The 57,671-nt window shown below is 50.2% G+C and carries 53 protein-coding genes, 1 tRNA gene and 1 pseudogene (1 of these 55 running past the window's edge); 49 read left to right on the top strand and 6 right to left on the bottom strand.

The genetic code is table 11. The annotated features are described in order from the left end of the window. Positions 1-213, top strand: partial view of a LacI family DNA-binding transcriptional regulator gene (locus LKD71_RS07325; protein ID WP_178045083.1) — the final stretch only. The gene continues 807 nt to the left of window position 1, outside the view; only the last 213 of its 1,020 coding nucleotides appear in the window; its start codon lies off the left edge, out of view; its stop codon occupies positions 211-213. A gap of 36 nt (positions 214-249) precedes the next feature. Next, positions 250-741, top strand: a complete 492-nt coding sequence (locus LKD71_RS07320; protein ID WP_178045082.1) for a dihydrofolate reductase — start codon at positions 250-252, stop codon at positions 739-741. 57 nt (positions 742-798) lie between these two features. On the opposite strand, the pseudogene LKD71_RS07315 reads toward LKD71_RS07320, so the two are convergent. From LKD71_RS07315 to LKD71_RS07305, 3 genes and pseudogenes are all read right to left on the bottom strand, one after another. After that, positions 799-1,827: pseudogene (locus tag LKD71_RS07315) on the bottom strand (branched-chain amino acid aminotransferase); the annotation flags it as partial. A gap of 218 nt (positions 1,828-2,045) precedes the next feature. Continuing rightward, positions 2,046-3,410 carry an ATP-binding protein gene (locus tag LKD71_RS07310; protein ID WP_227614923.1) on the bottom strand — a complete coding sequence of 455 codons (1,365 nt, stop codon included), beginning with the start codon at positions 3,408-3,410 and terminating at the stop codon, positions 2,046-2,048. Beyond that, entirely contained in the window at positions 3,407-4,144 is a 738-nt protein-coding gene (locus LKD71_RS07305; protein ID WP_227614922.1) for a LytR/AlgR family response regulator transcription factor, read from the bottom strand. The genes LKD71_RS07310 and LKD71_RS07305 overlap by 4 nt, the downstream gene beginning before the upstream one ends. A gap of 172 nt (positions 4,145-4,316) precedes the next feature. Between LKD71_RS07305 and LKD71_RS07300 the strand changes: the two genes are divergently transcribed. The 37 genes from LKD71_RS07300 (at position 4,317) to glgA (ending at position 44,338) form a co-directional block, all read left to right on the top strand. Further along, a complete protein-coding gene (locus LKD71_RS07300) occupies positions 4,317-5,054 on the top strand; it encodes a hypothetical protein (protein ID WP_227614921.1) in 738 nt (245 codons plus the stop codon). 267 nt (positions 5,055-5,321) lie between these two features. Further along, positions 5,322-6,383 (top strand): flavodoxin-dependent (E)-4-hydroxy-3-methylbut-2-enyl-diphosphate synthase, encoded by a 1,062-nt coding sequence (gene ispG, locus LKD71_RS07295; RefSeq protein ID WP_227614920.1) that lies wholly within the window; start codon positions 5,322-5,324, stop codon positions 6,381-6,383. Positions 6,384-6,391: 8 nt separating this feature from the next. Beyond that, complete coding sequence (locus LKD71_RS07290) at positions 6,392-10,951, top strand: PolC-type DNA polymerase III (RefSeq protein ID WP_227614919.1); 4,560 nt, start codon at positions 6,392-6,394, stop codon at positions 10,949-10,951. 13 nt (positions 10,952-10,964) lie between these two features. Next, a complete protein-coding gene (locus tag LKD71_RS07285; protein ID WP_227614918.1) occupies positions 10,965-12,182 on the top strand; it encodes an aminotransferase class I/II-fold pyridoxal phosphate-dependent enzyme in 1,218 nt (405 codons plus the stop codon). 24 nt (positions 12,183-12,206) lie between these two features. Next, positions 12,207-12,704 (top strand): YqeG family HAD IIIA-type phosphatase, encoded by a 498-nt coding sequence (locus tag LKD71_RS07280; protein ID WP_178044998.1) that lies wholly within the window; start codon positions 12,207-12,209, stop codon positions 12,702-12,704. 173 nt (positions 12,705-12,877) lie between these two features. Then, on the top strand, positions 12,878-13,435 hold the full coding sequence (gene efp / locus LKD71_RS07275; RefSeq protein WP_178044999.1) for an elongation factor P: 558 nt from the start codon (positions 12,878-12,880) through the stop codon (positions 13,433-13,435). Between the two features lie 248 nt (positions 13,436-13,683). Then, the gene (locus tag LKD71_RS07270; protein ID WP_178045000.1) at positions 13,684-14,457 is read left to right on the top strand and encodes a hypothetical protein; all 774 of its coding nucleotides are present in this window, start codon (positions 13,684-13,686) and stop codon (positions 14,455-14,457) included. 298 nt (positions 14,458-14,755) lie between these two features. Next, positions 14,756-15,640 carry a DUF5688 family protein gene (locus tag LKD71_RS07265; protein ID WP_178045001.1) on the top strand — a complete coding sequence of 295 codons (885 nt, stop codon included), beginning with the start codon at positions 14,756-14,758 and terminating at the stop codon, positions 15,638-15,640. 165 nt (positions 15,641-15,805) lie between these two features. After that, a tRNA-Arg gene (locus tag LKD71_RS07260) sits at positions 15,806-15,878 on the top strand. Between the two features lie 164 nt (positions 15,879-16,042). Continuing rightward, positions 16,043-17,002 (top strand): SH3 domain-containing protein, encoded by a 960-nt coding sequence (locus LKD71_RS18320; RefSeq protein WP_227614917.1) that lies wholly within the window; start codon positions 16,043-16,045, stop codon positions 17,000-17,002. A 63-nt stretch (positions 17,003-17,065) separates the two neighbouring features. Then, on the top strand, positions 17,066-17,890 hold the full coding sequence (locus tag LKD71_RS07250; protein ID WP_227614916.1) for a pseudouridine synthase: 825 nt from the start codon (positions 17,066-17,068) through the stop codon (positions 17,888-17,890). After that, a complete protein-coding gene (ligA, locus tag LKD71_RS07245) occupies positions 17,866-19,839 on the top strand; it encodes an NAD-dependent DNA ligase LigA (protein WP_227614915.1) in 1,974 nt (657 codons plus the stop codon). The genes LKD71_RS07250 and ligA overlap by 25 nt, the downstream gene beginning before the upstream one ends. Beyond that, complete coding sequence (gene cls, locus LKD71_RS07240) at positions 19,826-21,466, top strand: cardiolipin synthase (protein WP_178045005.1); 1,641 nt, start codon at positions 19,826-19,828, stop codon at positions 21,464-21,466. The genes ligA and cls overlap by 14 nt, the downstream gene beginning before the upstream one ends. A gap of 154 nt (positions 21,467-21,620) precedes the next feature. Beyond that, complete coding sequence (gene metA, locus LKD71_RS07235) at positions 21,621-22,553, top strand: homoserine O-acetyltransferase MetA (protein ID WP_178045006.1); 933 nt, start codon at positions 21,621-21,623, stop codon at positions 22,551-22,553. Between the two features lie 132 nt (positions 22,554-22,685). After that, entirely contained in the window at positions 22,686-23,624 is a 939-nt protein-coding gene (gene arcC, locus LKD71_RS07230) for a carbamate kinase (protein ID WP_227614914.1), read from the top strand. A 1,093-nt stretch (positions 23,625-24,717) separates the two neighbouring features. After that, positions 24,718-25,659: a stage III sporulation protein AA gene (gene spoIIIAA / locus LKD71_RS07225; protein ID WP_227614913.1), complete on the top strand. Its 942-nt coding sequence runs from the start codon at positions 24,718-24,720 to the stop codon at positions 25,657-25,659. Next, positions 25,653-26,168 (top strand): stage III sporulation protein AB, encoded by a 516-nt coding sequence (locus tag LKD71_RS07220; protein ID WP_227614912.1) that lies wholly within the window; start codon positions 25,653-25,655, stop codon positions 26,166-26,168. Before spoIIIAA ends, LKD71_RS07220 begins: the two co-directional genes overlap by 7 nt. 13 nt (positions 26,169-26,181) lie before the next feature. Beyond that, entirely contained in the window at positions 26,182-26,376 is a 195-nt protein-coding gene (gene spoIIIAC / locus LKD71_RS07215; RefSeq protein ID WP_178046770.1) for a stage III sporulation protein AC, read from the top strand. A gap of 12 nt (positions 26,377-26,388) precedes the next feature. Next, on the top strand, positions 26,389-26,769 hold the full coding sequence (locus tag LKD71_RS07210) for a SpoIIIAC/SpoIIIAD family protein (protein WP_178046771.1): 381 nt from the start codon (positions 26,389-26,391) through the stop codon (positions 26,767-26,769). Between the two features lie 9 nt (positions 26,770-26,778). Beyond that, positions 26,779-27,921, top strand: coding sequence for a stage III sporulation protein AE (locus LKD71_RS07205; protein WP_227614911.1), 1,143 nt, complete (start codon positions 26,779-26,781; stop codon positions 27,919-27,921). Positions 27,922-27,933: 12 nt separating this feature from the next. Beyond that, positions 27,934-28,437: a stage III sporulation protein AF gene (locus LKD71_RS07200; protein WP_178046773.1), complete on the top strand. Its 504-nt coding sequence runs from the start codon at positions 27,934-27,936 to the stop codon at positions 28,435-28,437. A 2-nt stretch (positions 28,438-28,439) separates the two neighbouring features. Then, on the top strand, positions 28,440-28,967 hold the full coding sequence (locus LKD71_RS07195; RefSeq protein WP_227614910.1) for a stage III sporulation protein AG: 528 nt from the start codon (positions 28,440-28,442) through the stop codon (positions 28,965-28,967). A 13-nt stretch (positions 28,968-28,980) separates the two neighbouring features. Next, a complete protein-coding gene (locus LKD71_RS07190) occupies positions 28,981-29,649 on the top strand; it encodes a SpoIIIAH-like family protein (RefSeq protein WP_178046774.1) in 669 nt (222 codons plus the stop codon). 128 nt (positions 29,650-29,777) lie between these two features. Then, a complete protein-coding gene (locus LKD71_RS07185) occupies positions 29,778-31,367 on the top strand; it encodes a peptide chain release factor 3 (RefSeq protein ID WP_227614909.1) in 1,590 nt (529 codons plus the stop codon). A 94-nt stretch (positions 31,368-31,461) separates the two neighbouring features. After that, on the top strand, positions 31,462-31,845 hold the full coding sequence (locus LKD71_RS07180) for an Asp23/Gls24 family envelope stress response protein (protein WP_227614908.1): 384 nt from the start codon (positions 31,462-31,464) through the stop codon (positions 31,843-31,845). An 89-nt stretch (positions 31,846-31,934) separates the two neighbouring features. Then, on the top strand, positions 31,935-32,342 hold the full coding sequence (gene nusB, locus LKD71_RS07175; protein ID WP_178044946.1) for a transcription antitermination factor NusB: 408 nt from the start codon (positions 31,935-31,937) through the stop codon (positions 32,340-32,342). Positions 32,343-32,395: 53 nt separating this feature from the next. Beyond that, positions 32,396-33,541: an exodeoxyribonuclease VII large subunit gene (gene xseA / locus LKD71_RS07170; protein ID WP_408610984.1), complete on the top strand. Its 1,146-nt coding sequence runs from the start codon at positions 32,396-32,398 to the stop codon at positions 33,539-33,541. A gap of 11 nt (positions 33,542-33,552) precedes the next feature. Continuing rightward, complete coding sequence (gene xseB / locus LKD71_RS07165) at positions 33,553-33,765, top strand: exodeoxyribonuclease VII small subunit (protein WP_178044948.1); 213 nt, start codon at positions 33,553-33,555, stop codon at positions 33,763-33,765. Then, the gene (locus tag LKD71_RS07160; protein WP_178044949.1) at positions 33,755-34,642 is read left to right on the top strand and encodes a polyprenyl synthetase family protein; all 888 of its coding nucleotides are present in this window, start codon (positions 33,755-33,757) and stop codon (positions 34,640-34,642) included. Before xseB ends, LKD71_RS07160 begins: the two co-directional genes overlap by 11 nt. 30 nt (positions 34,643-34,672) lie before the next feature. Further along, positions 34,673-36,550, top strand: a complete 1,878-nt coding sequence (dxs, locus tag LKD71_RS07155) for a 1-deoxy-D-xylulose-5-phosphate synthase (RefSeq protein ID WP_227614906.1) — start codon at positions 34,673-34,675, stop codon at positions 36,548-36,550. 21 nt (positions 36,551-36,571) lie between these two features. Next, positions 36,572-37,381: a TlyA family RNA methyltransferase gene (locus tag LKD71_RS07150; protein ID WP_227614905.1), complete on the top strand. Its 810-nt coding sequence runs from the start codon at positions 36,572-36,574 to the stop codon at positions 37,379-37,381. 5 nt (positions 37,382-37,386) lie between these two features. After that, on the top strand, positions 37,387-38,247 hold the full coding sequence (locus LKD71_RS07145) for an NAD(+)/NADH kinase (protein WP_227614904.1): 861 nt from the start codon (positions 37,387-37,389) through the stop codon (positions 38,245-38,247). A 13-nt stretch (positions 38,248-38,260) separates the two neighbouring features. Further along, positions 38,261-38,722 carry an arginine repressor gene (gene argR / locus LKD71_RS07140; RefSeq protein ID WP_227614903.1) on the top strand — a complete coding sequence of 154 codons (462 nt, stop codon included), beginning with the start codon at positions 38,261-38,263 and terminating at the stop codon, positions 38,720-38,722. Between the two features lie 2 nt (positions 38,723-38,724). After that, positions 38,725-40,401: a DNA repair protein RecN gene (gene recN, locus LKD71_RS07135; protein WP_227614902.1), complete on the top strand. Its 1,677-nt coding sequence runs from the start codon at positions 38,725-38,727 to the stop codon at positions 40,399-40,401. Between the two features lie 87 nt (positions 40,402-40,488). Continuing rightward, complete coding sequence (spoIVB, locus tag LKD71_RS07130) at positions 40,489-41,706, top strand: SpoIVB peptidase (protein WP_227614901.1); 1,218 nt, start codon at positions 40,489-40,491, stop codon at positions 41,704-41,706. A 307-nt stretch (positions 41,707-42,013) separates the two neighbouring features. Further along, complete coding sequence (gene spo0A / locus LKD71_RS07125; protein ID WP_178046814.1) at positions 42,014-42,814, top strand: sporulation transcription factor Spo0A; 801 nt, start codon at positions 42,014-42,016, stop codon at positions 42,812-42,814. A 75-nt stretch (positions 42,815-42,889) separates the two neighbouring features. Then, a complete protein-coding gene (glgA, locus tag LKD71_RS07120; protein ID WP_227614900.1) occupies positions 42,890-44,338 on the top strand; it encodes a glycogen synthase GlgA in 1,449 nt (482 codons plus the stop codon). Between the two features lie 61 nt (positions 44,339-44,399). Here the strand turns inward: glgA and LKD71_RS07115 are convergent, their stop codons facing one another. Further along, positions 44,400-45,119 carry an N-acetylmuramoyl-L-alanine amidase family protein gene (locus LKD71_RS07115; protein WP_227614899.1) on the bottom strand — a complete coding sequence of 240 codons (720 nt, stop codon included), beginning with the start codon at positions 45,117-45,119 and terminating at the stop codon, positions 44,400-44,402. 190 nt (positions 45,120-45,309) lie between these two features. Beyond that, positions 45,310-46,845, bottom strand: a complete 1,536-nt coding sequence (locus tag LKD71_RS07110) for a polysaccharide biosynthesis protein (protein WP_227614898.1) — start codon at positions 46,843-46,845, stop codon at positions 45,310-45,312. 131 nt (positions 46,846-46,976) lie between these two features. Here LKD71_RS07110 and LKD71_RS07105 point away from each other — a divergent pair, with 131 nt between their 5' ends. From LKD71_RS07105 to nifU, 3 genes are read left to right on the top strand one after another with little or no spacing between them, the layout of a single operon-like run. Next, complete coding sequence (locus LKD71_RS07105; protein ID WP_227614897.1) at positions 46,977-47,459, top strand: RrF2 family transcriptional regulator; 483 nt, start codon at positions 46,977-46,979, stop codon at positions 47,457-47,459. Next, positions 47,456-48,637 (top strand): cysteine desulfurase NifS, encoded by a 1,182-nt coding sequence (gene nifS / locus LKD71_RS07100; RefSeq protein WP_178045410.1) that lies wholly within the window; start codon positions 47,456-47,458, stop codon positions 48,635-48,637. The genes LKD71_RS07105 and nifS overlap by 4 nt, the downstream gene beginning before the upstream one ends. A gap of 26 nt (positions 48,638-48,663) precedes the next feature. Next, positions 48,664-49,107: a Fe-S cluster assembly scaffold protein NifU gene (gene nifU / locus LKD71_RS07095; protein WP_178045411.1), complete on the top strand. Its 444-nt coding sequence runs from the start codon at positions 48,664-48,666 to the stop codon at positions 49,105-49,107. A gap of 43 nt (positions 49,108-49,150) precedes the next feature. Here the strand turns inward: nifU and LKD71_RS07090 are convergent, their stop codons facing one another. Beyond that, positions 49,151-49,960: a histidinol-phosphatase HisJ family protein gene (locus LKD71_RS07090; RefSeq protein WP_227614896.1), complete on the bottom strand. Its 810-nt coding sequence runs from the start codon at positions 49,958-49,960 to the stop codon at positions 49,151-49,153. On the opposite strand from LKD71_RS07090, the gene LKD71_RS18130 reads away from it, so the two are divergent. The 7 genes from LKD71_RS18130 to LKD71_RS07060 all read left to right on the top strand — a co-directional run bounded on the left by LKD71_RS18130 (position 49,943) and on the right by LKD71_RS07060 (position 57,470). Next, a complete protein-coding gene (locus tag LKD71_RS18130) occupies positions 49,943-50,077 on the top strand; it encodes a hypothetical protein (RefSeq protein WP_255632954.1) in 135 nt (44 codons plus the stop codon). The two genes, LKD71_RS07090 and LKD71_RS18130, sit on opposite strands and share 18 nt — an antisense overlap. 107 nt (positions 50,078-50,184) lie before the next feature. Next, on the top strand, positions 50,185-51,204 hold the full coding sequence (gene gap / locus LKD71_RS07085) for a type I glyceraldehyde-3-phosphate dehydrogenase (RefSeq protein WP_178044942.1): 1,020 nt from the start codon (positions 50,185-50,187) through the stop codon (positions 51,202-51,204). 107 nt (positions 51,205-51,311) lie between these two features. Then, a complete protein-coding gene (locus LKD71_RS07080) occupies positions 51,312-52,508 on the top strand; it encodes a phosphoglycerate kinase (RefSeq protein WP_178044943.1) in 1,197 nt (398 codons plus the stop codon). 70 nt (positions 52,509-52,578) lie between these two features. Beyond that, complete coding sequence (gene tpiA, locus LKD71_RS07075; protein WP_227614895.1) at positions 52,579-53,328, top strand: triose-phosphate isomerase; 750 nt, start codon at positions 52,579-52,581, stop codon at positions 53,326-53,328. Positions 53,329-53,463: 135 nt separating this feature from the next. Then, positions 53,464-54,885, top strand: a complete 1,422-nt coding sequence (locus LKD71_RS07070) for a TldD/PmbA family protein (protein WP_227614894.1) — start codon at positions 53,464-53,466, stop codon at positions 54,883-54,885. After that, the gene (locus LKD71_RS07065; protein ID WP_227614893.1) at positions 54,885-56,156 is read left to right on the top strand and encodes a metallopeptidase TldD-related protein; all 1,272 of its coding nucleotides are present in this window, start codon (positions 54,885-54,887) and stop codon (positions 56,154-56,156) included. The genes LKD71_RS07070 and LKD71_RS07065 overlap by 1 nt, the downstream gene beginning before the upstream one ends. A 24-nt stretch (positions 56,157-56,180) precedes the next feature. Then, positions 56,181-57,470 (top strand): homoserine dehydrogenase, encoded by a 1,290-nt coding sequence (locus LKD71_RS07060; RefSeq protein WP_227614892.1) that lies wholly within the window; start codon positions 56,181-56,183, stop codon positions 57,468-57,470. Positions 57,471-57,671: the final 201 nt, after the last annotated feature.

The following is a 57,671-nucleotide window of genomic DNA, read 5'->3' as shown; positions in this document are numbered from 1 at the left end:
TCAGTGGCAGGTTATGACGGGATTCCCATGAGCGAGGTCGTGAAGCCCAGGCTCACCACGGTCCGTCAGGATACGGAGCAGATCGGAAAAAGGACTGTGAGGAAGCTGGTGGCTCTCATCGAGAAGCCGAAGACCACCGGTGTGGAGAGCCAGTGTGTTCCCGTTGTGCTGGAAAAAGGAAAGTCGATAAAAAATCTCATTGAAAATCCGTGAGAAACCGTGTATACTGCCTCAAAGAGGTGAAAACATATGAATATGATTGTTGCAGCAGATAAAAACTGGGCGATCGGAAAAGACAATTCTCTTCTGGTAGTGATTCCGGCGGATCAGAAAACTTTCCGCAATATGACCCTCGGCCATCCCGTGGTCATGGGAAGGAAGACGTTCGAGAGTCTTCCGGGAGGCCTGCCCCTGGATCTTCGGAAAAACATCGTTCTGACGACGAACCCGGAGTTTCATCCGAAAGGGGTGACTGTGGTACACAGCCTGAAGGAGCTTTTTGAGGAGCTGGGAGAGGAAAAAGACGAGGCTTTCGTCATGGGAGGCCAGAGCATTTACGAGCAGCTTCTTCCCTATTGTGATGTGGTTCATGTGACCAGAATCGACCAGGCCTATGAGGCAGATACTTATTTCCCGGATCTGGATCAGAAACCGGAGTGGAAGATCACGGCAGAGAGTGACGAACAGACCTATTTTGATCTGGAATATACCTTCGTCCGCTATGAGAGAAAAAAGTCATAAAAAGGTATAAAAAATGGCAGCCACGTTGATGTGACTGCCGTTTTTCTATGCGGTTTTTTACTCTACAACTTTGATCCAGCCTTCCGGAGCCTGAATGCGGCCCATCTGGATGCCGGTGAGTGTTTCGTAAAGTTTCTGGGTAACAGGTCCCATTTTCTCCATTCCGCTGGGGAAGCAGATCTCTTTGCCGTGGTCGTTGATCTTTCCAACCGGAGAGATAACGGCTGCGGTACCGCAGAGACCGCACTCTGCGAAATCTTTGACTTCGTCGAAGCATACTTCTCTTTCCTCGACCTCAAGTCCGAGATAATCTTTCGCTACAGCGACAAGAGAACGACGGGTAATGGAAGGAAGAATGCTGTCAGACTTCGGAGTAACGACTTTGCCGTCTTTGGTGACGAAGATGAAGTTTGCTCCGCCGGTCTCCTCGACCTTGGTTCTGGTAGCAGCATCCAGGTACATGTTCTCATCGAAGCCCTGGCGATGTGCCTCCATGATGGGATAAAGGCTCATAGCATAGTTCAGGCCTGCCTTGATGTGACCGGTTCCGTGAGGTGCTGCACGGTCATAATCGGAAACGCGGATGGTGATGGGTTTTGCACCGCCTTTGAAGTACGGGCCAACCGGGGTGGTGAATACGCGGAACTGATATTCCTCAGCGGGTTTTACACCGATGACAGCGCTGCTTCCGAACATATACGGACGGATGTATAAGGTTGCTCCGGAGCCGAAGGGCGGAACATAAGCGGCATTTGCCTTGACGGTCTGTACGACTGCGTCAACAAAACGCTCTTTCGGGAATACGGGCATCTCCAGACGGCGGCAGGAATCCTCCATACGCGCACCGTTCAGATCCGGGCGGAAGATTACGATGTGGCCATCCTCTGTGGTGTATGCTTTCATACCCTCGAAGCAGGTCTGTGCATACTGAAGAACGCCGGCACACTCGCTGATGACTACTTTGTCATCGGAGGTAAGAGTACCCTCATCCCAGTTTCCGTTTTTATAGTTTGCGACAAACCGTTTATCGGTCTCATGATAACCGAAACCTAAGTTTGCCCAGTCAATGTTTTTCTTTTCCATTGCAGATTCCTCCTCGTATGTATATAAGAATGATTATAACTATTCAGTATCCACTATTCCGCGAGGCGTTTTGGCATGAATATGCCAAAATCCCGAGAGCTTCATGCAAAAATCCCATCGCCGAAGGCGATTTTTATTGGATTTTTGCTCGTAACTGCGAAGGTACTGAACAGTTACGAACGATTGTTTTAAGTTTACGCCTGCTTTGATACAGTGTCAAGTTAAAGTTTCGCCGGATCGGCGGCAGGCGGGGCAAGTTTCAGCATGATGCTGGCGGAAAATTCCTGCTCATGATATTCAAAGCGGGCCAGACCGTGATATTTTTCTGCGGTAGCCCGGATTGAGGAAAGTCCGATGCCGTGACCCTTTTCCCGGGAGGAGAGAATCCGGCCGTCCCTCTCCTGGATGAAGCCGTCGAACCGGTTTGTGAGAAGAATGTAGAGCTCTCCGGGATCTTCTGTATCCATGGAAAGGTGGATGTAGCGTTCGGCGGCGGGGATCGTAAGAGAACCCTGGATGGCATTTTCCATGAGATTCCCCAGGATTACGCAGAGATCCACGTCGGAGACTGTCAGGGAAGCGGGCAGATCCGCTTCACAATGGAAAGGGATCTGCTGCCTGGCTGCGATATCGCCGTAATAGGCCAGAACCGCGTTGGCCGCAAGGTGAGAACAGTAGCAGAAGCGGGCGGCTTCCGAGTCGCTCATCTGCTGATTGTAGTCGGCCAGATATTGGAGGAGACGCTCATATTCCTTCTGCTCCGCCAGGGCCGTGATGGTCCGGACCGTGTGACGGAAGTCGTGACGCAGACGGCTGGTCTGGGTAACATAGGACTGAAGGCTGACATACTGGCTGGCCTGCATCTCCAGCATCTGGTTTTTCTGCTTCATCTCAGCCCGCTCCGTAACCGCGTGGGCAGTTTTCAGGAAAAGGGACTGGAACAGGAAGAAAAGGATCAGCAGGGTTCCTTCAATAAAAAGGGAAATCTGAAAAATCCGGCCCACATGCATGGTGGAGTATTCTTTCGGTACCATATAAATGTTGCAGGCAGCAATGATTGTGGGAAAAAGCCAGGCCGTCCGCCAGACGGATCGTTCATGGAAATGGTCGATGATCCAGGTGAGACGTTTGGAAAAGAGAAAGAGAAAAAGTGTCATTCCCAGAAGAATACAGAGCCACTGGACGGGGAGCCCGAGGCTGGAGGGAGCCAGATAATCATCATTGGGTTTCAGCATAGCCTCTGTTATGTAATTGGCCATTCCTGAAAAGGAGAAGAGAGCTATCGCACAGGTGAAAAGATAAAAAAGCTTCATATTATCTACCTGAACAAACCAGAAATAGAGAAGCAGGGCCACTGCAAAGACCGGGAGCATGGAAGTATAGTGGGACTCCAGCTGAGGATGAAAGCTTTGCCAGGTGCCGAGAAGAAGGCAGACAAGGACAATGCCACCGGAAACGGCCCCGAGAAAAAGAGTCGGGGAGAGGTGGGTGCGAAGATGTTCCTGTACCGGAATCAGGCAGAAGAGGGCAGCAGGAAGGATGACACTGTACTCGGCAGCGGAGAAAAGGATATAATGCCAGTTCATATACAGGTCCTCCTTCGGAGTTCTTCTTTTCGGCGGCGGAAACGATGCTCGATGAGGGCCTGTTCCAGCTGCCCATGTTTGCGGGTATTGAGAGGAAAGGTACGTTTATCTTTCATAAGACAGGTCAGCCCGTCCATGGACTGCACATAGTCCAGATTTACCAGGACGCCGCGGTTGACGACCAGAAAACGGCTGTCATTTTCCAGGAGTTTCTGAAGCTGGGAAAAGGACGTACGGCAGCGGTATTCTTCCTTTGTATAGACCATGCAGTAGTTGGAGCTGGCCAGAACATAGCGGATATCGGAGTAAAAAATGGGGACGTTCTGTTTTCGTACAGAGAGATTCAGGTACTGTTCTTTTTCTGGAAGGAAAGCCAGGGCGTCCAGGATCGTCTTTTTCATCTGCTCCAGATCGAAAGGTTTGACCAGATAGTCGAAGGCGTGGCAGCGAAAGGCGTCGGACATATGTTCCGGACTGCTGGTAAGAAAAATAAGAAGCGCGTGGCTGTCTTTTTCCCGGAGCTTCATGGCTGTCTCGATGCCGCTGGGCGGTCCCATGTAAATATCCATGAAGACCAGGCTATAGCGGGCTGTCTCGAAAGCCTTTAAAAAATCCGAGCTTTTATGAAAAACAGTGACAGAAAAGTCCAGGTGATGTTCTTCGGACCATTCAGCCAGAAAGGCGGCCAGCCGTTTGGTATCCTGTGCGTCATCATCTACAATAGCAATTTTCAAATGGATCACCTCGTGTTAAGTCGTTTTTTCTTTTTTATTATACTAAAAACAGAAACAGTTTTCCAGAAAAAGTCCCTGCATTCATTCCACAAATTTTGCGTTCGTCCCTGACCTCTTGATTTTTTAGAAAATTCAGATAAAATGAAGAAAAAAACGCAAAGGAGAAAATATTATGAAGAAAAAATTATTAGCACTGATTCTGGCGGCAACCATGGCATTCCCTGTATGTGCATTCGCGGATGATGCAGAGGAAGAAACGGCAACGGAAGCCGTAGCAGAAGAGGAAACCGAAGCTGCCAGCTCGATCCTGGTGATGCAGGGAACCGACGATAACGGTATCGTATGGACCATCGCTATCAACACGGAGAATGCAAAAGGCTGTGTTTCTCTGACACCGCAGGGAGAAGACACCACTTATGTAACCGGTCCGATCAGCTTTGACGAAGGTTCCTTCACTATCGCAGATGAGGAGGACGGACAGGATTATGTGTTCGGTTATGAGGATGTTTCCGAGACAGAGACCGTTCTCACTTACGAGCCCACCGGCAGCGAAGTCAAACTGACCTATGTAGACCAGACTGCTCTGGCTGATGAGAATGTTCAGAATTATATGATCTATGCCGGAACTGATACAGACGGCAATCAGCTGACCTTCGTTTTTGATACCGAGAACAATGCTCTGGCAATCAATCAGAAGAAACCGGACGGAACCAGCGAGACTCTGGCAGGTACTTATGAAGAGACCGAAGGCGAGAACAGCTCTGTGATGCATTTTACAACAGAAGCAGGAGCAGAATCTGATCTGGAACTGGTTCCCGTTGATGAGCTGGCAAAAGAGATGGATATTACCGTTGAGGGCGAGACCATCCGTGTTTCCATGGTAGATACCAAAGTTCTTCAGGCTGAGTAAAAAAACTGAAAAAAGAACCAATCGCAGCCGGGCCCAAAAAGCCCGGCTGTTTTTGTTGCAATCCGGGGGAAGAACGATTAAAATATAGATAAAAAGCCCGGACAGCGGCTGTGGAGCTGGGCAAGCTTGCTTGCACAGATTTACAGACATTGGACGGGCAAACCAGTATGAGCAAGTAGGCCGAAAGGCCGGATTGCGAATACTGGTGGGGATTGTGAGAGCGCAAAGCGCGGAACAATCCACTTTTTATTAGAAAGGATGAATCAAATGTATCGTGACCATACAAAAGTGATCCATATCGGAGACCGTGTGATCGGCGGGGGCAATCCCATCCTGATCCAGTCCATGACCAATACAAAGACCGAGGATGTGGCGGCCACCGTCGCCCAGATCCGGAAACTGACAGCGGCAGGCTGTGACATCATTCGCTGTGCTGTTCCTACCAAAGAAGCGGCAGCAGCCATCCGCGAGATCAAGAAAGAAATCACGATTCCCCTGGTGGCAGATATCCATTTTGACTACCGTCTAGCCATTGCAGCCATGGAAAACGGCGCGGATAAGATCCGTATCAACCCCGGAAACATCGGAAACAGAGAGCGGTTAAACGCTGTCGTTCAGACCGCGAAGGAGCGGAATATTCCGATCCGCGTGGGCGTCAACAGCGGTTCTCTGGAAAAAGACCTAGTGGAGAAATACCATGGCGTCACCGCAGAGGGTATTGTGGAGAGTGCTCTGGATAAAGTTCATATGATTGAGGAGGAAGGCTACGACAATCTGGTCATCAGCATCAAATCCTCCGACGTGCTCATGTGCGCGAAAGCCCATGAACTCATTGCGTCGAAGACCTCCTATCCCCTCCATGTGGGTATCACCGAGGCAGGCACCCTTCTTTCCGGTAATATCAAATCCGCCATTGGCCTTGGCATGATTCTATCTCAGGGTATCGGCGATACAATCCGTGTCTCTCTCACCGGAGATCCGCTGGAAGAGGTCAAATCCGCTAAGATTATTCTCCGTACCCTGGGCCTTCGAAAAGGCGGCATTGAAGTGGTTTCATGTCCCACCTGCGGCCGTACCCGCATCGATCTCATCGGTCTGGCCAACCAGGTGGAAAATATGGTGGAGGATATTCCGCTGGATATCAAGGTGGCTGTCATGGGTTGCGTGGTAAACGGCCCCGGTGAGGCAAAGGAAGCAGATATCGGAATTGCCGGCGGTGTGGGCGAAGGTCTTCTGATCAAAAAAGGAGAGGTTGTCCGCAAGGTGCCGGAGGCAGAACTTCTGTCCGTGCTCCGGGAGGAGCTTCTCCACTGGAATGATGAGAAGTGAGGGAAAGAATGGAAAAACCTTTTTTTGACGTGTTCCCAACACTGGAGCTGAATACGGAACTGAAAAATCTCTTCGCGGTTACAAAAGTCACGCGAGTTGCCCTGACGAAAGCCAGAGATTTTCTGAAAGTCTATCTTTTCAGTGAAAAACTGATCCAGAAGAAATACATTTATCAGGTGGAAAAGGCGATCCGGGACCAGCTTTTTGCCGGTGTGCAGATGACGGTGAAGATCATTGAAAAATTTTCCCTATCCCGCCAGTATACGCCGGAAAAGCTCATGGATGTCTATAAGGACAGCATTCTTCTGGAACTGAAGGAATACAGCATTTTCGAGTTTAACCTGTTCCGGAAAGCGGACTGTATCTTTGAGAATGAGGATACTCTGCACCTGACCCTGGAGGAGACTGTGATCTCTGAGGGAAAAGGCGACGAGCTGATCCGTGTCCTGGAGAAAATTTTTACCGAGCGCTGCGGCATGTCTCTGAAGATTCATGTGGATTATAAGGAAGCCGTGGAGAGCAAGGCCAGAAGAAACGGCGAGCTGAAGATCCAGCAGGAGGTGGAGGCGATCTTAAGCCGTCTGCCGAGAGCCGCAGGCGGAGAAGAGCAGAGCTTTTCCGAGCCGAAACCGGAGAAAACCGTGACAGCAGAACCCCGCACTCCGAAAGAAGCTGCTCAGAAGGAGGCTCCCAAGGAAGGTGGCTTCAGCAAGGGCGGTTTCAAGGGCAAAGGCCGTTTTGGTGGCGGAGACTTCAATCGTCCGGTGCGTCGTTCTGACAATCCGGATGTGGTCTACGGAAGAGATATCGAGGAGGAAGCCATCCCCATCGACCAGATCCAGGGCGAGATGGGAGAGGTGGTCATCCATGGCCAGCTCATCAATCTGGAAACCAGGGATATCCGGAATGAGAAGACGATTCTGATCTTTGAGGTGACGGACTTTACAGACACGATCATGATGAAAATGTTTGCCCGGACCGCACAGGTGCCGGAGATTCTGGAAGGAATCCAGAAGGGCAAATTTTACAAGATCAAAGGTGTCACGACGATCGACAAGTTTGACAGCCAGCTGACCATCGGTTCCATCGTGGGAATGAAGAAGATTTCTGATTTCCGGCCCGTCCGCATGGACAACAGCCCGGAGAGGCGGGTGGAGCTGCACTGCCATACGAAAATGAGCGATATGGACGGCGTCTCCGATGTGGAAGATATCGTGAAACAGGCTTATGCATGGGGCCAGCCGGCCATCGCCATTACGGATCATGGCGTGGTTCAGTCTTTCCCGTCGGCCAACCACACACTGGACAGTATCGACGACGCTTACCGGAAGCAGTACCAGAAAGATCATCCCGATGTGAGCAAGGACGAGCTGAAAAAGATTGTGAGCCCCTTTAAGATCATTTACGGCGTGGAGGCCTATCTTCTGGATGACCTTAGAAAACCCGTGGAAAACCCCCAGGGCCAGAGCCTGGACAGCACCTATGTGGTCTTTGACCTGGAGACGACGGGCTTCAGTCCGGTGGAAAACAAGATCATCGAGATTGGAGCCGTGAAGGTGGAAAACGGCGAGATTACCGAGAAATTCAGCACGTTTGTCAATCCGGAGGTGCCCATTCCATTCCGGATCGAGGAGCTGACGAGCATCAGCGACAATATGGTGTTGGATGCCCCCACCATCGAGAAAATTCTGCCGGAATTTTTGAAATTCTGCGAGGGAGCGGTGATGGTGGCTCACAATGCTTCCTTTGATATGAGCTTTATCGAGGAGAATTGCAGAAGACAGGGCCTTGCCCGGGAATTTACCAGTGTGGATACCGTGGAGCTGGCCCGTTTCCTTCTGCCGCACCTTCACAATGCCAAGTTGGATACCGTGGCGAAAGCCCTGAACGTGTCTCTGGAAAATCACCACCGGGCTGTGGATGACGCGGGCTGTACGGCGGAGATTTTTGTGAAATTCCTCGATATGCTGAAGGGGCAGGGGACAGAAGATCTGAACGGAGTGAACCGTCTTTGTAAGCCCTCTGTGGATCAGATCAAACGGCTTCGTTCCCACCATGCCATCATTCTGGCGCTGAACGATACGGGCCGGACGAATCTTTACCGGCTGGTATCGATGTCACATCTGAAATATTTCAGCGTTGGAAAATCCAGCCGTCCCTGCATCCCGAAGAGCGAGTATCTCAAACACCGGGAAGGCTTACTCATCGGTTCCGCCTGCGAGGCCGGAGAGCTTTATGAGGCAGTTCGGGAAAAACGACCGGAGAAAGAGATCATCCGACTGGTGAATTTTTACGATTATCTGGAAATTCAGCCTCTGGGGAACAACCGCTTCATGATTGGAAACGAGAAGCTGGGCGTGCGGGATGAAAAGGACCTCATTGAGATCAACAAGCGGATCGTCCGCCTGGGCGAGCAGTTCCAGAAGCCGGTGGTCGCTACCTGCGACGTTCATTTCCTGAATCCGGAGGATGAAGTTTACCGGCGGATCATCATGGCCAGCCGCGGCTTTTCCGATGCGGACAATCAGGCTCCGCTTTATCTTCGGACGACGGAGGAAATGCTGGCGGAGTTCTGGTACCTGGGCAGCGAGAAAGCGGAAGAGGTGGTTATCACCAACACGCAGAAGATCGCCGATATGGTGGAGCGGATCGCTCCGGTGCGGCCGGATAAATGTCCGCCTGTCATTCCCGATTCTGACAAGACGCTCCGTGAGATCTGCTATAACAGTGCCCATGCGATGTACGGGCCGGAGCTTCCGAAGATCGTTACCGAGCGTTTGGAGCGAGAGCTGAACTCCATTATTTCCAACGGTTTCGCCGTGATGTATATCATCGCCCAGAAATTGGTGTGGAAGTCCAACGACGACGGCTATCTGGTGGGTTCACGAGGTTCTGTCGGTTCCTCCTTTGTCGCCACGATGGCGGGAATCACCGAGGTAAATCCTTTAAGTCCTCATTATTACTGTGAGGAATGTCATTATTATGATTTTGATTCCGACGATGTGAAGGCCTATGCGGGCCGGTCCGGCTGTGACATGCCGGATAAGGTCTGTCCGGTCTGCGGAGCGGATCTACGAAAGGCCGGTTTTGATATCCCCTTTGAAACCTTCCTGGGATTTAAAGGAAATAAGGAGCCGGATATCGACCTGAACTTCTCGGGAGACTATCAGGGAAACGCCCACCGCTATACGGAGGTTATTTTCGGTAAAGGCCAGACTTTCCGGGCGGGGACGATTGCAACGGTGGCCGAGAAGACGGCTTTCGGTTATGTGAAGCATTATTTTGAGGACAAAGGCGAGCAGAAGCGAAACTGCGAGATCGGCCGCCTGTCCCAGGGCTGCGTGGGTGTGCGCCGTTCCACGGGCCAGCACCCCGGCGGAATCATCGTTCTGCCCCTGGGCGAGGAGATCCATTCCTTCACGCCGGTACAGCATCCGGCCAACGATATGAAGACGGATATTATCACGACCCACTTTGATTATCACTCCATCGACCACAACCTTCTGAAACTGGATATTCTCGGACACGATGATCCGACGATGATCCGTATGCTGGAGGACTTGACGGGCCTGGATGCAAAGACGATTCCTCTGGATGATAAGGAGGTCATGTCCCTTTTCCAGGACACCCATGCCCTGGGAATCACGCCGGATCAGATCGGCGGCTGCCCCTTAGGTGCTTTGGGTATTCCGGAGTTCGGTACGGAGTTTGCCATGCAGATGCTTGTGGACACGAAACCTCAGAGCTTTTCGGATCTGGTCCGGATTGCCGGTCTGTCCCACGGTACGGACGTATGGCTGGGCAATGCGCAGACGCTGATCCAGGAAGGAAAGGCGACGATTTCCACGGCCATCTGTACGCGAGACGATATCATGAGTTATCTGATCCAGCAGGGCCTGGAGAGTGAGCAGGCCTTCACGATCATGGAGAGCGTGCGAAAAGGTAAGGGTCTGAAGCCGGAGTGGGAGACGGAGATGAAGAAACATGACGTTCCCGACTGGTATATCTGGTCCTGCAAAAAGATCAAATACATGTTCCCGAAGGCCCATGCGGCGGCCTACGTTATGATGGCTTACCGTATCGCCTACTGTAAGGTGTTTTACCCGCTGGCCTATTACGCGGCTTATTTTTCCATCCGTGCCTCCGCTTTCAGCTATGAGCTTATGTGCCAGGGTCAGGAAAAACTGCTGTTTTACATGTCCCAGTACGAGAAGAATATGGATCAGCTTTCCAATAAGGAACAGGATGAATATAAGGATATGAAGGTAGTCCGGGAGATGTACGCCAGAGGCTTCGATTTCCATCAGGTGGATATTTATCAGGCGGATTCCTCACGGTTCCGGATCATCGACGGCAAGCTGATGCCGGCTCTTAATACTATCGAGGGCATGGGCGGAAACGCTGCGGAGACCCTGGCTGAGGCTGCCAAACACGGCAAATTCCTCTCCCGGGATGACATCCGCCAGAGAACGGCGGTTAATGCCAAGACTGTGGAACATCTGGCGGAAATGGGACTGCTTGGAGATCTGCCGGAATCTAACCAGTTATCTATTTTTGACTTTGCATAAGGAGATGATAAATATGCGAACTTTTGAAAAATCGACAAAGCTGGACAACGTCTGCTATGACGTCCGGGGACCTGTCGTGGAAGAGGCAGACCGGATGATTGCGGACGGCGTTCATATTTTGAAACTGAACATCGGAAATCCGGCGCCTTTCGGCTTTACCGCGCCGGAGGAAGTGATCCGGGATATGATGAGAAATCTGCCGGAGACCGAGGGCTATTCTGATTCCAAAGGCCTCTTTCCGGCCCGGAAGGCCATCATGCAGTATTGCCAGCTGAAAAAAATTCCCAATGTGGAGATCGGTGACATTTACACGGGAAACGGCGTCAGCGAGCTGATCACGATGTCTATGCAGGGCCTTCTCAATAACGGCGATGAGATCCTGATGCCGTCGCCGGATTATCCTCTGTGGACGGCGGCGGCCAACCTGGCCGGAGGCCATCCGGTCCATTATATGTGCGATGAGGCGGCCAACTGGTATCCCGACATGGATGATATCCGGAGCAAGATCACAGACCGGACCAAGGGAATCGTCATCATCAACCCCAACAACCCGACGGGCGCTCTTTATCCGCGGGAGGTTTTACAGGAGATCGTGGATATTGCGAGAGAACATCAGCTGATCATTTTTGCCGATGAGATCTACGACCGCCTCGTTATGGACGGAGAGGAGCATATTTCCATCGCTTCCCTGGCTCCGGACCTTTTCTGCGTGACCCTGAACGGCCTTTCCAAATCCCACCGCATCGCCGGTTTCCGGGTGGGATGGATGTGTCTGAGCGGTGATAAATCCTGTGCGAAGGGCTATATTGAGGGACTGAATATGCTGGCTTCCATGCGGCTCTGTTCCAATGTGCCGGCCCAATCCATCGTCCAGACAGCCCTCGGAGGCTATCAGAGTTCCGACGAGCTTCTGCTTCCCGGCGGAAGAATTTACGAACAGAGGGAATTTATTTATAAAGCGCTGAACCGCATTCCGGGCATTTCCGCGGTGAAGCCGAAAGCAGCTTTTTATATTTTCCCGAAGATCGATACGTCCATGTACAACATTCACAACGACGAGCAGTTTGTACTGGACTTCCTCAGACAGGAAAAAGTTCTTCTGGTTCATGGCGGCGGCTTCAACTGGCCGGAGCCGGACCATTTCCGCGTGGTTTACCTTCCGCGGGTGGGAGAGCTTGAGGAGGCCATGGAAAAGCTGGAGCATTTCCTGAAGCATTACCGGCAGAAATAAAAACTTACGAGGCAGAGACAAGGAATGTTTGAACGTTTTTTTCCCGATGCATATATGGATTCCACCTATGTCATCGATTTTGAAAAATTATATAAGGAAGGAATCCGGGGTGTGATCTTTGATATCGACAATACCCTGGTGCCCCATGGAGCCCCGGCGGATGAGCGGGCGATCCGGCTTTTTGCGCGCCTTCGCTCCATCGGACTGGATTACTGCCTGATCTCCAACAACCAGCTTCCCAGGGTAAAGCCCTTTGCGGATGCGGTTCAGGCAAAATTTGTGGAGGATGCCCATAAGCCCTCCAGAAAGAATTACCTCAAAGCCATGAAACTCATGCATGTGGACCTGGATTCCTGTATTTTTGTGGGGGATCAGATTTTCACGGATGTCTATGGGGCCAAGCGCTGTGGCATGCGTACGATTCTCGTAAAACCCCTTCATCCCAAGGAGGAGATTCAGATTGTTCTCAAGCGTTATCTGGAGAAAATCGTGCTTTATTTTTATCAGAAAGAGAAAAGATAGGCGTGTTTTTTTCGAAAATGATAAAAAATAGTTGAAAAAGAGAATAACATAGTATAAAATAGGGTAGATTGAGTTACAAGCAAGAAGAAAGAACGGATGTAACTATTCAGCAGCCGCTGTTCCGCGAGGCACTGGACAGTTACGAACGGATTTTGTAAGGAGGAAAAAATCAGATGATTTCAGCAGGAGATTTTAGAAACGGTGTTACACTGGAGATTGAGGGCCAGATCTTTCAGATCATTGAGTTCCAGCATGTAAAACCGGGAAAAGGTGCCGCATTTGTCCGCACAAAATTAAAAAATATTATCAACGGCGGTGTGGTTGAGAAAACCTTCCGTCCGACTGAGAAATTCCCGACCGCTCGTATCGACCGTGTCGATATGCAGTATCTGTACAGCGATGGTGATCTGTATCATTTCATGAACGTAGAGAACTACGATCAGATCGCTCTGAACGCTGATGCTATCGGCGATTCTCTGAAATTTGTAAAAGAGAACGAGATGGTTAAGATTTGCTCCACCAAGGGCGAGGTTTTCGCAGTAGAGCCGCCTCTCTTCGTAGAGCTTGAGGTAACTGAGACCGAGCCGGGCTTCAAGGGCGATACCGCACAGGGCGCTTCCAAACCGGCAACTGTTGAGACTGGCGCTACCGTAAACGTTCCGCTGTTCGTTGAGATCGGCGACAAGATCAAGATCGATACCAGAACCGGTGAGTATCTCTCCCGTGTCTGATTGATCTCATAGGAAAAATCACAGCCTGGGCTTTTTGCCCGGGCTGTTTTTCTGTATTCAGAACTCTTTCATCCCCCGTAAAACCGGGCAAAAACAGACCTTTACGAAAGAATTTTTCAAGAGATTTTAAAATCCCTTAATCGTTTACGAAAAAAGACTTGACGGGGACAGAAACAGCACTTATAGTAGACTTATCAACAGGGTGCTGCAGGAAGTAAAAGAGAAAAATGTAAAGGAGCGGAAGATCTATGAAAAAGAGAAAAGGACTTTATCTTGCTGTACTGATGATGCTGTTTACCATGGTGTTCGGCATGAGCTCCATGGCAGCGACGAAAGTGGTAACGCTGAAAAACAACAGGCTCACCGGTGTTTCGGTAAAAGATTATGATGATGTGGTTTACTACAAACTTTCTGTAAACCAGACAGGATATCTGGCTGTATATGGATATAAGCAGTATTCCTATTCAAGTGCGGGAGAGAAAAACGGACTGAATGTTCAGCTCTGCAATTCCAGAAAGCAGCCACTGGAGGAAGAGTACAATACTTACCTTTACAAGTCAAATAACTGGAAAAATTATTATGGGGTGAAAAAAGGAGTCTACTATCTTCGAGTGAAAGGCTCTTACGACGCAAAGATTTATCTGAAAAGCACGTTTGTAGCTGTAAAAGAGGTGTGTGGCTCCAGAAAGGCAAGGGCTTCTCTGCTGACCAGAAACAAAACCCGTTATGGTCTCTTGATTGCCGGTGAAAACGGAGCGAAGGAAGAATGGTATAAAGTAAGACTTCCCAAGGCTCAGAAGCTGAAACTGAAACTCTCCGGAAAAAGCAGCGGCTATGTAGCTTTTGAGATCATTCCGGCCAGCAAAAAGGTAACATTATTCGGCAGTTATCAGTCCTGCTGGAACAATACAAAGCTGATTCAGACGAGAAATAATCTTCCGGCCGGAACGTATTATATTAAAGTTTACCGTTCCAATGGAAAGAGCAGCAACAGCGGATATTATTCCATTAAGTGGATGTAACAGCGGATCTTTGCAGTACCTGTAAAAAATGACGAAATGACACGCGAAAGAGCAGAAGAATGATGAACGGTTCTTCTGCTTTTTTGTATGTTTCTGCCGAAAAAATAGTCCCTTTCCTGTGAATCAAAAAAATTTTTTCGGCAGTCTGAAATCTTGCAAATGAGAAAAAACTGTGCTATCTTTATCTCATCATTTCTGAATGGATTCTTTTTATCGGTGCATTCGCACACACGTTCCAACAGCAGCTGTCAATAAGGTATCACTGGCCGTATTCTGCGGCAGAAGAAAGGATGATTCTTTGAATTATAACGTATTTGGAAACGAGGTAAAGCAGGAAGTGGAGAAGCTTCTGGGTACGGAGGTGCGGGTGGAACTGCGCCAGATCACGAAAAACAACGGGATCATACTGGACGGCATCTGTATTCTCGAAAAGGGCTGCAATGTCTCGCCTACAATCTATCTGGAAGAATTTTACCGGGAGTACAAGAACGGCATGAGCCTCAGAGAGATCGCTTCCAGGATTTGTGAAGTCTATGAGAAAAGATGCAGGGGGATTCCTTTTTCCCTGGAATACTTCCTTGATTTTGAGAAGATGAAAGAGAGGATTTTCTGCAAACTTATCAATCGGGAACTGAATAAGGAACTTCTTAACGAGGTACCGAATATCCTCTGCCTGGATCTTGCCGTCGTATTCGTCTGCGCGGTGGAGAATGAAGAATTTGGAAACGGCAGTATTCTGGTCCGGGAGGAACACCGGAAGCTCTGGAGAGTCTCAAAGGAACTTCTCTATGAATATGCGAGGGAAAATACCTTTCGTTTAAGACCCTTCGAGCTGAAAAGTATGGAAGAGCTCATCGAGGATATGGTGGAACCGGAGGAGAAAAAGCTTTTAAAAGAAATCCCTATGTATGTGCTCTCCAATCAGAAGCGGGTTTTCGGGGCGGCAGGCCTTCTCTATGACCGGGTTTTAAGTGATGCCGGAGTCAGGTTGGAAGACGATTTCTATGTGCTGCCCAGCAGCGTCCATGAGGTGATTCTTGTTCCGGATCATGTGGCAGGCAGCGAGAAAGAGCTCCGCACCATGGTTCATGAGGTCAATCATACCCAGGTGGAGCCGGAGGAGATTCTCTCGGAGAGCGTTTATCATTACGACAGGAAGAAGCACAGTCTTTCTATCTGCTGAAATAGCGGGCTTTCCGGCTGTTTTGAATAAAATCGAAGAAATTTCACATAAAAATTTGACATTTTCCAAAAGGTGTGGTATGATAGCATCGTTGTTGAGCCGGAAGAGAAAAGATCCGGGCAGATCAACAATGTATGCAGGGAAAGAACTTGCATAGCTGTACGCGCACTCGTAGCTCAGGGGATAGAGCAGCGGTTTCCGGTACCGCGTGTCGGGGGTTCGAATCCCTCCGGGTGTGCTTTTTTGTATATGTAAATTTATTTCCGCGAACAATGAGCCATGCTTGCATGGAGATATCTGATTTCCGCGAGCATAGGAGAGAACCTGAGGTACAGGAGTTTGTCGGCGGCAGAGAGTGAAGCCGGTATTTCTGAGAAACAACACCGAATGGAGGTATGTACAGTGGATGACTTTAGAGAATGGCTTTCAGATAATCTGAGATACATCTTGCTGGGGCTGGCGATCATCATCGTTCTTGTGATTGCGTTTTTTGCAGTGAGATTTGTGACAGACCGTCTGGGAGGCGACAGTGATATCAAACAGACGGAGGCTGTGACAGAGGCGCCGGCATCAGAGACAGCAGCAGGATCTGAGACAGAGACGGAGACGGCAGCAGCTACAGAGGCAGCGAATCCGCTTCAGACAGACAATGCAGCAATCCAGGAAGCAGTGACTCAGTATTACACAGCAGTGGCAGCGAAGGATTTTGATACGCTTCAGAATCTTGGAGATGTGGTAGGAGATACCGACAGGGATAAGATCAATTCCAATCCCATTGAGAGCTACAATAATATCGCTATTTACTATAAGCCGGGTCTTACCGACAGTTCTTATAACGTTTATGTTTATTATGAAGCCAAGCTGCCGAACATCGATCAGCTGGTTCCCAGTCTTGGAAATCTCTATCTGGCGACAAAAGAAGACGGAAGTCTCTATGTGGTAAATCCCAATTCTGACCAGCAGGTGTCCGATTTTATGGAACAGGCCAAGAATGACAGTGATGTGCAGGAGCTGATTTCAAAGATCAACAGCGAGTATAAAGCAGTCCTGGAGTCCAACAGCGACCTGCAGGAGATGATCGACAAAATGAAACAGCCGGAGACGGAGGTTGACATTCCCAATGCCGGTTCTGTGGATGCGGATATCAGCACTTCTGTGACCGTTACAGGCAATCTGAATGTCCGTGCAGATTCCAGACAGGATTCTGATCAGATTGGAGTTCTGGTTCCCGGACAGACAGTAACCAGATTGCAGGTTCTGGACAATGGCTGGTCAAAGATCCGCTTTGATGACGGAGCTGGAACCGTGGTAGAAGGCTATGTACTGAGTGAGTATCTTCAGGCAGATGCCGACCAGCAGTAAAGAATGATAGAACGCCGTGCAGGTTTTTGCACGGCGTTTTTTTCCAAAATCGAAGGAGAACAGATGGAACAGGGAAAGAGCCGTTTGGCGCAGGAATTTGAAAAGAGAGAAAAAGGCCAGCTGGTGAGACTGAATAAATACATCAGTGAAGCCGGTCTTTGCTCCAGAAGAGAAGCAGACCGGCTGATTGAGGCCGGGCGTGTCCAGGTGGATGGAAAAACAGCAGTGCCCGGTCAGAAGGTTTCTGATAATCAGGAGATTCTGGTGGACGGAAAAAGCATTTCCAAAGAGGAAGAGATGGTACTTCTAGCAGTAAATAAACCCCGGGGCGTAGTGTGTACCACTGATAAACGTTGGGGAGATCAGACCGTAGAAGAGCTGATTCACTATCCGAAAAGGGTCTTTTATATGGGACGGCTGGATAAGGATTCGGAAGGTCTGCTTCTGATGACGAATAACGGGGAGATCCTGAATAAAATGATGCGGGCCGGAAATTATCACGAGAAAGAGTATCTGGTCCGGGTGAACCGACCGGTGACGGAAGCTTTCCTGAGCGAAATGGCAAAAGGCGGCATCCCGGTGCAGGAGCAGCAGACAAGACCCTGCAAGGTGGAAAAGACAGGAGAACGGACCTTCCGGATCATCCTGACCCAGGGACTGAACCGTCAGATCCGCAGAATGTGTGAATATTTTGGCTATCAGGTTGTAAAACTGAAAAGGATCCGTATTATGAATATCATGCTCGGGGATCTGCCCACGGGAAGTTACCGGGAGATCAGCCGGGAAGAGCAGGAAGAGCTTTACCGCAGGATTCAGGGATCAAGCAATCAGCCAGTGAGAGAAAACAGAGGCAGGAGAGAAGAATGGAAGAAAAAAGACAGCGAATGAGAGAACTGGTGGAGCGGCTTCGGGAAGCGTCGAAAGCCTACTACCAGGAAGACCGGGAGATAATGAGCAACTTTGAATACGATAAGCTGTACGATGAACTGGCAGGGCTGGAAGCAGAAACCGGCATCGTATTGTCTGGAAGCCCGACTCAGAATGTCGGATATGAATCTCAGGAGGAGCTTCCTAAAGAGCGCCACGAACGACCGATGCTTTCTCTGGATAAAACCAAGGATGTAGAGGTTTTAAAAACCTTCGTGGGTGAGCACAAAGCGCTGATGTCCTGGAAGCTGGACGGTCTGACTATCGTACTCACCTACCAGAATGGAGAACTCAGCAAGGCTGTTACCAGAGGAAACGGCGAGGTGGGCGAGGTTATCACTCCCAACGCCCGGGTATTTTCCAACATTCCGCTTAAGATCGCCTATCAGGGTGAGCTGATCCTCCGGGGCGAGGCGGTGATTTCCTACAGTGATTTTGAGAAGATCAACGAAGAAATCGAGGATGTGGATGCGAAATACAAGAATCCTCGAAATCTCTGCAGCGGTTCCGTGCGTCAGCTGAACAGTGCGGTGACGGCGGGAAGACACGTTCAGTTTTTTGCTTTTTCGCTGGTGAAAGCCGATGGGGTGGATTTTCAAAATTCCCACGCCTGTGAGTTTGCCTGGCTGGAGAAACAGGGCTTTCAGGTGGTAGAGCACCGGGAAGTTACCGGGGAGACTGTAGAAGAGGCAGTTCACTATTTTGCAGAGAAGATTCACCATTTTGATATTCCTTCCGATGGCCTGGTGGTTCTCTATGACGATATTGCCTACGGAAGATCCCTCGGAACGACAGCGAAATTTCCGAGAGATTCCTTTGCTTTCAAATGGGAGGATGAGATAAAGGAGACCCACCTGCTGGAAATCGAATGGAGCCCATCGCGTACGGGACTCATCAATCCCGTGGCGATTTTTGAACCGGTGGAGCTTGAGGGAACCACGGTGAGCAGGGCCAGCGTTCATAACTTAAGTATCCTGAAAGGCCTGGAACTCGGCATCGGTGATGTGATTCGTGTCTACAAGGCTAATATGATCATCCCTCAGATCGAAGAGAACCTGACGAGAAGCAGCAAGCTGGAAATTCCTTCTGTCTGTCCGGTCTGCGGCGGTGTTACAGAGATCCGTTCTGCCAACGGCATTGAAACTCTGAACTGTACGAATCCGGAATGTCAGGCGAAAAAGATCAAATCTTTCACACTGTTTGTGAGCCGGGACGCTATGAATATCGAAGGTCTCTCGGAGGCAACTCTGGAAAAATTCATTGGCATGGGCTTTATCCATGAATTTGCGGATATTTTCAAGTTGAAGGAACATCGGGAGAACATTCAGGAGCTGGAAGGCTTCGGAGAGAAATCCTGTGAAAATCTTCTGAAAAATATCGAGACGGCCAGAAATACCACGCTGGTACGGCTGATCTACAGCCTGGGAATTCCGGGGATCGGTCTTGCCAATGCGAAAATGCTCTGCCGGGCTTTTTCCTGGGACTGGGAAAAGCTGAAAAACAGCACGCTGGAAGAGCTGACAGCCGTTGACGGCATCGGAGAGATTCTGGCAAAAGGTATTATCGCCTATTTCCAGGATAAAAAGATGCTGGAAGCCTTTTCGCATCTTCTCTCGGAGGTTCATCTGGAAGAAGTGCAGGTGGAAAATACAGAGCAGGTGCTGGCGGGAAAGACTTTCGTTATCACGGGCAGTGTGACGCATTTTGTCAACAGGAATGAAATGAAAGCCTATATCGAAGAGCGGGGCGGAAAGGTGACCGGTTCTGTGACCTCGAAGACCGATTATCTCATCAACAACGATTCCACTTCCGGTTCTTCCAAAAATAAGAAAGCAAAGGAGCTTGGAATCCCGATCCTTACAGAAGATGATTTTTTGAAAATTGCAGGTGACGTGAATGAAGAAAACTGAAGAAACAAAAAACACGGAGGGAATAAAGCGAAAAGAACTCGTTAAAAAAATAGAAAACAGCCAGACCGTTCAAAAAGGAAAAAAAGGAATTTCCTCCGTGATTTTCGGAAGAACCTTCCTGGTATTCTTTTCTTTGTTTCTGCAGCTGATTTTCATGGTCTGGGGCTATTACTGGCTGGCATCAAAGTGGTATTTTGTCAACGGTGTTGTGACGGTGCTGGGCGTTCTGGAAGTTATCTATGTGGCTAACGAACGCAGTAATCCGGCTTTTAAGCTGGCCTGGACCATCGTGATACTGGCCTTGCCCATCTTTGGAAGCCTTTTATATCTTTTTGTGGAAACTCAGCCGGCTACAAAATGGATCAACAAGCGGCTCCAGAGCATGCATGCCTACAGTAAAAAATATTGGAAACAGGACAAAGAGGTTTTGGAGGAACTGGAGGAGACCAACGATCAGGTGGCTCATCTGGCCCGCTATGTCAATCATTTCGGCGGTTTTTCCGTGTATAAGGATACTTCCGCAAAATACTTTCCCTCCGGTGAGGCGAAATTTGAGGAGCTGCTGATTCAGCTTCGGAAAGCGGAAAAATTCATTTTCATGGAATATTTCATTGTGGCGGAAGGCTACATGTGGGAGAGTGTTCTGGAGATCTTAAAAGCAAAGGTGAAAGAGGGCGTGGAAGTCCGTTTCCTCTATGACGGCATGTGTTGTCTGTCCCTGTTGCCTTACCATTATCCTCAGGAGCTGGAGAGCTACGGCATCCAGTGCCATATGTTTGCACCCATTGTGCCGGCTCTTTCCACCCGCCAGAATAACCGGGACCACAGAAAAATTGTGGTGATCGACGGAAAGGTTGCTTTCACCGGCGGCATCAATCTGGCAGATGAATATATCAACCGGAAAGAGCGCTTCGGTCATTGGAAGGATACAGCCATTATGATCACGGGCGAGGCAGTCAGAAGCTTTACCATCATGTTTCTGGAGATGTGGAGCGTGGACAAGAACCTTCGCAATATGCCTCTGGAACTTTTTGAAAAATATCTGGATATTGTGCCGGATAAGGAGAGCGAACCGGGAGACGGTTTCATCATGCCTTACGGGGACAGTCCTCTGGACAATGAGGCGGTGGGTGAACAGGTGTATATGGATATCCTTTATACAGCCAAGGATTATGTACATATCATGACGCCCTACCTGATTCTCAGCAATGAGATGATTACAGCCCTGACCTATGCGGCAAAAAGAGGAGTGGATGTGAAGATCATCATGCCTCATATTCCAGATAAATGGTATGCTTTTGTTCTGGCAAAGACATACTATAACGAGCTTCTGGATGCGGGTGTGAAGATTTATGAATATACGCCGGGCTTCGTTCATGCCAAGGTCTTCACCTCCGACGACGAAAAAGCGGTGGTGGGTACGATCAATCTGGATTACCGGAGCCTCTATCTCCATTTTGAGTGTGCGGTTTATCTCTATCAGAATGAGGAGATTCCAAGCATAGAGGAAGATTTCCAGGAGACTTTTGCCAAGTGTCAGGAAGTGCTGCCTTCGGATTATAAACGGCAGAAATTTTTCGACCGGATGGCGGGAAGAGTCCTGCGGATTCTGGCGCCTTTGATGTAAAGCTTTCCCCTGCTTTTTGACAGAAAGCGGGGGATTTTTCCTATGTCCGCATTATACGCACAAGTGTATCAAGATTCTGCTCTTTCAGGGAAAGCCAGGGGTATGATATACTTAATAAAACAATACTGATTAGAAAATGAGCAGGTGAAAAAATATGCCTATTAGAACACAGAGCGATCTGCCCGCAAAAGAGATCCTGGAGCGGGAGAATATTTTCGTTATGGAAGAGGGCAGGGCGAGCCATCAGGATATCCGTCCGATTCAGATTGCGATTCTGAATCTGATGCCTTTAAAAGAGGATACGGAGCTTCAGCTTCTCCGTTCCCTTTCCAATACTCCGCTGCAGGTGGATGTGACCTTTGTCCGGGTCAGCAGCCACGAGGCGAAGAATACTTCGACCAGCCATCTGAACAAATTTTATGTGACCTTTGACGAGATTAAGAGCCATTACTATGATGGGCTTATCATCACCGGAGCGCCGGTGGAGCAGATGGAGTTTGAGGAAGTGGATTACTGGGAGGAGCTGGTGGAGGTCATGGACTGGAGCAAAAAACATGTGACCTCCACACTGCATCTCTGCTGGGGAGCCCAGGCCGGGCTTTACCATCATTTTGGACTGAAAAAGCGGATGTTGAAGGAAAAAATGTTCGGCCTTTTCTGGCATCGCGTGTCCAATCGGAAGATTCCGTTGGTCAGAGGGTTTGACGATCTTTTCCTGGCGCCTCATTCCCGCCATACGGAGGTGGCTGCCGAGGATATTCATAACTGTGACAAACTCATGGTTCTGGCAGAATCCGACGAGGCAGGAGTTTTCCTCTGTATGACATTGGATGGCCGCCAGATCTTTGTCATGGGGCATCCGGAATACGACCGGGTAACGCTGGATACGGAGTACTGGAGAGACAAGAATAAAGGTCTTCCCATCGAGATTCCGAAGAATTATTATGAGAATGACGACCCTAATAACCGGCCGCTTCTCATGTGGCGCTCCCATGCAAACAATCTTTATACCAACTGGCTGAACTACTATGTATATCAGGTAACGCCCTATGATCTGGAAGGGACGCCCGATTTTCAGGGAAAATAGAAAATTTTTCTTGCAGGCGGTTGTTACATCGGGTATACTTAGAAATAAGTTATATTGCCCCAAAATATCTTTCGGGATGAAGATTCCGAGGGGATTTGGATACAGAATACGACAGATTGTGAGGGATTTTGTATGAAGAAAAGAATTGTGGTGGCTTTGGGCCACAAAGCACTGGGTACCACCCTGCCGGAGCAGAAGAGTGCGGTAAAACGTTCCGCAGAAGTTCTGGCAGATATCGTGGAGGAAGGCTATCAGCTGGCCGTATGCCACAGCAACGCGCCGCAGGTAGGTATGATCCACACAGCTATGAACGAGTTTGGCAAGAAACATCCGGACTATACAGAGGCGCCCATGTCCGTCTGCTCTGCGATGAGCCAGGGCTATATCGGATATGACCTTCAGAATGCGCTGCAGACTGCTCTTCTGAAAAGAGGCATCTATAAAGGTGCATGCACCGTTCTGACCCAGGTGACGGTAGATCCCTATGACGAGGCTTTCTATCATCCGATCAAAGTCATTGGCCGTTATATGACTGCTGAGGAAGCAGATGCGGAGGAGAAGAAAGGAAACTACTGCATCGAGGAGCCGGGTAAAGGCTTCCGTCGTATTGTGGCAGCTCCGAAACCTAAGGAGATCGTTGAGATCCAGGCAATCCGTGCTCTTCTGGATGCAGACCAGGTGGTCATCGCAGCAGGCGGCGGCGGAATCCCTGTCCTGAAACAGGGCATGGAGCTCAAAGGCGCCAGCGCCATTATTGAGAAAGATTATGCCAGCGGACGCCTCGCCGAGATGGTGGACGCGGATATTCTACTGATCCTCACGAAAGATGAGAATCTGTGGTTGAATTATGAGACCGAGAAGGCAGTGGCACTTCATGAAGTTACCGTAGATGAAGTGAAAAAGATGATCGCGGATAATGAGTTCCCGAAGGCGTCTAAACTGCCGAAAGTGCAGGCTGCTGTGGACTTCATCGAAGAGAAGAAAGGAAGCGGGCGCAAAGCCGTGATTACGGATTTGGCGCATGCGATGGATGCGCTTGCCGGCAAAACTGGAACGATCATTACGGAATGATGAGCCGGTTCGCTTTTGAAAAGCGGTAGGAAAAGAGGATTCGAGGGGACGGCTCGGAGTCGCGAGCCCGCCCTCCCCTCGAGCTCCCCTATGGGCCCGCTTAGAAAATATGGGGCTTACGTCATACTGGGACTGCGTGAAATGATGGGATATTGTGTAATATATTGAGAAAATGAGAGGCTTACGTCAGACTGAGAGTGTGTGACGTGGGCCTTTTTTGATTATACAAAGTTTGAAATCTTATCTGGTTGACTGATTTGAGATTTTTAGGTTTTGTAGTCATGACTGCATTTGACTTTTTTCTTTTAGGGTCAACCCATATTTTATTTCACCACCTCCCAGTCTGACGCCCGTTCATTCTGCTATTCCATTTCACTCAATAGTAGTCTGACGTAAGCCCCATATTTTCTAAGCTGGCCCAGAAGGGGGAGTTTACGAGGAGGACGGCGGGCTCTCTGATTCGGAACTGGCCCCCCCTCGTAGGTTTTCCTTACGCTTTCCACAAAGCAGAACCATAAAAATATTCATACAATTCAACAATTCAAAAATAAAATTATAAAAAAATCAATTTTTCTTTCAAGAATCTCTTGACAAAAGATCGACCATGGATTATAATAACATCAACAACAGATAAAAAGAAAAACAAACAAAAAACTCTAAAAAATGATCGAAAGAGTCAAACTCAAAAACGAACCTAATCCACTATTCAACCTCCAGTGAAAAGGAAAGCGAATAGCTCGATACAGGAATACGAAGGAAAGGAAGGTACGGACCACCGAAGAACTAATTTTTCATCCCTGAATTTTTAAAACCAGTTCAGATGGATGACAGGACAAAAGAACAAGTAAGAAATTGAGGTATAGTCCAATGGAAACGTTTCATTAGAAGGGGATATGATCTGAATAAGAAATCATATCCCCTTCGTTTTGTCTGTAAATATAATTTCTCTACTCCTGGTCCCGGAAACAGCAGAAATTTCCCAACTCCCTTCTGCCTGCTTTTCTATTCCGGGATTTTTTATTCTAAACAAATAAAATCCGGAATGAAAAAGCGGACAGCCTCATATATACCTATAAGGGTGTGGAGGTGGCGTATGAACAGAGAAGAACTGATGGACCTGTTCTCTGAGAAGATCAGGGAATTATTAGCCCGGTTGCCTGTGTATTATGAAGAAGTGCAGGAGATCCGGCTGCGGGCGGAGAAACCGCTTTTGATCCGCTACGGGACCAGAGAATATTTTGTGACAGAAGACGGGAAACTTTCCGAGGAGGAGTCTGAAGGCTTCCTGGTAGACAAAAAAGAACTCATGGAGACCATGGAATACATCGCCAATTATTCGATGTATGCTTATGAGGAAGAGCTCAAACAGGGCTATCTCACGGTTCGGGGTGGTCATCGCATCGGCGTAGCGGGGAAGATCATTATGGATGGAAACCGGATTTCGAGCGTCCGCTACATTTCCTTCGTGAATGTCCGGCTTTCCCATGAGCGGAAAGGCTGTGCGGATCAGATCATGCCTTACGTTTTTGAGAACGGGGAGCTCTGCCACTGCATGATCATCTCCCCACCGGGCTGCGGAAAGACGACCCTTCTTCGGGACCTGATCCGCCAGGTGTCCAATGGAAGCGCCTGGTGTGAGGGCCAGACCGTGGGGGTGGTGGATGAGCGCTCGGAGATCGGCGGTTCCTACCTCGGTGTGCCCCAGAATGATCTGGGAATCCGTACGGATGTGCTGGACTGCTGCCCGAAAGCTGCCGGAATGATGATGCTCATCCGCTCGATGTCGCCCAGGGTCATCGCCGTGGATGAGATCGGCGACTATGAAGACATCCGGGCCATCGAGGCGGTCTTGAACTGCGGCTGCCGGATTCTGGCCACGGTCCATGGAAATTCCATCGAGGATATCGAGAAAAAGCCCCTTCTTAAACGCTTTCTCACGGAGAAGATTTTCCAGCGCTATGTGCTTCTGGGTAACCGGGATGCAGTGGGGAGCCTGAAAGGAATTTTCGACGAGCGGGGGACCCGCCTATGCTGAAGGCGGCCGGGCTTTTTCTACTGTTTTCCGGCTGTTTTTCTCTGGGGATAGGGAAAAGTCGAGGCTTAAAAAAGAGGCTGGAACTTCTACGGGAGCTGAAAAAACTTCTGCTTTTGCTCTCCGGTGAGATCCGCTGCGCGAAGACGCCTCTTCCGGAGGCCTTCCGCAAGATCGGCAGAAAGGCGGAAGATCCCTTTGGAACTTTTTTTCAAAAGGTGGCGGAGGAGCTTACCGGAGAAGGCAGGAAACTGCCGGAGACCGCTTTTTCCAGGCAGATGAAGCTTTTGAAGGAAAGTTCCCTGACGCCGGAAGACCGGAGCTTTCTTCTGGATCTGGGAAAAGACCTGGGCTATCCAGATCTTTCTGTTCAGCTTGAAACTCTGAAATTATTCGAGGAAAATCTGGAGGAACTCATCAAAAAAGCGGCGGCGGATTACCGGGGGAAGGCGAAGGTCTACCGTTATCTCGGGGCTCTCGCCGGTCTTTTTCTGGTGGTTTTTCTGATATAGAGGAGGTGGGACCATGAGCGTGAACCTGCTCTTTAAGATTGCGGCGGTGGGGATTCTGGTGTCCGTGCTCACCCAGGTCCTGAAACACAGCGGGAGAGAGGAGGAAGCCTTTCTCACAAGTCTTGCGGGACTTCTTCTGGTGCTTTTCTGGGTGATCCCCTATATCAACGAACTGTTTGTCAGCGTAAAAGAGCTTTTTTCCCTGTAGGAGGCGGATAGAATGACAAAAGTGGCGGTCCTTGGTCTGACCGGTGTGCTGCTGGGGCTCATGATGAAAGAACTGAACCCCGGCTTTTCTGTTTTTGTCAGTATGGCGGCCTGCGTGCTGATCTTTTTCTATGCGGTGAACCGGTTAAGCTTTCTCTCGGATCTGATGCAGGAGATTCAGGGGGCGGTTCCCGTGGACGATGCCTGCTTGAAGATTCTGCTGAAAATGATCGGCGTCACATATCTCGCGGATTTCACGGCGAATCTATGCCGGGATGCGGGCTATTCCGCCATCGCGGGGCAGGTGGAATTTTTCGGGAAGATTTCTCTTCTGACCTTAAGCTTTCCTGTGCTTACGGCACTGATGGAAACCATTGACCAGATGTTGTTGTAGGGAGGGGTTATGAGGAGAATCCTGGGGGTCATTTTCTGCCTGCTTTTCTGCTTTTTTCCGAAAAAACCGGTTCTTGCCGGGGAGACGGAGAGTGAGGCCGTGCTTTCAGAAATGGAAAACGCCTTTTTCTCAGAATTAAACTTGAACGAGCTGGACGAAACACTGAAAACCTACCAGGAGGAGACGGGCCTGAGTTTTTCGGAGACGGTGAAAAAACTGATCCTCGGGGAACTGCCCTGGTCTCAGGAGACCATGAGAAAACTGGTTTTCAGCGCTTTTTTTAAGGAGATTGCCGACCAGAAAAAGACTGCTTTGGGGATTTTTCTCCTTCTTGCCGGGGCAGCGTTTTTTTCAGGGGTAGCAGGAATCTTTGAGAAAAGTCAGGTGTCGGCGGTGAGCTTTTACCTCGTTTATCTCATTCTGGTCTCCTTTCTGGTACAGGCTTTTTATTCGATGAGCCGCGTGGCGGAGACGGCAGTGGACGAGCTTCTTGTCTTTATGAAGCTTCTTTTGCCCTCCTGCCTGCTGGCTTCCGTTCTGGCAGGAAAAAGTCTGGGCGGGGCGGCCTTTTCGGAGCTGATGCTGGGCACACTGACCTTTTTACAGTGGGCGGTGAAGTATTTCCTCTTCCCGGGGGCACAGTTTTATTTTCTTCTGACGCTTCTGAATCATATTTTTGACGAGGATTATCTGTCCAAAATGGCAGGACTCTTAAAAAGCTTCGTGGAATGGGCCCTGAAGACCCTCACCGGTGCCGTGGTGGGGCTTCAGGCCTTCCAGAGCCTGATCCTTCCGACAGTGGATGCCCTGAAAAGTACGGTGCTTCAGAAATCCGGAGGGAGCATTCCTGTGGTGGGCGGTCTTTTCAACAATGTGACGGAGATGGTGCTGGGAGCGGCTCTTCTGATCCGAAACGGCGTGGGAACGGCCGGCCTTCTGGTGCTGGCCATTCTCTGTCTGACGCCGATGGTGAAGCTTCTGGCAGGAGGGTGCCTCTATCGACTTCTGGCGGCGGTGGCCCAGCCGGTGGCGGACAAACGGCTGACGGAATGCGTGGACGGACTGGGCCGGGGAATTTTACTGCTTTTGCGGATCTTTCTTTTCACAGGGATCCTGTTTTTTCTTTCTCTGGCGCTGGCCTTTGCCCGGTAAAAGGAGCGGTTTATGAGCAAAGTTCTGGCCTGGATACGGAGTATCCTCTGTTTTCTGTGCTTTTTTCAGGTGTTTCTTCAGCTGACACCAAAAGAGAGCTACCGGAAATATCTGAAATTCTTTGGAAATCTCATTCTGGTGCTGCTTCTTCTGCGGCCCGCGGCCTCTCTTCTGGGGCAGGCGGAGTCTTTGGAGCAGTTTTTGAAATTTCAGACCTTAAGCAATGAATACAGTGAGCTTCGGATGCATATGGAAGGAATGGAGGAGCTGAAAAACACCCTGGTGGAAGAAACATTTCGCCGGGAGATCGAGAGGCAGATCCGGGAGGTCCCGGAAAATCTTGGCTATTCCGTCCTGTCCCTAAGCGTTTCCTACGGGGAAACGGGGGAGCCGGAAGCTATCGACCTTGTGCTCCTCTCATCGAAAGACGAAGGAACGGCGAAAATACAGGAAGAGCTTTCAAGGATTTATGGACTTGCAGGCGAAGAGATCCGGATCACGGTAAAGGAGGCGTAAAGGTGAAAGAGCAGCTGGAAAAATGGAAAGAAATGCTGAAGACCGGCGGAAAGAACCGGTGGGCTGTCTTTCTGCTGGCAGGTCTCCTTTTGCTGGTGATTTCCCTTCCAACCGGGGAGGAAAAGAGAGCACCTGTTCTTCAGACCGAGGCGGCAGACGAGAAAAGCGTGAGCCAGGCGGAAGAGCTGGCGGAGAGACTGGAGAAGGTCTTAAGCCGGGTGAGCGGCGTGGGGAAGACGAAGGTTCTGGTGACTTTGAAATCCGACGGGAAACGTCTGGTGGAGAAGGACAGCACCACCCGCGAAGACAGCAGCGAGAGCAGGGACCAGGAGGAAAATACGGTCTATGAAAAGAATGGTTCCGGCCAGGAAAAGCCCTACGTTTCCGAGACCATGGAGCCGGAGGTTTCCGGCGTTCTGGTGGTAGCAGAAGGAGGTGATGACCCGGTGACAGTCCGTGAGATCACAGAGGCTGTCCAGGCATTATTCGGTATTGAAGCGCATAAAATCAAAGTAATGAAGATGGATTAAGGAGGAGCAGTCTTTGAAACGTCGCCTGAAAAAGAATCAAGTGGTAGTTACCGCCCTGGCCGTCATGGTCGCCGTGGCAGGGTATCTCAATTACTCCGGGATGGAGTTTGGAAAGGAGACGGCCACCTTGGGAAAAGTGCAGGAAGGAGCGGCTGATGAGGGGGCCGTGAGTACCTCCCTCATCGACATTCCAAGCCTTGACGAAGATGTAAGCGTGGAAGAGACAGGAGAAATCAGCGCCGCTTCCGACGGAGTGGAGGCGGAGACAGGGGATGGCGCCGGAACAGGTGATACTCCGGGGGAAGCCGTACTTACCAGCGTGACTGCGGGAAGTTCTTTTGCCGCGGAGGCGAAGCTTACGAGAGAACAGGTTCGGGCCAAAAATAAAGAGACCCTTCTGGAAGTCATCAACAACAACAGCATTTCCGAGGACCAGAAACAGTACGCGGTGGACAGCATGAACGCCATGGTGGATGCGGCGGAGCGGGAGGCCTCGGCAGAGCTTCTGTTGGATTCCAAAGGCTTTCTGGATGCGGTGGTGAGCATTTCCGACGGAACGGCGGATGTGGTCATCAACCAGGCGGAGATCAGCGAGGCGGAACGGGCCCAGATCGAGGATATCGTCAAGCGGAAGACAAACATTTCCGGGGAAAATATCATCATCACCCCGAGACTCTCCTGAGGAAAGAAAGAATCCCGTTGACAGAGCTCTTTTTCGTTGGTAAAATAGCGAAGGTATAAAAATAAGAAGATAAACAATGATAGATTCAGGGCAGCCTTTTTTGGGCTGCCTGTTTGGAGGAAAAAGCTTTGGCTGATAAAACAAATGAAATTTTAAAGAGGCGTACCTTTGCCATCATTTCCCACCCGGATGCCGGTAAGACCACACTGACCGAGAAATTCCTGCTCTACGGAGGAGCCATCAATCTGGCCGGTTCCGTAAAAGGAAAAGCCACAGCCCGGCATGCGGTTTCCGACTGGATGGAGATCGAGAAGGAGCGAGGCATTTCCGTCACCTCTTCCGTACTGCAGTTCAACTACGACGGCTACTGCATCAACATTCTGGATACACCGGGACATCAGGACTTCTCTGAGGATACCTACCGTACCCTGATGGCTGCAGACTCTGCGGTCATGGTTATCGACGCATCCAAGGGTGTCGAGGCCCAGACCAGAAAACTGTTCAAAGTCTGTGTCATGCGCCATATCCCGATTTTTACCTTTATCAATAAACTGGACCGCGACGCCAACGATACCTTCGATCTTCTGGACGAGATCGAGAAGGAGCTTGGCATCGCCACCTGCCCCATCAACTGGCCCATCGGTTCCGGTAAGCATTTTAAAGGTGTTTACGAGCGCGGAAGCAAGGAGATCACCGTTTTCTCCGATACGGAGAAGGGTACCAAAGAGGGTGAGATGAGAGAGATTCCTCTGGATTCCCCGGAACTGGACGAGATTCTGGATTACGGCCAGAAGGATAAGCTCATGGAGGAGATCGAGCTTCTGGACGGAGCCAGCGCCGATTTCGATCAGGAGTTGGTAGACAAGGGAGAATTGACTCCGGTATTCTTCGGTTCCGCTCTGACCAACTTCGGCGTGGAAATTTTCCTGAAGCATTTCCTCAGCATGACGACTCCGCCTCTTCCGAGAAAAGCGGATATCGGTGTCATCGATCCGATCAAAGAAGATTTTTCTGCCTTTGTGTTCAAGATTCAGGCCAATATGAACAAGGCTCACCGCGACCGTATTGCTTTCATGCGGATCTGTTCCGGCGAGTTCGATGCCAATATGGAGGTTTATCATGTGCAGGGCGACCGGAAGATGCGTCTTTCCCAGCCTCAGCAGATGATGGCTCAGGAGCGTCATGTGGTGGACAAGGCTTACGCCGGCGATATCATCGGCGTGTTCGATCCCGGCGTGTTCTCCATCGGTGACACGATCTGTATGCCCGGCAAGAAATTTGCCTTTGAGGGTATCCCGACCTTCGCTCCAGAGCATTTTGCCCGTGTCCGTCAGGTGGATACCATGAAGAGAAAACAGTTTGTAAAAGGAATCAACCAGATTGCCCAGGAGGGTGCGATTCAGATCTTCCAGGAGTTCCATACGGGAATGGAGGAGATCATCGTGGGCGTTGTCGGCGTCCTGCAGTTTGAGGTACTGAAATACCGCCTGAAAAATGAGTACAACGTAGATATCATCCTGGAGAACCTGCCTTACGAGCACATCCGCTGGATCGAGAACGAAGAGATCGATCTGGACAAGCTGGTAGGCACCTCCGATATGAAGAAGGTAACGGATCTCAAGGGCAGACCGCTGCTTCTCTGGGTAAATCCCTGGAGCGTGGGCATGACTCTCGATCGGAACCCGGGCCTGAAGCTCACCGAATTTGGCCGTTCCTGATAATGTTTCCATATTTCTATTTGCAAAACGGGCAAAGTTTGTTATAATAGAAAAGAAGATTTTCGCGTTACAGGAACCGTAAGGAGGTTGGAGCATGAAAGAGGAAAATCAGAACAGTTATACGATTCAGTCTGACGAAGCCATCGGACAGGTTCAGATTGCGGATGAGGTAGTTGCGATCATTGCCGGACTCGCTGCCACAGAGGTGGAAGGCGTTGCCAGCATGGCTGGAAATATTACGAACGAGCTGGTCAGCAAGCTTGGAATGAAGAAACTTTCCAAGGGAATCAAGGTCAGCGTGGACAATGGAGAAGTGGCTGTAGAGGTAGCGATCAATATCGATTATGGTTACAGCGTTCCCAAGACCAGCCGTATGGTTCAGGAAAAAGTGAAAGCATCCATTGAGAACATGACAGGGCTTATCGTTTCCGACGTGAATGTGACCATCGCAAGCGTATGCATGGAGAAACACGATTGACCGGGAGAGCGGAATGCTCCCTGAATGAGGAGGGATGTCCCAGGCGGGCATCCCTTTTCGGCTATAAAAACATCTGAGAGGAAAAAAGAATGACGAGACGAGAACTGAGAGAAGAAATTTTTAAACTTCTGTTCATGGTGGAATTTTACAGCAAAGAGGAAATGGCGGAGCAGGTGAAATCCTACTTTGAAGATTTCCCGGAGAAGGAGATCAGCGAGAAGGATCACGCTTATATCGAGGAGAAATACGAGAACATCTGCGCGGTTCTTCCGGAGATCGACGAGAAGATTGCAGGAGCAGCAAAGGGCTGGAAGCTGGAGCGAATCGGCAAATCCGATCTTTCCATCCTGCGCCTGGGTGTCTACGAGATGCTTTACGATGATGATATCCCCGTCGGCGTAGCCATCAACGAGGCCGTGGAGCTTGCCAAGAGCTTCGGCGAGAACGAAAGTGCCTCCTTTATCAACGGTATTCTCGGAAAACTGGCCAGACAGTGAGACAGCAGAAGAACGTCTACAGCGTCGGCCAGGTAAATAACTATATCAAAAACATGTTTACCCAGGATTTCCTTCTGAAAAGGATTTATGTCCGGGGAGAGGTCTCCAACTGCAAATACCATCCCTCCGGCCATATTTATTTTTCGCTGAAGGATGAGACTGGGACCATGCCCTGCGTGATGTTTTTAAGTTTCAGAAAGGGCCTGACTTTTCAACTGGAAAATGGTCAGTCTGTGACAGTTTTGGGGAGCATCAGCGTCTACGAGCGGGACGGCCGCTATCAGCTTTATGCCTCGGAGATCATCCGGGAGGGAGCCGGCCTTCTCTATGAGCGCTTCGAGCAGCTGAAGGAAGAACTCTCCGAGATGGGCATGTTTGACCCCGCATATAAGAAGCCGATTCCGGCTTTTGTGAAGAGGCTGGGGATTGTGACGGCCTCAACGGGAGCGGCCATCCGGGATATCATGAATATCTCGAGGCGGCGGAATCCCTTCATCCAGCTGGTTCTCTATCCGGCGCTGGTTCAGGGCGAGGGAGCGGTGGACAGTATCGTAAAAGGAATCGAGGTTCTGGACAAGTACGGTGTGGACGTTATCATTGTGGGTCGGGGCGGCGGTTCCATGGAGGATCTGTGGGCTTTCAATGAGGAAAAAGTGGCCCGGGCAATTTTTGCCTGTGAGACGCCGGTGATCTCTGCCGTGGGCCATGAGACGGATACGACGATCTCGGATTTTGTGGCGGATCTTCGGGCTCCGACACCTTCAGCGGCAGCAGAGCTGGCGGTGGCGGATCTGGGGAGCATCCTTCAGAGTCTCCGGGATTTTGACGACCGGCTGAACCGTCTGATGGAAGACAAGGTCCGGGAAAAAAGAGAGAAGCTTGAGACTTTTTCCTGGAAACTGGAGCGCTTAAGCCCGGGGCAGCAGCTCCTGGAGAAAAGGCAGCGCCTGGCGGATCTGGACGAGCTTTTCCGAAAGCTGATGGAGGGAAAGATCCGGGAGAACAGGCAGGCTCTGGCCTTTTATATCGAGCGGTTGAACGGGGCTTCGCCTCTCAAAAAGCTGAATCAGGGCTATGCCTATGTGGCCGGGGAGGACGGGAAGCGCCTCACCGGAGCAAAAGAGGCGAAGGTCGGAGAGAAGCTGACGCTTTATTTTGCGGACGGCAGGCTTTCTGCCCGTGTGGAAGAAAAAGAGTAAGGGGAACAGAAATGGCAGAGCAGAAAGAACAGACACTGGAGGAAATTTTCGGGGAGATGGAAGGTCTTCTGGAGGCACTGGAAAGTCGGGAGATTTCCCTGGAGGATTCCTTTGAAAAATACAAAGAAGGCATGGCGCTTTTGAAGGCTGCCGGAGAAAAGATCGACACGGTGGAGAAAGCCATGCTGGTACTGAACGATCAGGGAGAAGCAGATGAATTTTGAGGATGAGCTGAAACAGAAAGTACAGGAAACAGAAAAAACGGTCTATGAGTTTCTGCCCGAGGAAGAAGGTTTTCAGAAGACGATCCTTGAGGCGATGAATTACAGCATGAAAGCCGGCGGCAAACGGCTTCGTCCCTTATTGATGGCGGAGACCTACCGGATGTTCGGTGGAACAGGCGAGGTGATCCGCCCCTTTATGGCGGCCATGGAAATGATCCACACCCATTCCCTGATTCACGACGATCTGCCGGCTCTTGATAACGATGAGTACCGCCGGGGCAAAAAGACCACCCATGTGGTTTACGGCGAAGCCATGGCAATTCTGGCCGGCGACGCTCTTTTAAACTATGCCTATGAAACAGCGGCCCGGGCTTTTGCCCTGGAGCCGGGGCATGAGCGCATCGGAAAGGCTTTCCGGATTTTGACTGCAAAAACGGGAATTTATGGAATGTTGGGCGGTCAGTGCGTGGATGTGGAGTATGAAGGGAAGAATCTGGAACGAGAAAGACTGGATTTCATCTATCGCTTAAAGACCAGCGCCCTCATCGAGGCTTCCATGATGGTCGGAGCTGTTCTGGCCGGGGCCTCCGATGAGAAAATCGCCCTCCTTGAGCGGGTGGCAGGCAAGGTGGGACTGGCTTTTCAGATTCAGGACGATATTCTGGACGTTGTGAGCACCACGGAAACTCTGGGCAAACCGGTGGGCAGCGACGAAGAGAACCGCAAGACCACCTATGTGACCCTGGAAGGAATCGAGAAAGCCCGGGAAGACGTGAGACGGCTGTCCGATGAAGCCATCGAGGAGCTTGACACGCTGGAAGAGAAAAATCCGTTTCTTATGGAGCTTCTGAAAAGCCTCATTGATCGAAAGAAATAACACGGAAAAAATACAAGAAGGTGAAAATGGATGTATTTGGAACAAATCAATCAGGCAGGTGACATCAAAAAGCTGAAAGGAGAGGAGCTCACGGCCCTGGCTCAGGAGATCCGGGAATTTCTCATCGAGAAGATCAGCAATACGGGCGGTCATCTGGCATCCAATCTGGGTGTTGTGGAGCTGACGATGGCTCTCCATCTGACTTTTAACCTTCCGGAGGACAAGATCGTCTGGGATGTGGGCCATCAGGCCTATACCCATAAGCTTCTCACCGGCAGGCGGGAAGGCTTTGATACTTTAAGAAAATACGGCGGCATGAGCGGTTTCCCAAAGAGAAAAGAGAGCGACTGCGATGCCTTTGATACGGGCCACAGTTCCACCTCGATTTCCGCAGGCCTCGGTCTTGTGCGGGCCAGGGAAATCTTAGGCGGGGATAACTATGTGATTTCCGTCATCGGAGACGGCTCCCTCACCGGCGGAATGGCCTACGAGGCCATGAATAACGCCGCCCGCCTGAAGAGCAATTTTATCATCGTTCTGAACGACAACAACATGTCGATTTCCGAGAACGTGGGCGGCATGTCAAATTATCTCGGCAGTCTCCGTACGGCGGAGGGTTATCTGAACCTGAAGACCGCGGTGACGGATTCCCTGAATCGCGTCCCGGTCTACGGAGAGAAGATTGTCAGCAGGATTCGGAAGACAAAGAACGGCCTCAAGCAGCTGTTTATTCCGGGCATGCTTTTTGAAAATATGGGTCTTACCTATTTGGGCCCCGTGGACGGTCACAACATCGGCCAGGTGATGCGGGCGCTGGAAGAAGCCAAGAGGGTCGAAGGAGCCGTGCTCCTTCATGTCTTCACGAAGAAAGGAAAAGGTTATGCTCCGGCAGAGCGCCATCCTGCCAGATTCCACGGTGCAGAGCCTTTTGATATCGCTACCGGCCTTCCGAAGAACAAGCGGGTGAAGGCGAACTGGACCGATGTTTTTTCCACCATCATGAGGAAAATGGGAGACCGCGATCCGAAGGTGGTGGCTGTGACGGCTGCCATGGAGGTGGGCACCGGTCTGAAACGGTTCCATAGCAATTTCCCGGACCGGTTCTTCGACGTGGGCATCGCGGAGGAGCATGCAGTGACCTTTGCGGCGGGACTTGCAGCGGCCGGTTTAAAGCCGGTGGTGGCCATTTATTCCTCCTTCCTTCAGAGGGCCTACGATCAGATCCTGCATGACGTCTGTATCCAGAACATGCATGTGGTCTTTGCCGTTGACCGGGCAGGTCTTGTGGGGAGCGACGGAGAGACCCATCAGGGAATTTTCGACCTTTCGTTTTTGTCCACGATTCCCAACATGTGCATCATGGCCCCCAAGAATAAATGGGAGCTTTCGGATATGATGAAATTTGCGGTGAACTATGACGGCCCGATTGCCGTTCGTTACCCCAGAGGCGAGGCCTACGACGGCCTGCAGGAGTTTCGGGCACCCATCGCTTTCGGAAAGAGCGAGGTCATCTACGACGAGGAGGATATCGTCCTTCTGGCTGTGGGAAGCATGGTGAAGACCGCGGAGGAAGTGCGCCACGGGCTTCGGGAGAGAGGCTTCTCCTGTACGCTGGTCAACGCGCGGTTTGTAAAGCCCATCGACAAAGACCTGATCCGGGAGCTTGCGAAGGATCACAGGCTTTTTGTGACGATGGAAGAAAATGTAAAATGCGGCGGTTTCGGAGAACATGTGCTGGATTACTTAAATGAGATCGGAAGCGAGGCTTCTCTTCTGAACATTTCTCTGCCGGATGATTATATCGAACACGGAAATGTGGAGGTCCTGAAGGAAGAGACAGGCATCAGCGCCTCCATCATACTGAAAAAAGTAATGGCGGCAGCCCTGGGCCAGAACCCGGAGCGATGAGCGCCGGGGAAGGAAGAAATCATGAAAGAACGTTTGGATATGTTGCTGGTGCAGCAGGGCTACGCCACATCGAGAGAGAAGGCGAAAGCCATCATCATGGCCGGTCAGGTCTATGTGGACGGCCAGAAGGAAGATAAGGCCGGAAGCATGTTTAAGGAAGAGGCAAAGATCGAGGTCCGGGGAAATACACTGAAATATGTGAGCCGGGGGGGCCTGAAGCTGGAAAAAGCCATGAGCCACTTTGCTGTGACTCTGGAAGGAAAGGTCTGCATGGATGTGGGAGCCTCCACCGGTGGTTTCACTGACTGCATGCTCCAGAACGGAGCTGTGAAGGTCTACTCCGTGGATGTGGGTCATGGCCAGTTGGACTGGAAGCTTCGAAACGATCCGCGGGTAGTCTGCATGGAAAAGACCAACATCCGCTATGTGACACCGGAGGATATTCAGGAGCCTGTGGCATTTTCCTCCATCGACGTTTCCTTTATCTCTCTTACCAAGGTATTGCTCCTCGTGCGAAATCTTCTGACGGAGGACGGCGAGGTGGTCTGCCTCATCAAACCTCAGTTTGAGGCCGGCCGGGAGAAAGTCGGAAAGAAAGGCGTTGTCCGCGATAAGGCCGTTCATGAGGAAGTGATCCGCATGGTCATCGCCTACGCGGGAAGTATCGCTTTCGAGGTGAAGAACCTGGAGTTTTCCCCGATCAAGGGACCGGAGGGAAACATCGAGTATCTTCTGCATATCAAAAAACAGCCGGAGGGCTTTGTTCAGACCGAGTTCCCGGTGGATGTAACCGCAGTGGTGGAGGAAGCGCATAAGACGCTGGACCGGTAAAAAATATGGACAGTTTTTATATCGTAACCAATAAAGACAAGGACCCGGAATTTCAGACGACCCGTTTTGTGAAAGAGTATCTGGAAAAACGGGGAAAAAAATGTACCATCCGGGAAAATCCGGCGGAGGGTGGCGGCAGCTATAAGTACACCGATGCTTCCGTTATTCCGGAGGATGTGGACTGTGTGCTGGTGCTTGGTGGGGACGGAACCCTTCTGCAGGCCTCAAGGGACCTGACCGAGCGGGATCTCCCGCTCCTTGGCATCAATATGGGCACGCTGGGATATCTTGCCGAGGTGGACCGCCGGGGCATCGAGCCGGCTCTCGAACGGCTTCTGGCGGGGGATTATCAGCTTGTCAGCCGCATGATGATCTATGGCGAGGTTTACCATCAGGGAAAAAAAGTCATGGAAGATCTGGCTTTGAACGATATCGTCATTGGCCGCTACGGCAAGCTTCGGATCATCGATTTTAAGATCTATGTGAATGGAGAGTACCTAAACCGTTACAGTGCAGACGCGATGGTGGTTTCCACACCTACGGGTTCCACAGGCTACAGCCTGTCGGCGGGAGGCCCCATTGTCTCGCCGGAAGCTTCTCTGCTTCTCATGACTCCCGTAGCGCCTCATACGCTGAACACCCGCAGTATCATTCTTCCGGACGACGCGGAGATCACAGTGGAAATGCTTCCGGGTCATAGCAGAAGCGGCGACGGCGCGGAAGTGACCTTTGACGGAGATACTTCTGCGCGTCTTACCTGCACGGACAAAGTCGTGATCCGAAAGGCGGTGAAAAAGACCCGGCTGATCAAGATTAACCAGATCAGCTTTCTGGAGGTCCTTCGGACCAAAATGAATGGACAGTAGGAGGAACCGGCAAATGAAAATTGCAAGACATGCAAAAATTATTGATCTCATCAGCAGAAACGATGTGGAGACACAGGAAGAGCTGGCGGATCTTCTGAACGGCGAAGGCTTCCGTGTGACCCAGGCCACTGTGTCGAGAGATATCCGGGAACTGAAGCTGACGAAGATCTCCCTGAACGACGGACGGCAGAAATATGCGGTCATGCAGGCTTCCAGAGGAAATATGAACGAAAAATATTTAAGGATTCTCAAAGACGGTTTCCTATCCATGGATATGGCCCAGAACATTCTGGTGGTAAAGACCGTATCCGGGATGGCCATGGCGGTGGCTGCTTCCATCGACGCCATGCAGTGGCCAGAGGTGGCAGGGTGCATCGCGGGGGATGACACTATCATGTGCGCCAACCGGAGCGTAGACGATACGCTTCTTGTCATGGAGAAAATCCGTAAAATCGTGGGAGAGCCGAACGAATAATTATGCTTTTAAATATTCATGTAAAAAATATGGCCCTCATCGACGAGGCTGACATTGATCTCACCGAGGGCCTCAATATCCTGACCGGAGAAACCGGCGCAGGAAAATCCATTATCATTGGTTCTGTTAATGTGGCACTGGGCCTGGCAGGCTTTAAAGGCTTTGCCCGGGAGGATGCCGCCTTTGCCCTGGCGGAGCTTGTTTTTTCCGTGGACAATGAGCGTCAGCGAAAAGCACTGGAAAGGCTCGATATTCCGATGGAGGACGACCAGATTATCATCAGCCGTCGTCTGATAAACGGCCGCAGTGTCAGCAAGGTGAACGGGGAGACGGTTCCGGTGTCTCTGGTCCGTCAGGTTTCCGAGATCCTTATCGATATTCACGGTCAGCACGAACACCAGGCGCTGCTTCATCAGAAGAATCATCTGGCGATTCTCGATGCCTTTGCCGGGGAGGAGCTTCTGGAGCCCATAAATACGGTACGGAATCTCTACCGGGAGTACGATTCCCTGGAGAAAAAATTAAAAGCGACCGATCTTTCCGAAATGGCCAGAGCCAAAGAGATGGATTTTCTGGCCTTCGAGGTGGGAGAGATCGAGGAAGCCGCCCTGAAAACGGGGGAGGATGAAGAGCTGGAACAGGCCTACCGCCGTCAGGTGAACAGCCAGAAGATCATGGAAGGGGTCACGGAGGCGGAAAATCTCACGAGTTCCGATTTTGGCGGGGCCGCGGAGCTGGTATCGAGAGCCTACCGGAGCCTTTCTTCCGCTTCGGCTTATGATGAAAAACTGGAAATGATTACCAGTGAGCTGGCGGATATTGATAATCTTCTGAATGATTTTCACCGGGAACTGGCAGACTATCAGGAGAGCATTTCTTTTGATGCGGAAAGTTTTAACCGTACGGAAGAACGGCTGAATCTTCTGAATCACCTGAAAGCGAAATATGGCGGCAGCATCGAAAAAGTTCTTTCTTATAAGAAGGAAAAGGAAGAGCGGCTGGAAGAGCTGGAGCACTACGAGGCCTACCGGCTGCGGCTGAAAAAGGAACTGGAGACAAAGCGGGCGGAACTTCTTTCTGCCTGCGCCAAAGTCAGTGCCATCCGAAAAAAAGCGGCGGAGCTCCTCTCCGGGAAAATTACGGCGGTTCTTAAGGATCTGAATTTCTTGGATGTAAAATTTGCCATTGATTTTCAGGAGAGCGCGCCGGGACCCGAAGGCTTTGATACGATCTGCTTTCTGATTTCCATGAACCCGGGACAGCCGCTGATGCCCCTTCAGAAAGTGGCTTCCGGCGGTGAACTTTCCCGTGTGATGCTGGCCATCAAGACCGTTCTGGCGGATAAGGACGCTGTGGGAACCATGATTTTCGATGAGATCGACGTGGGTATCAGCGGCCGGACCGCCCAGAAGGTTTCGGAAAAAATGGCAGTCATTGCCAGAAGCCGTCAGGTCATCTGCATCACACATCTGGCCCAGATCGCTTCCATGGCAGATACGCATTTCTGCATCGAGAAAAAGATCGTGGATCAGGAGGCGAAAACCTTCATCCGCAGACTTTCCGATGAGGAGAGCATCGAGGAACTGGCAAGAATCCTCGGCGGGGCGGAGATCACAGCGACGGTTCGTCAGAGCGCCCGTGAAATGAAAGAATTGGCAGTTTGTACAAAAAAATACTAGTGTGACTCGATTGGATTTTCACATACTAAAAAGGGATGTACGTTACGGTACATCCTTTTTTAGATGAAACGAAAGGATGTGAAGATCGTGAATCGATTCGGAAAAAAACGCCGGCTGCTCTTTGCACTGGCGTTCCTGATAGGAATTTCTGCCCTTTCCTTTGTTTTTCTTTCCGGTAGTATACCGGATCAGTATCTGGTTGCGGAGGGAGAGAGTACCAGCGGACTGATCCATCTTCCCTTTGTGGAGGAGGAATTTCTGGAGGCGGACAGCCAGCCTTCCTCCAATATCCCATCCGGAAAAGTGAAGATCCGGTATAGCCTCCTGGGCGTGATTCCCATAAAAAATGTGGATGTGACAGTGATTCCACGGACCCGAGTGTACGCTGGCGGGACGCCGGTGGGAATCTACATGAAGACCCGTGGAATTCTTGTGGTGGGGACCGGGGCCGTGGAAAAGACCGACGGAAGCTTTTCTGACCCGGCGGAAAATATTCTCCATTCCGGCGATTACATTGTGGCGGCCAACGGCTCCGCGGTGACGAGAAAGGAAGAGCTGGTCAGCGAGGTGGGCGCTTCCGCTGGGGAGCCTGTGGTCCTGAAGGTAGAGCGGGACGGAAATCTCACGGAGCTTCTGGTTCAGCCTGTCCTTGACAAAAAAGGAAGTTACAAGCTCGGCCTCTGGGTCAGGGACGACACCCAGGGCATCGGAACACTGACTTACATGGATGAGAACGGAAACTATGGGGCCCTGGGCCACGGCATCAGTGATGTGGACACGGGAACTCTTCTGAATTTAAGCGGCGGGACGCTCTACCATACGGACATCCTCTCTGTGGTAAAAGGCCTCAAGGGAAGTCCCGGGGAAATGACCGGCATCATCCGCTATCAGTCCTCTGAGGTTCTGGGAACCATCGAGAAGAACACCACTTCGGGAATTTTCGGTCGGATCACAAAGGATCAGGGAATTTTTCAGCAGGGAGAACTGGTGGAGACAGCCTACAAGCAGGATGTGACCATCGGCCCCGCTGTCCTTCTTTCAGCCGTTGGCGGCAGCGTCAGGTCCTACTCCATTCAGATTGAAAAAGTCAACCTAGCCGGTTCCGATCCCAACAAAAGCATGGTGATCTCCGTCACCGACCCGGAGCTCCTTAACCTCACCGGCGGTATCATCCAGGGCATGTCCGGCAGCCCCATACTCCAGAACGGAAAACTCATCGGCGCCGTCACCCACGTCTTCGTCCAGGATTCAGCGAGAGGGTACGGGATTTTTATTGAGAATATGCTATCACACAGAACCGCTTAGTGTTTTTGTTGACAGTCTTTTTTTCAAATATCGTATAATATTAAGAAAAACATACCCAGCAATTTGCAGGGGGGCATCTCATGGAAGCTATGAAAGCCTGAAAGAAAAACAGAAAAAGCTGGAGCGCTTCGACGCGAAAAAGGTGCCGGTCTTTGCCATGACGGCCAATGCCTTTATCTGACGCTCATTTGTCGAATCCTGACGAGAAAGGGAGACAAGTTCTGGTTGCGATTTTCGCCGTCTCTTACTATAATATTTATAGTTTTTGATCGAGCAAAGACGAAAAAGGATTTGGAGGAAAGACCAGATGGAAAAGCTGAATGTGGCCATTGCTGACGATAACGAGCGGATAGTGGAGCTTCTGGACCGGATCGTGAGCAGTGATGAGGAGTTGAATGTTGTGGGAAAAGCCGGAAACGGGGAAGAACTTTACGATATCATCAAGGCGAAAGAGCCGGATGTGGTCCTTCTGGATATTATTATGCCGAAAGTGGACGGACTAACGGTGATGGAGCGGGTGAACGAAGACAAAAATATGAAGAAACGCCCTGCCTTTATCGTGATCACTGCTGTGGGGCAGGAGAAGATCACGGAGGATGCCTTTGCCCTGGGTGCAAATTACTATATTCTGAAACCTTTTGACAATGATATGGTGATCAGCCGTATCAAACATGTGAGAAAAAATCGCAGCGAGAAGAATTTCCAGGAGGTTCGCCGGGTTAATGCCTACGAAAGCAAGGCTGAGTACATCGAGCGGAATCTGGAGACGGATGTGACGGAGATCATTCATGAGATCGGTGTGCCCGCTCATATCAAGGGCTATCAGTATCTGAGAGATGCCATCATCATGTCGGTGGGAGATATGGATATGCTCAATTCGATCACGAAGATTCTATATCCTACGATTGCTAAGAAGCACCAGACGACACCGAGCCGCGTGGAGCGGGCCATCCGCCATGCGATTGAGGTGGCCTGGAGCCGCGGAAAGATGGATACGATCGAGGAACTTTTCGGCTATACCGTCAGCGGAGGCAAAGGAAAACCCACCAATTCTGAGTTCATTGCCCTTATTGCAGATAAAATCCGGCTAGAATATAAAAACAGATAGTTATTGGCTTTTTATGGAAAATGCGGTATAATACTTTTATATAGCAAGAACTATCAGTATCAGGAGGATAATTGTATGAAAAAGGTATTATTTATCGCTTCCGAGTGTGTTCCCTTTATCAAAACGGGAGGATTGGCGGATGTGGTCGGCTCTCTGCCCAAGTGCTTTGACAAAAAATATTTTGATGTTAGAGTGGTTCTTCCCAAGTATATGTGCATGAAGGAAGAGTATAAGTCAAGACTGGAGTACATTACCCATTTTTATATGGATCTCGGCTGGAGAAGCCAGTATGTGGGCGTACTGGGAATGAATTACGAAGGAATCCAGTATTATTTTATCGACAATGAGTTTTATTTTGCAGGTCCCAGACCTTACGGAAATATTTACGAAGATATTGAAAAATTTGCATTTTTCTCAAAGGCAGCTCTCTCGATCCTGCCGGATGTGGACTTCCGTCCTGACATCATCCACTGCCATGACTGGCAGACGGGTCTGGTTCCTGTTTTCTTGAAAGATCAGTTCAGTGACAACGAGTTTTACCGTGGGATCAAATCTGTCATGACCATACATAACCTGAAATTTCAGGGCGTCTGGGATGTGAAAACGGTGCGGAATATCACAGGACTTCCGGCTTACTATTTCACACCGGATAAACTGGAAGCCTACGGAGATGCCAACTATCTCAAGGGCGGACTGGTCTATGCAGATGCGATTACTACCGTGAGTGCTACCTATGCGGAGGAGATCAAGACACCGTTCTACGGAGAGCATCTGGACGGCCTTCTCAATGCCCGTTCCAATGACCTCCGCGGAATCGTAAACGGAATCGATTACGATGAGTACAATCCGGAGACGGATGCTTTTATTACTAAAAACTATAACATCAAGAATTTCCGCAAGGAAAAGGTGAAAAACAAACAGGCTCTTCAGGAAGAGCTGGGTCTTGAGAAGGACGACAAGAAGTTTATGATCGGCGTGGTTTCCCGTCTGACAGACCAGAAGGGCTTTGACCTCATCGCCTACATGATGGATGAGCTCTGTCAACAGGATGTTCAGCTGGTGGTTCTGGGAACAGGAGAAGAGCGTTACGAGAATATGTTCCGTCACTTCGCATGGAAATATCCGGGCAAAGTCTCCGCGAACATCTTCTATTCCGAGGCAATGTCCCACAAGATTTATGCCTCCTGCGATGCCTTCCTGATGCCGTCCCTCTTTGAACCCTGCGGCTTAAGCCAGCTCATGAGTCTTCGCTACGGAACCCTTCCCATCGTCCGTGAGACCGGCGGTCTGAAGGATACTGTCATTCCTTATAACGAATACGACGGTACGGGAACAGGCTTCAGCTTCACGAATTACAACGCACATGAAATGTTCTATACCATTAAATATGCCATGTCCGTTTACTATGACAAACGGAGAGAGTGGAACAAGATCATCGACCGTGCCATGGCGGCTGATTTCTCCTGGAAAGCTTCCGCAGCGAAGTACGAGGAGATGTACAACTGGCTGGCGCCTGGAAAATAGAGATTAGAGATAAGAAAACTCCGGAGCGGATTTCCGCTGCCGGAGTTTTTTATGCCGTGATTTAATTGATATCGACAATGGTATTGCCGGAGGAACCGGTGGAGGAGGACTTGATCCGTACTTTTTTGGTCATCCGTCCGTCTGCCCCGTAATAGTATTTGTAGTTTCCGATTTTGATCCATCGGTTCGTGACCATTTTTCCGTTAGTGCCTACATAATACATGCCAAGCTTTGTGCGACGGGCCATATAGCCGCTGGAATAGAAATAATACCAGGAACCCTTGATGCATTGCCAGGTCTTCCGGGAATAGGTGCCGTCCAGATTCCGGTAACGGAAACCTACAGAATCTTTAATGAATTTGGCTGGCCGTGACTTGGAATAATTCTCCACTGGCGTGCCGTCTTTTCCAACGTAAGTATAACCGGTTGCACTCTTCACATACTGATTGACAGCCATCCGTCCATTGTAGAGGAAGTAGCGGTCTGCCCGCCATTCGCTTCTCAGCATGGCGCCGGTGCTGTCAAAGTAGTAATAGAAGCCATCAATCTTGGTAAAACCGGTGGCTGCGTAGCCATTCTTGTCAAAATAGTAGATGTAGCCTTTGATCTTTTTAAACTGAGATTTCAGAGGTTCGCCTGTTGTTGTGTTCACATACTGGATTCGCGCGTTGACTGAGTCCATCACCCATTCATAAGAGTCTGCAGCCTGCCCCTTCAGGGGAAACAGAAAGCAGATCGCCGCGGCCAGCAGACAGAACGTTGTTTTTATCCTGCGTTTCATGATCATCCTCCTGCCAGAATTTTCTTCCTTTTTTACTATCATCGCATAGAAAAAAAGTTCTGACAAGGGAAAAATTCTTATTTTAAACTTAACAGTTCAGAGCATAAGCAAAACACAAAAACAGACTATGCAAACTTGTTTGCAATAGGCTGGATTTGCGTTTTGTAATGGGCGGGTCTGAGACCTGATGCTATGAACGTCCTTGAGCATGTGTTCGAAAAAAATATAAAGTAAAGAAAGAGTAAGCTGCTGTAAAAAGTCCGACACGAAGGAAAAGTAACACCGGACTTTGCTCGATTCCTGATAGAAGCGCCGGAAAGAATGTACTCATAATCCCATCCCCAACCGTAATCAGACAAAGACTCCACCCCAGAAAAAGTAACGGCATCAACAAATCCTTCAAATCAAACTCCATCTCCGGCACCGCCTCAAAAACCGTCCGAAGGGCCAACAATGCCACGGTAAGCTGTGAAAAGAGAACTCCCAGCAAACACCCCAGGATTCCAAACCGTGGAATACCGAACCAGACAAAGAGAATCCGGATCAGGATACCCAGGAGATTCTGAAAAAAGACAGCGGTCGTTTTTCCGAGGCTGTTCAGAATACTGGAAAGTGTGGTTCCAAGATAGAGAAAAGGACAGATCCAGCCCAGAATCCGGATATAGCTTCCGGCCTCCTCACTCTGAAAAAGGAAAAGCCCAAGTTCCTTTCCGAAGAGAAAAAAGCTTCCGGTGCAGAAAATCCCTAAGTACAGACAGCCCGCTACGGTGCTTCTGGCTGTCCGGAGAATGGCCTGCCGGTCATTTAAGGTATCGGCCTCCGAAATCTCCGGAATCAGGAGCATAGAGACCGCTCCGGTGACAGCCGAGGGAAAAAGCACCAGAGGCAGAGCCATGCCAGTCAGGATGCCATAATGACTGTAGGCCTCTGAAAGGCTGTAGCCGAAGAAACGAAGCCGCAGGGGGATCAGCACCGCCTCCATACTCTGAAAAATCCCTAAGAAAAAACGGCTGCCGCTGATGGGCAGGGCGATCTCCGTCAGCTTTTCCAGACTTTTTCGCATAATAGATAAGGAAGGCGGCGCAAAGACGGGAGTCTGAAAAAGCAGAAGCAGCAGGGTGAGAAGGCTGGTGAGAATCTCAGAAGCCAGCATTCCGCCTACGGCGATGAGGGGCGTGGGTGCAAAGCCCTTTTCCTGAAAGATCTGCCAGATCAGCAGGGAGGAGAGGATTCGGACCAGCTGCTCGAAAAGCTGGGAGAGAGCCGGAAGTCCTGTCTTTTTTCTGCCGATGAAACAGCCCGTGACGATAGTGTGAAGGGAGGCGAAAGGAATGGCGAGAGCCAGATACTTCAAGAGCTCCTCACAGCGGACATCCTTTAAGAAAACTTCCGCCAGAACCCCGGCATAGCTTCTGAGGAGTCCGGCCGCGAGAAAGGAGAGCAGAAGCGAAAAGGCGGCTCCGGCGAAAAAGATGTTCCAGATGCCCCTTTTGTCCCCGAGGGCATTTTTCCGGGAGACCTGATGGGAAATGGCAGTGGAGAGCCCTGCGGAGGTGACGGACAGAGCGAGGGCCAGGATGGGAAAGATCATCTGGTAAAGGCCCAGGCCCTCTGCACCAATGATCCGCGAGAGGAATATCCTGTAGAAGAAGCCCATAATCCGGCTTAAAAAACCTGCGGCGGTAAGAAGGAAAGCGCCCCGCAGGACCGTTTTTTTGTGATCCATGGAGAAACCATCCGTTTTCTTTCAGTTTATGCAAAGCGGGGACTTGACAGAACGGAACGGTGGTGCTATATTCTTAATGAAAAACCTAGCAAAATAGTTGGAATTGAAAATGCTGACGGAGGGAAGATGCCATGAAGTTGTCAACGAAGGGCCGTTATGGTTTGAGCGCTATGATCGATCTGGCTGTCTACAGTGAAAACGAAGCGGTTTCCCTGAACAGTATAGCAGAGCGCCAGCACATTTCCGAGGGATATCTGGAACAGCTTATGGCAAAGCTTAAGAAAGCCGGTCTGGTGACGAGCATCCGGGGTGCTTCCGGTGGATACCGTCTGGCGAGACCTGCCGCAGAGGTTTCCGTGGGAGATATCTTACGAGCTCTGGAGGGCAGCCTGAAAGCAGTGGAGTGCCCGGGAGAGCAGGCAAACGGCTGTGAAGAATCCTCGTTCTGTGTGACAAAATACGTCTGGGAGCGGATGAATGCCAGCATTCAGAAGACCGTGGATGAGATCAAACTTTCCGATCTGATCAATGAGAGCAGACGTGTGAAGAAGACGACAGAGATCCATACGACAGGTAAAACCAATGAGCCATGTGCAAGGAGTGAGAAATCATGAAGAAATTAATTTATCTTGATAATGCGGCTACCACGAAGACCGCACCGGAAGTAGTGGAGGCAATGCTTCCTTATTTTACAGAGTATTACGGAAACCCCTCCAGCGTCTATGAGTTCGCCGGAAAGAGCAAACAGGCCGTGGACGCAGCCAGAAAAACCATCGCAGATTCTCTTGGCGCAAAGCCGGAAGAGATCTATTTTACCGCAGGCGGTTCCGAGTCCGATAACTGGGCTTTAAAAGCTACCGCTGAAGCCTACGCTTCCAAAGGAAAACACATCATCACAAGCAAGATCGAGCATCACGCTATCCTTCATACCTGCGAGTATCTGGAGAAACGCGGTTTTGAGATCACCTACCTGGATGTGGATGAGAATGGTGTTGTAAAACTCGACGAGCTGGAGAAGGCTATTCGCCCGGATACCATCCTGATTTCCGTCATGTTCGCCAACAACGAGATCGGAACCATTCAGCCCATCGAAGAGATCGGCGCCATCGCAAAAGAGCATGGAATCCTTTTCCACACCGATGCTGTGCAGGCTTTCGGACAGCTTCCGATCAATGTAGATGTCTGTCACATTGATATGCTCAGTGCCAGCGGCCACAAATTAAACGGCCCCAAAGGCATTGGTTTCCTCTATATCCGTAAAGGTGTGAAGATCAGAAGCTTTGTTCACGGCGGAGCACAGGAGAGAAAGCGCCGTGCCGGTACAGAGAATGTTCCTGGTATCGTAGGTCTTGGCAAAGCCGTAGAGCGTGCCATGAGCAGCATGGAAGAGCGTACAGCCAAAGAAAGAGAGACCAGAGACTACCTCATCGAGCGCGTGCTCACAGAGATCCCCTACTGCCGTCTGAACGGAGACCGCACCCGGAGACTGCCGAACAACGCCAACTTCAGCTTCCAGTTCCTGGAGGGAGAGTCCCTTCTGATCATGCTGGATATGAAAGGAATCTGCGGAAGCAGCGGATCTGCATGCACTTCCGGTTCCCTGGATCCCTCTCATGTACTGATGGCCATCGGTCTGCCTCATGAGATCGCCCACGGTTCTCTGCGTCTGACCCTGAACGAAGAGATCACGAAAGAAGATATGGACTACGTTGTGGAATCTCTGAAAGAGATCATTGACAAACTCCGCAGCATGTCTCCCCTTTACGAAGATTTTATCAAGAAACAGAAGTAATAGAAGATCATTTGGAGGAATAGAAAATGTACAGTGAAAAAGTAATGGATCATTTCCAGCATCCCAGAAACGTAGGAGAGATCGAGAATGCCAGCGGCGTAGGCACCGTGGGAAACGCAAAATGTGGCGATATCATGAGAATTTATCTGGATATTGATGACAACGGCATCATCAAAGACTGCAAATTCAAGACTTTTGGCTGCGGCGCAGCAGTAGCTACCAGCAGCATGGCAACCGAGATGGTAATGGGCAAGAGCATCCAGGAGGCTCTCCAGGTAACAAATAAAGCAGTTATGGAGGCTCTGGACGGACTTCCTCCTGTAAAGGTTCACTGCTCCCTTCTCGCAGAGGAAGCCATCCATGCGGCTCTCTGGGACTATGCAGAGAAACACGGTATCAAAATCGAAGGCTTGAAGAAACCCAAGTCAGACATTCACGAGGGTGAAGAAGCCGAAGAAGAGGAATATTAAAAAAGTAAGCCCCGCAGGCAGCTGTCTGCAGGGCTTTTTCTTTTTAAAAGGTTTCCACCGGATAAAAAACGGGCATCCGCTCCTCAAATACCGTATAATAGCGGAAACCACATTCCTTTAAGAGAGCCGGAATTTTCTCAAAATCCCAGGCCAGCTGCTCCGGAGCATGGCCGTCACAGCCGATGGTGAGGATTTCGCCGCCGAGTTCCATGTATCTTTTTAAGATTGCTTCCGTGGGATTGGGATGACCAAGGCCGTATTTATAACCGGCGGTGTTGAGCTCCAGCCCCACATCTTTCCGGATCAGGGTCTTTAAAATCTCATCCAGAACCTCTCGATAGGCCTCATAAGTATAGTGTTGATTTTTATTGGGGCCGTAGCGCACCACATAGTCGATGTGGCCGTAGACGTCCATCTCGTCAAAGACAGCCAGATTTTCGAGGATGCTCTCGAAATATTCGAGATAGGCTTGCGACTCCGTTTTTCCCTCATAAAAAGCAGGAAAGTAGGGGTCCTTCCCGTGGACTACATGGGAGGAGCCGATGACGAAATCAAAGGGCCATTCCGAGAGATATTTCCGGTGCCGTCCAGCCAGGTGAGGCTGTAAGCCCAGCTCGATGCCGAAAAGAAGCTCGATCTGATCCTGGTATTTTTCCTTCATCTGAAGGAATTTCTCGTGATAACTTCTGGTATCCACTTCAAAAACTCCCGGTTCCTCCGGATAGTCCATATCCATGTGTTCCGTGAAGCACATGGTCCGAAGCCCCTTCTTGAGCCCTTCCTGGATCATCTGCTCCATGGGGGCATCAGAATCCCCGGAAAAGGAGGAGTGAATATGAAAATCAACCGCCATAATAAGCCTTCTTTCTTAGTTTTTGGTAATTTCATGATATATAAAAAAAGAGCAAAAGTAAAGCCAAAGTCTAAAAAGAGAATAAAATTTGAAATGGGACTTGAATTTTCCGTATGAATTAGGTAAAATAAGGGCAAGTTGATGTATCTTTAACAATCTGCTGAAAGAGAATTGAAGACGCATTTACATGAAACTATCAAATTACTTTTAGGAGGAATATTATCATGGCAGTAAAAGTAGCGATTAATGGATTCGGACGTATTGGACGTCTTGCATTCAGACAGATGTTTGGTGCTGAAGGCTTCGAGGTTGTAGCAATCAACGACCTTACTTCCCCGAAAATGCTTGCTCACTTACTGAAATACGATTCCACTCAGGGTAAATACGCACTGGCTGACACTGTAAGTGCTGGTGAGGACTCTATCACTGTTGATGGAAAAGAGATTAAAATTTATGCAAAAGCAAACGCAGCAGAGCTTCCGTGGGGAGAGATTGGTGTTGATGTAGTTCTGGAGTGTACCGGATTCTACACCTCCAAAGCAAAAGCACAGGCTCATATCGATGCAGGCGCTAAGAAAGTTGTTATTTCCGCTCCGGCTGGTAACGACCTTCCGACCATCGTTTACAATGTAAACCATGAGACCCTGACCAAAGATGACAACATCATCTCCGCAGCATCCTGCACCACCAACTGCCTGGCTCCGATGGCAAAAGCTCTGAACGACCTGGCAGCTATCAAATCCGGTATCATGTGCACCATTCATGCATACACCGGTGACCAGATGACTCTGGATGGCCCGCAGAGAAAAGGCGATCTGAGAAGATCCCGTGCAGCTGCTATCAACATCGTTCCGAACAGCACCGGCGCTGCAAAAGCAATCGGACTGGTTATCCCGGAACTGAACGGCAAACTGATCGGTTCTGCTCAGCGTGTACCGACCCCGACCGGTTCTACCACCATCCTGACTGCTGTTGTTGAAGGAAATGTAACCAAAGAGCAGATCAACGCTGCTATGAAGGCTGCTTCCAACGAGTCCTTCGGTTACAACGAGGATGAGATCGTATCCAGCGATATCGTTGGTATGAGATTCGGTTCTCTGTTCGATGCAACTCAGACCATGGTTCTTCCGCTGGAGAATGGTACTACTGAGGTTCAGGTAGTTTCTTGGTATGACAATGAGAACTCCTACACCAGCCAGATGTGCAGAACAATCAAATACTTCGGTAAACTGCTGGAGAAATAATTCTGTAAGGTAAGGCTCATAAAGGGTCCGGTCGATTTGGACCGGGCCCTTTTTCGCGAGAAAACAAAGAAATCGCGTTATTTATCTATTTTAAGGAGGGTATTCCCATGCTTAACAAAAAATCTGTTGATGATATCAATGTGAAAGGAAAACGTGTCCTGGTTCGCTGCGACTTTAACGTTCCCCTTCAGGATGGAAAGATCACAGACGAGAACCGTCTGGTAGCTGCTCTGCCGACCATCAAAAAATTGATCGCTGACGGCGGAAAAGTAATCCTTTGCTCCCATCTTGGAAAACCCAAGGGAGAGCCGAAACCCGAGCTGTCTCTGGCTCCGGTAGCTGCACGTCTCACCGAGCTTCTTGGTCAGGAAGTAAAATTCGCTGCTGATCCGGAAGTTGTAGGACCGAACGCAAAAGCTGCTGTAGCTGAGATGAAAGACGGTGATGTCATCCTTCTGGAGAACACCCGTTATCGCGCAGAGGAGACCAAGAACGAGGACAACTTCTCCAAAGAGCTGGCTTCCCTTTGTGATGTATTTGTAAACGATGCATTCGGTACCGCTCACAGAGCACACTGCTCCAACGTTGGCGTTACCAAGTTCGTAGATACCTGCGTTGTAGGTTATCTGATGCAGAAAGAGATCGATTTCCTCGGCAATGCCGTAGAGAATCCGGAGAGACCCTTCGTTGCCATCCTGGGCGGCGCTAAGGTTTCCAGCAAGATCTCTGTTATCGAGCGTCTTCTGGACAAAGTAGATACTCTGATCATCGGCGGTGGTATGTCCTATACCTTCTCCAAAGCTCTGGGCGGCCACATCGGTACTTCCCTCTGCGAGGATGATTACATGGAGTATGCTCTGAACATGCTGAAAAAAGCTGAGGAGAAAGGTGTGAAACTGCTTCTCCCGGTTGATAACCGTATCGGTGACAGCTTCTCCAACGACTGCAACATCCAGGTTGTAAAACGCGGCGAGATCCCCGATGGTTGGGAAGGAATGGACATCGGACCGGAGACCGAGAAGCTCTTCGCAGATGCAGTCAAAGACGCTAAGACCGTTGTTTGGAACGGACCGATGGGCTGCTTCGAGATGCCGAACTTCGCACATGGTACCGAGGCTGTTGCCAAGGCACTGGCTGAGACAGACGCTACCACCATCATCGGCGGCGGTGATTCTGCAGCAGCAGTAAATATCCTTGGATATGGCGACAAGATGACTCATATCTCCACCGGCGGCGGCGCTTCCCTTGAGTTCCTGGAAGGAAAAGAGCTTCCGGGCGTAGCAGCTGCTAACGACAAAGACTGAGTTAAAAATATGGGAGCCGGTTTTGCCGGCTCCTGAAAACATAAGAATTTCGATAGGAGATCGATTAATCATGGCAAGAAAGAAAATTATCGCAGGCAACTGGAAAATGAATATGACTCCGAGTGAGGCAGTTGCTCTGGTTGAGACCTTGAAACCGCTGGTAGCTACCGAGGATGCAGACGTAGTATTCTGCGTACCGGCTATCGATATCGTACCGGTTGTTGAGGCTGTCAAAGGCAGCAACATCCAGGTTGGCGCTGAGAACATGTACTTCGAGGAGAAAGGTGCATACACCGGAGAGATCTCTCCGAACATGCTGGTTGATGCCGGTGTGAAATATGTCATCCTTGGCCATTCCGAGAGACGCGGTTACTTTGGTGAGACCGATGCTGATATCAACAAAAAGATGAAAAAAGCTTTCGAGCATGGTCTGACTCCGATCATGTGCTGCGGCGAGTCTCTTGAGCAGAGAGAGCAGGGTGTTACTATGGACTTCATCCGCCAGCAGGTTAAGATCGGTTTCCAGGGACTGACTGCTGATCAGGCAAAAGAAGCTGTTATCGCTTACGAGCCGATCTGGGCAATCGGAACCGGAAAAACCGCTACCACCGAGCAGGCTCAGGAAGTTTGCGGCGAGATCCGTAAATGCATCGCTGAGATCTATGACGAGGCAACCGCAGAAGCTATCCGTATCCAGTACGGTGGATCTGTAAACGCAGCTACCGCTCCGGAGCTTTTCGCTCAGCCGGATATCGATGGTGGTCTGGTAGGCGGAGCCGCTCTGAAACCGGACTTCGGTAAGATCGTAAACTACAAATAATTCATACACAACTGTGTGAAATGCCGCTGAATGGAAGGGAAACCAGACATTCAGCGGCTTTTTTCATTTCCGGGACTTGCCACAGGGAGCAGAAAGTTTTAAAATGGAGCCAGTAAATATAAGGAGGAAGAAAGCATGCAGGTGAAAATGTCAGAATACCTGACAGCGGTAAAACCGGATATGCAGAAGCTCGTTGAACTTCTGAAAAAGGACTTTGCCTATGTCAGTGTGCTGTGTACGGATGTCACGGGTACGACCTATCTGGTGGGACAGCGGCAGACCAGCGTTGGAGATTATCACTTCAATGAGCGCGGCTTTGTAGTCCGTGTCTATGAGAACAGCTGCTATATGGAATATTCATTCAATGAATATGAAGATATTGAGAAACTGGCTTCCACCATCACTGAGACTCTGAAGAAAGAGCTTCATATGATGGAAGAACTGGGAATTGAGAAGATGGAGGCTCCGCTGATCCATGAGGAGAAAATCGAGAAATCCATGACTGGAGAGATCAGTGTGGATCCGACGAGCGTTTCTCCCGAGGAGATTCTGGGCCGACTGAAAAAGATCAGCGATACGGGAGCAGCAGGAAAATATGTTATTGAGTTCCGGGCCGCAGCCCAGTTTGCTCATGTGAGCAAGCTTTTCCTTTCTGAAAAAAAGGATCTCATGCAGACCTATGCCTATGCAGAAGGAATGGCGGCAGCCATCGGCGTTGACGGCGAAAAACAGGATATGGTATTCCGCGGCTTTTCAGGACTCAAGGGTGCAGAACTGCTGGATGAGATCGAAGGCTCTGTTGATGATATCCTGAAAATGCTGGATGACAAGCTTCATGCGGATTCTGTGGTCCCGGGTATGTACGATGTGATTACAGCTCCGGAGATTACAGGTCTGATCGCGCACGAGGCCTTTGGTCACGGCGTGGAGATGGATATGTTTGTGAAGGAGCGCGCCCTGGCCAAAGAGTATGTGGGCAAAAAAGTGGCTTCCGACATCACTTCCATGAAGGATGGCGCGGCCAGCGCAGCGGAAGTCAGCAGTTATCTCTTCGACGATGAGGGAACACTGGGAACAGACACGACCATCATCAAAGACGGAACTCTCGTGACCGGTATCAGCGACCTTCTGAGCGCTCTGCGTCTGGGAACGACTCCCACCGGAAACGGCAAGAGGGAGAGCTTCGAGAGAAAAGCCTACACTCGTATGACGAACACGTTCTTTACCACCGGAGATAATACGCTGGAAGAGATGATTGCTTCCATCAAGGACGGCTATCTTCTGGACGGAGCCCAGTCCGGTATGGAGGACCCCAAACACTGGGGCATTCAGTGTATGGTTTCCATGGGAAGAGAGATCAAAGACGGAAAACTCACCGGAAAGGTGGTTGGCCCTCTGACGCTTACCGGTTATGTGCCGGATCTCTTAAAGAGCATCTCCATGCGCTCGGACAAGACGGAGCTTTTTGGAACAGGAGCCTGCGGAAAAGGCTACAAAGAATGGGTGAAAGTCAGCGATGGCGGCCCATACCTGAAATGTAAAGTGAGGTTGGGATAATGGATAAATTATATGAGATTCTGGAAAAAAGCGGAGCCAGCGATTTTCTGATCCGTGAGACGACCACCTGCTCCCGGGAAGCCTTTTTCATCGGTCAGAAGCTGGATATGGGACGGGCCAAAAAGGTAACGCACACCTTTGTGACAGTCTATGTGGACAGCGAGGACGGCAAATTCCGTGGAAGCGCTACCAAGGAGATCCATCCCACCAGCACACCGGAGGAGATGGAAAAAGAGATCCGGTCCGCTCTTTTTGCAGCAAAATTTGTAAAGAACCCCTGGTATCCGGTGGTTTCCGGCACAAAAGCGGAAGAAGCGGAGACGGAAGCAGGGGATATGGATGAAGAGCTGGTGCGGATCATCAAGACCCTTCAGGCAGTCCGGACAGAGGCCGACGAGAAAGTCAATTCCTATGAGATTTTTGTAAATAGAAAGAAGACACATATCCGCAATTCCAAGGGCGTGGATGTGAGCTTTTCAAGCGGCGACGATGAGACCGAGCTGGTCATCAATGTGAAAAAAGACGGCCACGAGATCGAGCTTTTAAGGGAGATCACCTTCTCCGACGAAAATGTAGACCGGATCACCGAGGAGGCCGGAAAACTTTTCGTCAGCGGCCATGACCGGCTGGATGCGAAGCCCACCACCCAGCAGGAGCACGGCGCCGTTCTTCTCACCGGGGACGATGTGGTGACATTTTTCCGCTACTTTACGGCCCACACCAACGCCTCCAATCAGTATATGGGCGTAGCAAAGGCCAGAATCGGCGAGAAAATGACCGGCGAGGAGGCAGATCCTCTGACCATCCGTCTGATTCCCGCCATGGAAGGCTCCACGAGAAAAGAGCCCTACGACAGCGATGGCAATCCGGTGACGGAGTGCCTGCTTTTCGAGGACGGCATCTGCCGGAATTTCTGGGGAAGCACGCAGCACGCTTACTATATGAAAATGGAGAACACCACTTCCATGAACAATGCGATTGTTTCCGGCGGAACGATGACAGAGGCGGAGCTTCGCAAGATTCCGCACCTGGAAATCACAGAGTTCAGCTGCTTTGATATGGATCCGGTCTCCGGAACCTTTGGCGGCGAGATCCGTCTGGGCTATGAATCCGACGGAAAGACGAGACAGGCTGTGACCAGCGGCTCCCTTTCCGGAAATTATGGAAAAGTTCTGAAAAATATGAAATTTTCCAAAGAGACCAGACAAATCAACAATTTCATCGTACCCTGCGCGGTACTGCTGGAGGATGTGAGCATCGCCGGCTGTTAAGCAAAAACGGAAGGAGAAAAAGTGATGGAAACTGTTAAGATCGCACTGCTGGGCCTAGGAACTGTGGGTACCGGCGTTTATAAAGTACTGAAAGCACAACAGGAAGAAATTCCCCATAAAGTCGGGGCGAAAATTCAGCTGAAAAAAGTCCTTGTCCGGAACACGGAGAAGGCTTCGAGAAAACTGGATGATCCCTCCATCCTCATGACAGAATGGAAGAGCATCCTGGAAGATCCTGAGATCTCCATTGTCGTGGAAGTCATGGGCGGCATTGAACCGGCAAGAAGATATATCCTGGATGCGCTCCACGCGGGAAAAAGCGTGGTGACGGCCAATAAAGATCTTCTGGCCTCCCACGGAAAAGAGCTGATGGACGCGGCTGCAGAGACGAAGTCCGATCTTCTCTTTGAGGCCGCTGTGGCAGGCGGAATCCCCATCATCCGCCCCTTAAAGGAGTGCCTGGCCGGAAATCATATTTCTGAGGTTATGGGTATCGTCAACGGAACGACAAACTTTATCCTGACAAAAATGGCGGAGGAGGGCATGGAGTTTCAGGAAGCCCTGGCTCTGGCTACGGAGCTTGGCTATGCGGAGGCAGATCCCACGGCCGATATCGAGGGTCTGGACGCTGCCCGAAAGGTCGCGATCCTGGCTTCTATCGCTTTTCATTCCAGAGTGACCTTTGACGACGTTTATACGGAAGGTATCACGAAAATTACAGCGACAGATATCCGTTATGCGAGAGAGATGGGCCGCGATATCAAACTTCTCGGTGTGGCGAAAGAGACTCCCGAGGGCATCGAAGCCCGGGTTCAGCCCATGCTGATCCCGAGTACCCATCCACTGGCCTCTGTACGGGATTCCTTTAACGCAGTCTTTGTCCACGGGGACGCTGTGGATGACACGATGTTTTACGGAAGAGGAGCCGGAGAACTGCCTACAGCCAGTGCGGTGGTGGGCGATATCCTGGATGCAGTCCGGAACATGGTGTTCGGTTGCCGGGGCCGGATCGGTTGCACCTGCTATAAGGAGATTCCGCTGAAAAAGATGGAAGATATCTCCTGCGCCTATTTCCTCCGGATGCAGGTGGAGAACCGGAGCGGTGTGCTGGCCAATATTGCGGGCGTTTTCGGCAATAACTGCGTCAGCATCGCCCAGATCATCCAGAAAGGCAAGAAAAAAGACCGGGCGGAGATTGTGGTCATCACCGATGAAGTGAAGGAGAAGAATTTCCAGGATTCCCTGGCAGTGATCTCCGGCATGTCCACCGTGAAGGAGATTTCTTCCATGATCCGCGTTTATGGTCAGATATAACTTCGTGAAAGTGTTGACGGACAGGAAAAAATCGGGTAGAATATGGACGATTGGGATTGAAGAATTCAACAGCATAAAAAGAAGTTTGAATCGGACCCGATTTAAAGCGCAGGTCGTGAAGCAACTAGTGTACTGTATCACTGACATTTCGCCAAATAACTTGTATAAGTTTTCATCTGCTGCGTTGTCGTCAATCGACGT

It is taken from the genome of Fusicatenibacter faecihominis, assembly GCF_020686945.1.
Taxonomy (GTDB): Bacteria; Bacillota; Clostridia; order Lachnospirales; family Lachnospiraceae; genus Limivivens; species Limivivens faecihominis.
The sequence above is the reverse complement of the archived record's forward strand: the minus strand, read 5'-3'. Positions and strand labels throughout refer to the sequence as shown.

Excerpts from the sequence above, each read along its gene's own strand:
- LKD71_RS07280 (WP_178044998.1), top strand. The coding sequence starts at position 12,207 with ATGTTTGAACGTTTTTTTCCCGATGCATATATGGATTCCACCTATGTC.
- LKD71_RS07300 (WP_227614921.1), top strand. The coding sequence starts at position 4,317 with ATGAAGAAAAAATTATTAGCACTGATTCTGGCGGCAACCATGGCATTC.
- arcC (WP_227614914.1), top strand. The coding sequence starts at position 22,686 with ATGAAGAAAAGAATTGTGGTGGCTTTGGGCCACAAAGCACTGGGTACC.
- LKD71_RS07250 (WP_227614916.1), top strand. The coding sequence starts at position 17,066 with ATGGAACAGGGAAAGAGCCGTTTGGCGCAGGAATTTGAAAAGAGAGAA.
- nifU (WP_178045411.1), top strand. The coding sequence starts at position 48,664 with ATGTACAGTGAAAAAGTAATGGATCATTTCCAGCATCCCAGAAACGTA.
- LKD71_RS07210 (WP_178046771.1), top strand. The coding sequence starts at position 26,389 with ATGACAAAAGTGGCGGTCCTTGGTCTGACCGGTGTGCTGCTGGGGCTC.
- recN (WP_227614902.1), top strand. The coding sequence starts at position 38,725 with ATGCTTTTAAATATTCATGTAAAAAATATGGCCCTCATCGACGAGGCT.
- LKD71_RS07200 (WP_178046773.1), top strand. The coding sequence starts at position 27,934 with ATGAGCAAAGTTCTGGCCTGGATACGGAGTATCCTCTGTTTTCTGTGC.
- glgA (WP_227614900.1), top strand. The coding sequence starts at position 42,890 with ATGAAAAAGGTATTATTTATCGCTTCCGAGTGTGTTCCCTTTATCAAA.
- LKD71_RS07180 (WP_227614908.1), top strand. The coding sequence starts at position 31,462 with ATGAAAGAGGAAAATCAGAACAGTTATACGATTCAGTCTGACGAAGCC.
- metA (WP_178045006.1), top strand. The coding sequence starts at position 21,621 with ATGCCTATTAGAACACAGAGCGATCTGCCCGCAAAAGAGATCCTGGAG.
- LKD71_RS07115 (WP_227614899.1), bottom strand. The coding sequence starts at position 45,119 with ATGAAACGCAGGATAAAAACAACGTTCTGTCTGCTGGCCGCGGCGATC.
- LKD71_RS07060 (WP_227614892.1), top strand. The coding sequence starts at position 56,181 with ATGGAAACTGTTAAGATCGCACTGCTGGGCCTAGGAACTGTGGGTACC.
- LKD71_RS07320 (WP_178045082.1), top strand. The coding sequence starts at position 250 with ATGAATATGATTGTTGCAGCAGATAAAAACTGGGCGATCGGAAAAGAC.
- LKD71_RS07150 (WP_227614905.1), top strand. The coding sequence starts at position 36,572 with ATGAAAGAACGTTTGGATATGTTGCTGGTGCAGCAGGGCTACGCCACA.
- LKD71_RS07110 (WP_227614898.1), bottom strand. The coding sequence starts at position 46,845 with ATGGATCACAAAAAAACGGTCCTGCGGGGCGCTTTCCTTCTTACCGCC.
- LKD71_RS07070 (WP_227614894.1), top strand. The coding sequence starts at position 53,464 with ATGCAGGTGAAAATGTCAGAATACCTGACAGCGGTAAAACCGGATATG.
- LKD71_RS07310 (WP_227614923.1), bottom strand. The coding sequence starts at position 3,410 with ATGAACTGGCATTATATCCTTTTCTCCGCTGCCGAGTACAGTGTCATC.
- ispG (WP_227614920.1), top strand. The coding sequence starts at position 5,322 with ATGTATCGTGACCATACAAAAGTGATCCATATCGGAGACCGTGTGATC.
- nusB (WP_178044946.1), top strand. The coding sequence starts at position 31,935 with ATGACGAGACGAGAACTGAGAGAAGAAATTTTTAAACTTCTGTTCATG.
- LKD71_RS18130 (WP_255632954.1), top strand. The coding sequence starts at position 49,943 with ATGAAAATCAACCGCCATAATAAGCCTTCTTTCTTAGTTTTTGGTAAT.
- cls (WP_178045005.1), top strand. The coding sequence starts at position 19,826 with ATGAAGAAAACTGAAGAAACAAAAAACACGGAGGGAATAAAGCGAAAA.
- LKD71_RS07290 (WP_227614919.1), top strand. The coding sequence starts at position 6,392 with ATGGAAAAACCTTTTTTTGACGTGTTCCCAACACTGGAGCTGAATACG.
- LKD71_RS07220 (WP_227614912.1), top strand. The coding sequence starts at position 25,653 with ATGCTGAAGGCGGCCGGGCTTTTTCTACTGTTTTCCGGCTGTTTTTCT.
- LKD71_RS07160 (WP_178044949.1), top strand. The coding sequence starts at position 33,755 with ATGAATTTTGAGGATGAGCTGAAACAGAAAGTACAGGAAACAGAAAAA.
- dxs (WP_227614906.1), top strand. The coding sequence starts at position 34,673 with ATGTATTTGGAACAAATCAATCAGGCAGGTGACATCAAAAAGCTGAAA.
- xseB (WP_178044948.1), top strand. The coding sequence starts at position 33,553 with ATGGCAGAGCAGAAAGAACAGACACTGGAGGAAATTTTCGGGGAGATG.
- LKD71_RS07285 (WP_227614918.1), top strand. The coding sequence starts at position 10,965 with ATGCGAACTTTTGAAAAATCGACAAAGCTGGACAACGTCTGCTATGAC.
- LKD71_RS07105 (WP_227614897.1), top strand. The coding sequence starts at position 46,977 with ATGAAGTTGTCAACGAAGGGCCGTTATGGTTTGAGCGCTATGATCGAT.
- LKD71_RS07205 (WP_227614911.1), top strand. The coding sequence starts at position 26,779 with ATGAGGAGAATCCTGGGGGTCATTTTCTGCCTGCTTTTCTGCTTTTTT.
- nifS (WP_178045410.1), top strand. The coding sequence starts at position 47,456 with ATGAAGAAATTAATTTATCTTGATAATGCGGCTACCACGAAGACCGCA.
- gap (WP_178044942.1), top strand. The coding sequence starts at position 50,185 with ATGGCAGTAAAAGTAGCGATTAATGGATTCGGACGTATTGGACGTCTT.
- xseA (WP_408610984.1), top strand. The coding sequence starts at position 32,396 with ATGTTTACCCAGGATTTCCTTCTGAAAAGGATTTATGTCCGGGGAGAG.
- spoIIIAC (WP_178046770.1), top strand. The coding sequence starts at position 26,182 with ATGAGCGTGAACCTGCTCTTTAAGATTGCGGCGGTGGGGATTCTGGTG.
- LKD71_RS07065 (WP_227614893.1), top strand. The coding sequence starts at position 54,885 with ATGGATAAATTATATGAGATTCTGGAAAAAAGCGGAGCCAGCGATTTT.
- efp (WP_178044999.1), top strand. The coding sequence starts at position 12,878 with ATGATTTCAGCAGGAGATTTTAGAAACGGTGTTACACTGGAGATTGAG.
- ligA (WP_227614915.1), top strand. The coding sequence starts at position 17,866 with ATGGAAGAAAAAAGACAGCGAATGAGAGAACTGGTGGAGCGGCTTCGG.
- LKD71_RS07270 (WP_178045000.1), top strand. The coding sequence starts at position 13,684 with ATGAAAAAGAGAAAAGGACTTTATCTTGCTGTACTGATGATGCTGTTT.
- tpiA (WP_227614895.1), top strand. The coding sequence starts at position 52,579 with ATGGCAAGAAAGAAAATTATCGCAGGCAACTGGAAAATGAATATGACT.
- spoIIIAA (WP_227614913.1), top strand. The coding sequence starts at position 24,718 with ATGAACAGAGAAGAACTGATGGACCTGTTCTCTGAGAAGATCAGGGAA.
- LKD71_RS07080 (WP_178044943.1), top strand. The coding sequence starts at position 51,312 with ATGCTTAACAAAAAATCTGTTGATGATATCAATGTGAAAGGAAAACGT.
- LKD71_RS07145 (WP_227614904.1), top strand. The coding sequence starts at position 37,387 with ATGGACAGTTTTTATATCGTAACCAATAAAGACAAGGACCCGGAATTT.
- LKD71_RS07090 (WP_227614896.1), bottom strand. The coding sequence starts at position 49,960 with ATGGCGGTTGATTTTCATATTCACTCCTCCTTTTCCGGGGATTCTGAT.
- spo0A (WP_178046814.1), top strand. The coding sequence starts at position 42,014 with ATGGAAAAGCTGAATGTGGCCATTGCTGACGATAACGAGCGGATAGTG.
- argR (WP_227614903.1), top strand. The coding sequence starts at position 38,261 with ATGAAAATTGCAAGACATGCAAAAATTATTGATCTCATCAGCAGAAAC.